65 protein-coding genes and 3 tRNA genes (2 of these 68 only partly in view) are annotated in these 55,316 nt (G+C 67.6%); 9 read left to right on the forward strand and 59 right to left on the reverse strand.

Annotated elements, in window-relative coordinates; translation table 11 throughout:
* From rpmJ to SALPAC6_RS29640, 49 genes are all read right to left on the reverse strand, one after another.
* Window positions 1–104, reverse strand: partial view of a 50S ribosomal protein L36 gene (gene rpmJ / locus SALPAC6_RS0105570; protein WP_012015104.1) — the 5' portion only. 10 nt of this gene lie to the left of the window's left edge; 104 of the gene's 114 nt are visible here — the first part of the coding sequence; its start codon is at window positions 102–104; its stop codon lies beyond the left edge, outside the window.
* Window positions 105–196: 92 nt separating this feature from the next.
* Window positions 197–418 carry a translation initiation factor IF-1 gene (gene infA, locus SALPAC6_RS0105575; protein ID WP_007073013.1) on the reverse strand — a complete coding sequence of 74 codons (222 nt, stop codon included), beginning with the start codon at window positions 416–418 and terminating at the stop codon, window positions 197–199.
* 590 nt (window positions 419–1,008) lie between these two features.
* The gene (gene map, locus SALPAC6_RS0105585) at window positions 1,009–1,854 is read right to left on the reverse strand and encodes a type I methionyl aminopeptidase (protein ID WP_018252458.1); all 846 of its coding nucleotides are present in this window, start codon (window positions 1,852–1,854) and stop codon (window positions 1,009–1,011) included.
* A 79-nt stretch (window positions 1,855–1,933) separates the two neighbouring features.
* Window positions 1,934–2,587 carry an adenylate kinase gene (locus SALPAC6_RS0105590; protein WP_018252459.1) on the reverse strand — a complete coding sequence of 218 codons (654 nt, stop codon included), beginning with the start codon at window positions 2,585–2,587 and terminating at the stop codon, window positions 1,934–1,936.
* Window positions 2,588–3,913: a preprotein translocase subunit SecY gene (gene secY / locus SALPAC6_RS0105595; protein ID WP_018252460.1), complete on the reverse strand. Its 1,326-nt coding sequence runs from the start codon at window positions 3,911–3,913 to the stop codon at window positions 2,588–2,590.
* Between the two features lie 883 nt (window positions 3,914–4,796).
* Entirely contained in the window at window positions 4,797–5,240 is a 444-nt protein-coding gene (gene rplO, locus SALPAC6_RS0105600) for a 50S ribosomal protein L15 (RefSeq protein ID WP_018252461.1), read from the reverse strand.
* Window positions 5,240–5,422, reverse strand: a complete 183-nt coding sequence (gene rpmD / locus SALPAC6_RS0105605) for a 50S ribosomal protein L30 (RefSeq protein ID WP_012015110.1) — start codon at window positions 5,420–5,422, stop codon at window positions 5,240–5,242. The genes rplO and rpmD overlap by 1 nt, the downstream gene beginning before the upstream one ends.
* A complete protein-coding gene (gene rpsE / locus SALPAC6_RS0105610; RefSeq protein ID WP_018217050.1) occupies window positions 5,422–6,036 on the reverse strand; it encodes a 30S ribosomal protein S5 in 615 nt (204 codons plus the stop codon). Before rpsE ends, rpmD begins: the two co-directional genes overlap by 1 nt.
* Before the next feature lie 34 nt (window positions 6,037–6,070).
* A complete protein-coding gene (gene rplR / locus SALPAC6_RS0105615; protein WP_018252462.1) occupies window positions 6,071–6,460 on the reverse strand; it encodes a 50S ribosomal protein L18 in 390 nt (129 codons plus the stop codon).
* Window positions 6,457–6,999: a 50S ribosomal protein L6 gene (gene rplF / locus SALPAC6_RS0105620; protein ID WP_018252463.1), complete on the reverse strand. Its 543-nt coding sequence runs from the start codon at window positions 6,997–6,999 to the stop codon at window positions 6,457–6,459. Before rplF ends, rplR begins: the two co-directional genes overlap by 4 nt.
* Window positions 7,000–7,015: 16 nt before the next feature.
* Window positions 7,016–7,423: a 30S ribosomal protein S8 gene (gene rpsH / locus SALPAC6_RS0105625; protein ID WP_018217053.1), complete on the reverse strand. Its 408-nt coding sequence runs from the start codon at window positions 7,421–7,423 to the stop codon at window positions 7,016–7,018.
* Window positions 7,424–7,516: 93 nt separating this feature from the next.
* Window positions 7,517–7,702, reverse strand: a complete 186-nt coding sequence (locus SALPAC6_RS0105630) for a type Z 30S ribosomal protein S14 (protein ID WP_007073023.1) — start codon at window positions 7,700–7,702, stop codon at window positions 7,517–7,519.
* Window position 7,703: 1 nt separating this feature from the next.
* A complete protein-coding gene (rplE, locus tag SALPAC6_RS0105635; RefSeq protein ID WP_018222587.1) occupies window positions 7,704–8,273 on the reverse strand; it encodes a 50S ribosomal protein L5 in 570 nt (189 codons plus the stop codon).
* Window positions 8,273–8,593, reverse strand: a complete 321-nt coding sequence (gene rplX / locus SALPAC6_RS0105640) for a 50S ribosomal protein L24 (RefSeq protein WP_013288626.1) — start codon at window positions 8,591–8,593, stop codon at window positions 8,273–8,275. Before rplX ends, rplE begins: the two co-directional genes overlap by 1 nt.
* Window positions 8,590–8,958: a 50S ribosomal protein L14 gene (gene rplN, locus SALPAC6_RS0105645; protein WP_007073026.1), complete on the reverse strand. Its 369-nt coding sequence runs from the start codon at window positions 8,956–8,958 to the stop codon at window positions 8,590–8,592. The genes rplX and rplN overlap by 4 nt, the downstream gene beginning before the upstream one ends.
* Before the next feature lie 98 nt (window positions 8,959–9,056).
* On the reverse strand, window positions 9,057–9,332 hold the full coding sequence (rpsQ, locus tag SALPAC6_RS0105650; protein WP_012015117.1) for a 30S ribosomal protein S17: 276 nt from the start codon (window positions 9,330–9,332) through the stop codon (window positions 9,057–9,059).
* Window positions 9,329–9,565, reverse strand: a complete 237-nt coding sequence (rpmC, locus tag SALPAC6_RS0105655; RefSeq protein ID WP_012015118.1) for a 50S ribosomal protein L29 — start codon at window positions 9,563–9,565, stop codon at window positions 9,329–9,331. The genes rpsQ and rpmC overlap by 4 nt, the downstream gene beginning before the upstream one ends.
* On the reverse strand, window positions 9,565–9,990 hold the full coding sequence (rplP, locus tag SALPAC6_RS0105660) for a 50S ribosomal protein L16 (RefSeq protein ID WP_007465292.1): 426 nt from the start codon (window positions 9,988–9,990) through the stop codon (window positions 9,565–9,567). The genes rpmC and rplP overlap by 1 nt, the downstream gene beginning before the upstream one ends.
* 3 nt (window positions 9,991–9,993) lie before the next feature.
* On the reverse strand, window positions 9,994–10,860 hold the full coding sequence (gene rpsC / locus SALPAC6_RS0105665; RefSeq protein WP_018252464.1) for a 30S ribosomal protein S3: 867 nt from the start codon (window positions 10,858–10,860) through the stop codon (window positions 9,994–9,996).
* Entirely contained in the window at window positions 10,860–11,318 is a 459-nt protein-coding gene (gene rplV, locus SALPAC6_RS0105670) for a 50S ribosomal protein L22 (RefSeq protein WP_018222585.1), read from the reverse strand. The genes rpsC and rplV overlap by 1 nt, the downstream gene beginning before the upstream one ends.
* A 40-nt stretch (window positions 11,319–11,358) precedes the next feature.
* Window positions 11,359–11,640 carry a 30S ribosomal protein S19 gene (gene rpsS / locus SALPAC6_RS0105675; RefSeq protein WP_012015121.1) on the reverse strand — a complete coding sequence of 94 codons (282 nt, stop codon included), beginning with the start codon at window positions 11,638–11,640 and terminating at the stop codon, window positions 11,359–11,361.
* Window positions 11,641–11,652: 12 nt separating this feature from the next.
* Window positions 11,653–12,492 (reverse strand): 50S ribosomal protein L2, encoded by an 840-nt coding sequence (rplB, locus tag SALPAC6_RS0105680; protein ID WP_018222583.1) that lies wholly within the window; start codon window positions 12,490–12,492, stop codon window positions 11,653–11,655.
* A gap of 12 nt (window positions 12,493–12,504) precedes the next feature.
* On the reverse strand, window positions 12,505–12,807 hold the full coding sequence (gene rplW / locus SALPAC6_RS0105685; protein ID WP_018252465.1) for a 50S ribosomal protein L23: 303 nt from the start codon (window positions 12,805–12,807) through the stop codon (window positions 12,505–12,507).
* Window positions 12,804–13,454: a 50S ribosomal protein L4 gene (rplD, locus tag SALPAC6_RS0105690; RefSeq protein WP_018252466.1), complete on the reverse strand. Its 651-nt coding sequence runs from the start codon at window positions 13,452–13,454 to the stop codon at window positions 12,804–12,806. The genes rplW and rplD overlap by 4 nt, the downstream gene beginning before the upstream one ends.
* Window positions 13,451–14,110 (reverse strand): 50S ribosomal protein L3, encoded by a 660-nt coding sequence (rplC, locus tag SALPAC6_RS0105695; RefSeq protein ID WP_018252467.1) that lies wholly within the window; start codon window positions 14,108–14,110, stop codon window positions 13,451–13,453. Before rplC ends, rplD begins: the two co-directional genes overlap by 4 nt.
* 11 nt (window positions 14,111–14,121) lie before the next feature.
* Entirely contained in the window at window positions 14,122–14,430 is a 309-nt protein-coding gene (rpsJ, locus tag SALPAC6_RS0105700; protein ID WP_007073037.1) for a 30S ribosomal protein S10, read from the reverse strand.
* A 350-nt stretch (window positions 14,431–14,780) separates the two neighbouring features.
* Window positions 14,781–15,974: an elongation factor Tu gene (gene tuf, locus SALPAC6_RS0105705; RefSeq protein WP_018252468.1), complete on the reverse strand. Its 1,194-nt coding sequence runs from the start codon at window positions 15,972–15,974 to the stop codon at window positions 14,781–14,783.
* Window positions 15,975–16,195: 221 nt separating this feature from the next.
* Window positions 16,196–18,292: an elongation factor G gene (gene fusA, locus SALPAC6_RS0105710; RefSeq protein WP_018252469.1), complete on the reverse strand. Its 2,097-nt coding sequence runs from the start codon at window positions 18,290–18,292 to the stop codon at window positions 16,196–16,198.
* Window positions 18,293–18,366: 74 nt separating this feature from the next.
* A complete protein-coding gene (rpsG, locus tag SALPAC6_RS0105715; protein ID WP_012015128.1) occupies window positions 18,367–18,837 on the reverse strand; it encodes a 30S ribosomal protein S7 in 471 nt (156 codons plus the stop codon).
* Between the two features lies 1 nt (window position 18,838).
* The gene (gene rpsL, locus SALPAC6_RS0105720; RefSeq protein WP_007465318.1) at window positions 18,839–19,213 is read right to left on the reverse strand and encodes a 30S ribosomal protein S12; all 375 of its coding nucleotides are present in this window, start codon (window positions 19,211–19,213) and stop codon (window positions 18,839–18,841) included.
* A gap of 482 nt (window positions 19,214–19,695) precedes the next feature.
* Window positions 19,696–20,067 (reverse strand): hypothetical protein, encoded by a 372-nt coding sequence (locus tag SALPAC6_RS0105725; protein ID WP_018252470.1) that lies wholly within the window; start codon window positions 20,065–20,067, stop codon window positions 19,696–19,698.
* A 348-nt stretch (window positions 20,068–20,415) separates the two neighbouring features.
* Window positions 20,416–20,793 carry a hypothetical protein gene (locus SALPAC6_RS0105730; protein ID WP_018252471.1) on the reverse strand — a complete coding sequence of 126 codons (378 nt, stop codon included), beginning with the start codon at window positions 20,791–20,793 and terminating at the stop codon, window positions 20,416–20,418.
* Window positions 20,794–20,812: 19 nt separating this feature from the next.
* Entirely contained in the window at window positions 20,813–21,217 is a 405-nt protein-coding gene (locus tag SALPAC6_RS0105735) for a VOC family protein (protein WP_026189346.1), read from the reverse strand.
* Between the two features lie 27 nt (window positions 21,218–21,244).
* A complete protein-coding gene (locus SALPAC6_RS0105740) occupies window positions 21,245–25,138 on the reverse strand; it encodes a DNA-directed RNA polymerase subunit beta' (RefSeq protein WP_018252473.1) in 3,894 nt (1,297 codons plus the stop codon).
* 120 nt (window positions 25,139–25,258) lie between these two features.
* Entirely contained in the window at window positions 25,259–28,690 is a 3,432-nt protein-coding gene (gene rpoB / locus SALPAC6_RS0105745; protein WP_018252474.1) for a DNA-directed RNA polymerase subunit beta, read from the reverse strand.
* A 557-nt stretch (window positions 28,691–29,247) separates the two neighbouring features.
* Window positions 29,248–29,634, reverse strand: coding sequence for a 50S ribosomal protein L7/L12 (gene rplL / locus SALPAC6_RS0105750; protein ID WP_018252475.1), 387 nt, complete (start codon window positions 29,632–29,634; stop codon window positions 29,248–29,250).
* Between the two features lie 54 nt (window positions 29,635–29,688).
* A complete protein-coding gene (gene rplJ / locus SALPAC6_RS0105755) occupies window positions 29,689–30,234 on the reverse strand; it encodes a 50S ribosomal protein L10 (protein ID WP_018252476.1) in 546 nt (181 codons plus the stop codon).
* 401 nt (window positions 30,235–30,635) lie between these two features.
* Complete coding sequence (gene rplA / locus SALPAC6_RS0105760) at window positions 30,636–31,352, reverse strand: 50S ribosomal protein L1 (protein ID WP_018252477.1); 717 nt, start codon at window positions 31,350–31,352, stop codon at window positions 30,636–30,638.
* Between the two features lie 80 nt (window positions 31,353–31,432).
* On the reverse strand, window positions 31,433–31,864 hold the full coding sequence (gene rplK, locus SALPAC6_RS0105765; protein WP_018252478.1) for a 50S ribosomal protein L11: 432 nt from the start codon (window positions 31,862–31,864) through the stop codon (window positions 31,433–31,435).
* A 192-nt stretch (window positions 31,865–32,056) separates the two neighbouring features.
* Complete coding sequence (nusG, locus tag SALPAC6_RS0105770; RefSeq protein WP_018252479.1) at window positions 32,057–32,785, reverse strand: transcription termination/antitermination protein NusG; 729 nt, start codon at window positions 32,783–32,785, stop codon at window positions 32,057–32,059.
* A 38-nt stretch (window positions 32,786–32,823) separates the two neighbouring features.
* Complete coding sequence (gene secE, locus SALPAC6_RS0105775; RefSeq protein ID WP_026189347.1) at window positions 32,824–33,204, reverse strand: preprotein translocase subunit SecE; 381 nt, start codon at window positions 33,202–33,204, stop codon at window positions 32,824–32,826.
* 210 nt (window positions 33,205–33,414) lie between these two features.
* Window positions 33,415–33,487: transfer RNA gene (locus SALPAC6_RS0105780), tRNA-Trp, on the reverse strand.
* 125 nt (window positions 33,488–33,612) lie between these two features.
* On the reverse strand, window positions 33,613–34,005 hold the full coding sequence (locus SALPAC6_RS0105785) for a MaoC family dehydratase (protein ID WP_018252481.1): 393 nt from the start codon (window positions 34,003–34,005) through the stop codon (window positions 33,613–33,615).
* 1 nt (window position 34,006) lies between these two features.
* Window positions 34,007–34,453: a MaoC family dehydratase N-terminal domain-containing protein gene (locus SALPAC6_RS0105790; protein WP_018252482.1), complete on the reverse strand. Its 447-nt coding sequence runs from the start codon at window positions 34,451–34,453 to the stop codon at window positions 34,007–34,009.
* Between the two features lie 112 nt (window positions 34,454–34,565).
* Window positions 34,566–34,733: a 50S ribosomal protein L33 gene (rpmG, locus tag SALPAC6_RS0105795; RefSeq protein ID WP_012184342.1), complete on the reverse strand. Its 168-nt coding sequence runs from the start codon at window positions 34,731–34,733 to the stop codon at window positions 34,566–34,568.
* A 133-nt stretch (window positions 34,734–34,866) separates the two neighbouring features.
* Window positions 34,867–34,939, reverse strand: a tRNA-Met gene (locus SALPAC6_RS0105800).
* 24 nt (window positions 34,940–34,963) lie between these two features.
* Window positions 34,964–35,036 (reverse strand) — tRNA-Thr (locus SALPAC6_RS0105805).
* A 92-nt stretch (window positions 35,037–35,128) separates the two neighbouring features.
* A complete protein-coding gene (locus SALPAC6_RS0105810) occupies window positions 35,129–37,657 on the reverse strand; it encodes a putative bifunctional diguanylate cyclase/phosphodiesterase (RefSeq protein ID WP_018252484.1) in 2,529 nt (842 codons plus the stop codon).
* A 27-nt stretch (window positions 37,658–37,684) separates the two neighbouring features.
* Window positions 37,685–37,837: a hypothetical protein gene (locus tag SALPAC6_RS29640; protein ID WP_188115274.1), complete on the reverse strand. Its 153-nt coding sequence runs from the start codon at window positions 37,835–37,837 to the stop codon at window positions 37,685–37,687.
* Between the two features lie 225 nt (window positions 37,838–38,062).
* On the opposite strand from SALPAC6_RS29640, the gene SALPAC6_RS0105820 reads away from it, so the two are divergent.
* On the forward strand, window positions 38,063–38,515 hold the full coding sequence (locus SALPAC6_RS0105820; RefSeq protein ID WP_080635999.1) for a hypothetical protein: 453 nt from the start codon (window positions 38,063–38,065) through the stop codon (window positions 38,513–38,515).
* A 108-nt stretch (window positions 38,516–38,623) separates the two neighbouring features.
* Window positions 38,624–39,517, forward strand: coding sequence for a 1,4-dihydroxy-6-naphthoate synthase (locus SALPAC6_RS0105825; RefSeq protein WP_018252487.1), 894 nt, complete (start codon window positions 38,624–38,626; stop codon window positions 39,515–39,517).
* Here the strand turns inward: SALPAC6_RS0105825 and SALPAC6_RS0105830 are convergent.
* Complete coding sequence (locus SALPAC6_RS0105830; RefSeq protein WP_026189348.1) at window positions 39,478–39,864, reverse strand: cold-shock protein; 387 nt, start codon at window positions 39,862–39,864, stop codon at window positions 39,478–39,480. The two genes, SALPAC6_RS0105825 and SALPAC6_RS0105830, sit on opposite strands and share 40 nt — an antisense overlap.
* A 207-nt stretch (window positions 39,865–40,071) precedes the next feature.
* Between SALPAC6_RS0105830 and SALPAC6_RS0105835 the strand changes: the two genes are divergently transcribed.
* Complete coding sequence (locus SALPAC6_RS0105835) at window positions 40,072–42,534, forward strand: helicase-associated domain-containing protein (RefSeq protein ID WP_018252489.1); 2,463 nt, start codon at window positions 40,072–40,074, stop codon at window positions 42,532–42,534.
* A gap of 66 nt (window positions 42,535–42,600) precedes the next feature.
* Here the strand turns inward: SALPAC6_RS0105835 and SALPAC6_RS0105840 are convergent, their stop codons facing one another.
* The gene (locus tag SALPAC6_RS0105840) at window positions 42,601–42,837 is read right to left on the reverse strand and encodes a hypothetical protein (protein ID WP_018252490.1); all 237 of its coding nucleotides are present in this window, start codon (window positions 42,835–42,837) and stop codon (window positions 42,601–42,603) included.
* Window positions 42,838–43,261: 424 nt separating this feature from the next.
* On the opposite strand from SALPAC6_RS0105840, the gene SALPAC6_RS0105845 reads away from it, so the two are divergent.
* Window positions 43,262–44,941 carry a DNA repair helicase XPB gene (locus SALPAC6_RS0105845; RefSeq protein ID WP_018252491.1) on the forward strand — a complete coding sequence of 560 codons (1,680 nt, stop codon included), beginning with the start codon at window positions 43,262–43,264 and terminating at the stop codon, window positions 44,939–44,941.
* Window positions 44,942–45,286: 345 nt separating this feature from the next.
* Window positions 45,287–46,846: a hypothetical protein gene (locus tag SALPAC6_RS0105850; protein WP_018252492.1), complete on the forward strand. Its 1,560-nt coding sequence runs from the start codon at window positions 45,287–45,289 to the stop codon at window positions 46,844–46,846.
* A gap of 127 nt (window positions 46,847–46,973) precedes the next feature.
* Here the strand turns inward: SALPAC6_RS0105850 and SALPAC6_RS0105855 are convergent, their stop codons facing one another.
* Both SALPAC6_RS0105855 and SALPAC6_RS0105860 read right to left on the reverse strand, forming a co-directional pair.
* On the reverse strand, window positions 46,974–47,384 hold the full coding sequence (locus tag SALPAC6_RS0105855; protein WP_026189349.1) for a VOC family protein: 411 nt from the start codon (window positions 47,382–47,384) through the stop codon (window positions 46,974–46,976).
* A 95-nt stretch (window positions 47,385–47,479) separates the two neighbouring features.
* Window positions 47,480–48,346, reverse strand: a complete 867-nt coding sequence (locus SALPAC6_RS0105860) for a LolA-like protein (RefSeq protein ID WP_026189350.1) — start codon at window positions 48,344–48,346, stop codon at window positions 47,480–47,482.
* A 320-nt stretch (window positions 48,347–48,666) separates the two neighbouring features.
* On the opposite strand from SALPAC6_RS0105860, the gene SALPAC6_RS0105865 reads away from it, so the two are divergent.
* A complete protein-coding gene (locus SALPAC6_RS0105865; protein ID WP_018252495.1) occupies window positions 48,667–49,041 on the forward strand; it encodes a VOC family protein in 375 nt (124 codons plus the stop codon).
* A gap of 102 nt (window positions 49,042–49,143) precedes the next feature.
* Here the strand turns inward: SALPAC6_RS0105865 and SALPAC6_RS0105870 are convergent, their stop codons facing one another.
* Both SALPAC6_RS0105870 and SALPAC6_RS0105875 read right to left on the reverse strand, forming a co-directional pair.
* Window positions 49,144–50,592, reverse strand: a complete 1,449-nt coding sequence (locus SALPAC6_RS0105870; RefSeq protein ID WP_026189351.1) for an RCC1 domain-containing protein — start codon at window positions 50,590–50,592, stop codon at window positions 49,144–49,146.
* Between the two features lie 298 nt (window positions 50,593–50,890).
* A complete protein-coding gene (locus SALPAC6_RS0105875; RefSeq protein ID WP_018252497.1) occupies window positions 50,891–51,100 on the reverse strand; it encodes a GntR family transcriptional regulator in 210 nt (69 codons plus the stop codon).
* 356 nt (window positions 51,101–51,456) lie between these two features.
* Between SALPAC6_RS0105875 and SALPAC6_RS0105880 the strand changes: the two genes are divergently transcribed.
* Complete coding sequence (locus SALPAC6_RS0105880; protein ID WP_018252498.1) at window positions 51,457–51,783, forward strand: DivIVA domain-containing protein; 327 nt, start codon at window positions 51,457–51,459, stop codon at window positions 51,781–51,783.
* Window positions 51,780–52,037 (forward strand): hypothetical protein, encoded by a 258-nt coding sequence (locus tag SALPAC6_RS0105885; RefSeq protein WP_018252499.1) that lies wholly within the window; start codon window positions 51,780–51,782, stop codon window positions 52,035–52,037. Before SALPAC6_RS0105880 ends, SALPAC6_RS0105885 begins: the two co-directional genes overlap by 4 nt.
* Before the next feature lie 68 nt (window positions 52,038–52,105).
* On the opposite strand, the gene SALPAC6_RS0105890 is transcribed toward SALPAC6_RS0105885, so the two are convergent.
* Window positions 52,106–52,942: a LolA-like protein gene (locus SALPAC6_RS0105890; RefSeq protein ID WP_018252500.1), complete on the reverse strand. Its 837-nt coding sequence runs from the start codon at window positions 52,940–52,942 to the stop codon at window positions 52,106–52,108.
* Window positions 52,943–53,077: 135 nt separating this feature from the next.
* A complete protein-coding gene (locus SALPAC6_RS0105895; protein ID WP_018252501.1) occupies window positions 53,078–53,602 on the reverse strand; it encodes a TetR/AcrR family transcriptional regulator in 525 nt (174 codons plus the stop codon).
* 158 nt (window positions 53,603–53,760) lie between these two features.
* Between SALPAC6_RS0105895 and SALPAC6_RS0105900 the strand changes: the two genes are divergently transcribed.
* Window positions 53,761–54,168, forward strand: coding sequence for a VOC family protein (locus tag SALPAC6_RS0105900; RefSeq protein WP_026189352.1), 408 nt, complete (start codon window positions 53,761–53,763; stop codon window positions 54,166–54,168).
* Window positions 54,169–54,201: 33 nt separating this feature from the next.
* On the opposite strand, the gene ligD (SALPAC6_RS0105905) is transcribed toward SALPAC6_RS0105900, so the two are convergent.
* Complete coding sequence (gene ligD / locus SALPAC6_RS0105905; protein WP_018252503.1) at window positions 54,202–55,110, reverse strand: non-homologous end-joining DNA ligase; 909 nt, start codon at window positions 55,108–55,110, stop codon at window positions 54,202–54,204.
* Window positions 55,103–55,316: the 3' end of a non-homologous end-joining DNA ligase gene (gene ligD / locus SALPAC6_RS0105910; protein WP_018252504.1), read on the reverse strand. 725 nt of this gene lie beyond the right edge of the window; the window shows 214 of its 939 coding nt (coding positions 726–939); its start codon lies off the right edge, out of view; the stop codon is at window positions 55,103–55,105. The genes ligD (SALPAC6_RS0105905) and ligD (SALPAC6_RS0105910) overlap by 8 nt, the downstream gene beginning before the upstream one ends.

Consider the following 55,316-nt stretch of genomic DNA (forward strand, 5'->3'; position numbering starts at 1 on the left):
CGCTGCTTGTGGCGCGGGTCGGCGCAGATGACCATGACCCGGCCGTGCCGGCGGATCACCCGGCACTTGTTGCAGATCCGCTTGACGCTCGGCTTGACCTTCACGGTTGCCTTACTTCCGATCTGGCCCGGCGGCGCGACGAGCGCGGCTCCGGGCGGCGAAGACGGACACGGGATTCACCCGGCCGCCGTCAGGCTTACTTGTAGCGGTAGACGATGCGCCCTCGGGTCAGGTCGTACGGCGAAAGTTCGACGACGACCCGGTCCTCCGGCAGGATACGGATGTAGTGCTGCCGCATCTTGCCGCTGATGTGAGCCAGCACCTTGTGCCCGTTCGCGAGCTCCACCCGGAACATGGCGTTCGGCAGGGGCTCGATGACCCGGCCCTCGATCTCGATGGCTCCGTCTTTTTTCGGCATGTCCTCCGCTGTCCTGACGTCGGTTGCTCCGGACGGCCCACAACGCCTTTCACGGGATGACTGATCGAAACCAGGTAGCCCGCGCCAGCCGCGGCTCCAGCACCCGCCGAAGCGCGGGCGGGCATGCCGGAGTGGACGCTGTGCGCCGATCAGAAAGTGTACGCCGGCCCATACGCCGTCGCCAAACCGACCACCCAACCCCCGCGGATGACCTCACCGAACCGGACGATCGAGCAGTCATCGCCAGCCCCGTCCGGGTACCGGGAGCCGATCCAGCGCACCACGTCAACAATCACCGGAGACCCGGCTGTCGCCGGCTGGGGGCTACCCGTGGAACAGGAGCGGCGGTCTCCCCGGCGCAGGCCGGCTGGAGACGTAATCCGCGCACCCACCGGGGCCACCAACCGGAGTCGGACGGGTCCAACCGCGATCACCAGCCGGACCGGAGGAAGGCCACCCGGCCGGGCCACCGGAGGTACCCGCCGCGACGGCGAGCGCCGAATCGGCCGGCAGGCCGACGGCTGGACAGAGCCTCGGCTGAGCGGACCGTTCGTTCCCGGGCTGCTCCCGGACCGGTCTCGGGCCTCTGCTCAGTCGGCTACCGTCGGCTGCCGGGCAGATACCAGGTCACCGAGGCGCTCCCGCCCTCCGTCAACCGCGGTGAGCACCCACACCCCGTCCGGCAACAGTGCCATGCTGTGTTCCACGTGCACCGCCCGGGAGCCGTCCCGCGTCACCACCGTCCAGCCATCGGCCAACTCCGCTGTCCGGGGCGAGCCCAGGGTGATCATCGGTTCGATGGCCAGCGCCATACCCGGCACCAGCCGGGGACCCTTACCCGGGCGGCCGTGGTTGAGCACGTGCGGATCCTGGTGCATCTCGGTGCCGATTCCGTGACCGCCATACCCGTCAACGATGCCGTACCGCCCGCCCTTGCGGACCGCCGTCTCGACGGCATGGGAGATGTCGGTCAGCCGTCCCCTGCCATTGGCAGCACCGCGGGCGGCCGCGGCGATGCCGGCCCACATCGCGTCCTCGGCGACCGCTGCCATCCGCAGCAACGCCGGATCCACGTCGCCCACCGCGACGGTGATGGCTGCGTCCCCGTGCCAACCGTCCAGCACCGCACCGCAGTCGAGGGAGATGATGTCTCCGTCCCGGAGCACCTGGGTGGGGGCCGGGATACCGTGCACGACCTGCTCGTTGACAGACGCGCAGATCGAGGCGGGAAAGCCGTGGTAGCCCTGGAAGGACGGGGTTGCCCCCGCCGCCCGGATCGTCGACTCGGCGATGGCATCCAACTCCGCGGTGCTGACGCCGGGAGCCACCGCCTCCCGCATCCGGCGCAATGCCTCCGCAACCACCAGCCCGGCGGCGCGCATCTTCTCGATCTGGTCAGGGGTCTTCAGCTGGATATCCAGCTGGGGACGACGCATCGGGGCAAACCTTTCTCACCGAAGAGCGGGGCACGCCGGCACGTACCCCGCTACCGGGTCTCTTCCGCGGTGCTGCGGCTCAGCCGCTGTAGGACCGCAGAGCGTCGATGGCACGGACGGTGACATCCTCCACCGGGCCGGTGGCATCGATGCCCACCAGTTTGCTCTGGGCCCCGTAGTAGTCCACCAGTGGCGCGGTCTTGTCCGCGTACTCCCGCAACCGGGTGGCGATGGTCTCCGGCTTGTCGTCGTCGCGCTGGAACAGCTCGGCGCCACACCGGTCGCACCGCCCCTCCTGACTGGGGGCGTCGAACTCGACGTGCCAGACCTTGCCACAGCCCCGGCAGGTGCGCCGGCCGGAGAGTCGCCGGATGACTTCGTCGTCATCAACCACTAACTCCAGCACCAGGTCCAGCGCGGTGCCCAGGTCGACGAGGAGCTTGTCCAGCGCGGCCGCCTGTGGGGTCGTCCGCGGGAAGCCGTCGAGGAGGAAACCCGCACCGGCATCCGGCTCGGCGAGCCGGTCCCGGACCATGTTGATGGTCACCTCGTCCGGCACCAACTCGCCAGCGTCCATGTACCGCTTGGCCTGGACCCCGAGGGGCGTGCCCTGCGAGACGTTGGACCGGAAGATGTCCCCGGTCGAGATCTTCGGCACCGCGAGATGCGCGGCGACGAACTCTGCCTGCGTGCCCTTACCCGCACCCGGCGGGCCAACCAGAACGAGTCTCATCTACCGCAGGAACCCTTCGTAGTTCCGCTGCATCAGTTGGCTCTCGATCTGCTTAGTGGTCTCAAGACCGACACCAACCATGATCAGCACTGCGGTACCGCCGAACGGGAAGTTCAGGTACTGCTGGCGGTCGAGCCAGATGAAGAAGAAGTTCGGCAGGATCGAGACGACGGCCAGGTAGAGGGCGCCCGCCAGGGTGATCCGGCTGAGGATGAAGTCGAGGTAGTCGGCGGTCGGCTTGCCCGGACGGATACCCGGGACGAAGCCGCCGTACTTCTTCATGTTGTCCGCCACCTCGGATGGGTTGAAGGTGATCGAGACGTAGAAGTACGTGAAGAAGATGATCAGCAGGAAGTAGACCACGATGTAGATCGGGCTGGTCGGGTCGACCAGGTTGTCCCGGATCCACACCTGGGTCCGGCCCGGGTCGGTCTGGTCGAAGAACTGCAGGGCCAGCTGCGGCAGGTAGAGCAGTGACGAGCCGAAGATGACCGGGATGACACCCGCCTGGTTCACCTTCAGCGGGATGTAGGTGGACGTGCCGCCGTACATCCGCCGGCCGATCATCCGCTTGGCGTACTGCACCGGGATCCGACGCTGCGACTGCTCGATGAAGGTGACCGCGGTGATGATGAGCAGCACCAGGGCGACGACGAGCAGGAACTTGGCCCAGCCCTGGCTCTCCTTGATCGTCCAGCCCTCGGCGGGGAGCCGAGCCGCGATCGAGGTGAAGATCAGCACGGACATGCCGTTACCGACGCCCCGGCCGGTGATCAGCTCGCCGAGCCACATCACCACGCCGGTGCCCGCGGTCATCGTCATGACCAGGATGCTCAGGGTCAGCCAGTCCGGGATACCGGTGTCTTCCGGGATGATCGGGAACTGGTCGCACTGGTTGTTGAAGAGCTGCCCGGAGCGGGCCAGCGCAACGAAGGCCGATGCCTGCAGGACACCGAGCCCAAGGGTCAGGTAGCGGGTGTACTGCGTGATCTTCGCTTGGCCGGCCTGGCCCTCCTTACGGAGCTGCTCCAACCGGGGAATCACCACAGTCAACAGCTGCAGGATGATCGACGCGGTGATGTAGGGCATGATGCCCAGCGCGAAGACCGAGAGCTGCAGCAACGCCCCACCGGAGAAGAGGTTGAGCAGATTCAGTACACCGGTGCTGCCCTGGGTCGCATCGATACACTTCTGCACGTTGGTGTACGACACACCGGGGCTGGGCAGCGCGGCGCCGAGGCGGTAGATCGCAATGATGCCGATCGTGAACAGCAGCTTCTTGCGCAGGTCAGGCGTACGGAACGCACTGAGAAAGGCAGACAGCAAGTTCTTCCTCCTGCGCGAAGGCCGCGTGGCCATTCGCCAACACGGGCACCATCAGACTGGCGACCTAGACGACGCCGAGATCACACCCTAACAGGCTTGCCCAACACCACACCACTGGGTGCCGACATGTCTCGTTCCGCCAGGCCCCGGCATACGAGGCTGGCAGACGATGGACTGAACCTCCACGGCCTCCCACATCGGGGGCGGAGCAGCCCACGCGCGCATCAGGCTACAAGAGAGCGACGCATCAAATTATCAAGTCGATATTCTTCTATTGACCCAGCACCACCCGTGCGCTAGCGTGCAGAACTGTTGGCAACTATAGCGAACAGCTGGGGCGACTCCCGCGCGCCCCGATCCCGGCCCCGGCCTCGATCTCGGCCCGGTCCTGAGGTAACCACCACACTGGTGAGCGACTCAGTCCATCCGGGCCTCGGGCGCGCCTCCACCGTGATCGGTGACATCCACATCAGGTACGCGAATGCGAAGTGGCATCGTGACCACTACTGCTGCGGGGCTTTGCGTGCGCCCGCTCCGTAGGGCGGCAGAATCTGGAAGCAAGGCTCGCTCTGCCCGCCGGCCATTGAGAAATAGATCTACCCGGGATCCACACGGCCGTATTTCCCGAAGCTACCGCAGCCGCGCCAAAGGCCGCCCGCAAGACTGCGGTCTCACTCTTTCGGGAAACATGACAACCGGTTGCGGTCGGCATTAACAAAAACGCTGTACGACGCTCCGAGTTGCTCAATCAGCCAGTGACCACACCGCAGCAGATGCGGGACGCCTCACCCTCCCCGAGAACCAGGCCCGCCCGCATAACAGTGGCCAACGAGTTGCGGCGTGGGCAGGATCGGCTTCCCGACCTGCCCACGCCGCGGAACTCCTACAGCTCGGTGATCGAACCACCGGCAGCAGTGATCTTCTCCTTGGCCGACGCGCTGAACGCCTGCGCCGAGACCTGGAGGGTCACGCCACCGAGGTCACCGGTACCGAGAATCTTGACCGGCTGGCCCTTCCGGACCGCACCGGCATCAACCAGCTCGGCCGGGCCGACCTGGCCGCCGTTCGGGAACAGCTCGGCGAGCCGCTCCAGGTTGACGACCTGGAAGGTCACCTTGAACTTGTTCTTGAAGCCCTTCATCTTCGGCAACCGCATGTGGATGGGCATCTGCCCACCCTCGAACGCCGCCGAGATGTTCTTCCGGGCCTTCGACCCCTTGGTACCGCGACCGGCGGTCTTGCCCTTGGAGCCCTCACCACGACCCACCCGGGTCTTGGCCATCTTGGCACCCGGCGCCGGACGCAGGTGGTGGACCTTGATCGTCATTACTCGACCTCCTCGACCTTCACGAGGTGGTTGACCGTGAAGATCATGCCGCGAATCTCCGGACGGTCCTCCTTGACCACCACGTCATTGATCCGCTTGAGCCCGAGCGAACGCAGCGAGTCCCGCTGGTTCTGCTTGGTCCCAATCTCGGACCGGACCTGGGTGACCTTCAGGCGAGCCATCAGGACGCCACCTCCGCCCGCGATGCCAGCATCGCCGCCGGCGCAACATCCTCAACCGGCAGGCCCCGCCGGGACGCGACGGCCTCGGGGGACTCAAGCCCCTTCAGCGCCGCCAGCGTGGCGTGCACGATGTTGATCGGGTTGGACGACCCGAGGCTCTTCGAGAGCACATCGTGAATGCCGGCGCACTCCAGCACGGCACGGACCGGACCGCCGGCGATGACGCCGGTACCGGCCGAAGCCGGCTTCAGCAGCACGACGCCAGCGGCATCCTCGCCCTGCACCGGGTGCGGAATCGACTGACCGATCCGCGGCACCTTGAAGAAGTGCTTCTTGGCCTCCTCGACACCCTTGGCGATCGCCGCGGGCACCTCCTTGGCCTTTCCGTAGCCCACACCGACGGTGCCGTCGCCGTCGCCCACGATCACCAGGGCGGTGAAGCTGAAGCGACGACCACCCTTCACGACCTTTGCGACGCGGTTGATTGCGACGACCCGCTCAAGGTGCGGGGTCTTCTCGACGGGCGCGTTTCCGCGGCCGCCCTCACGGCGGTTGTCGCGGCGACCACCCTCGTTGCCACCGGACCCGCCGCCACGGCGCTGTTGACCTGGCATCAGCAGCCTTCCTTCTCTCTCGTGACGGGGTTTGTCAGAACTCGAGCCCGGCTTCGCGGGCGGCGTCGGCTAGCGCGGCGACCCGCCCCGCGTACCGGTTGCCACCGCGGTCGAAGACGACCTTGGCGATACCAGCGGCCTTTGCCCGCTCGGCGAGCAGGACGCCGACCTTGCCGGCCAGAACACTCTTGTCGCCCTCGGTGCCCCGCAGCGAGGCATCCAGGGTCGAGGCCGACACCAGGGTGTGTCCCCTGGTGTCGTCCACGATCTGGGCGACGATGTGCCGCAGCGAACGGGTGACCACCAGGCGGGGACGCGCGGGCGTCCCACTGACCTGCCGGCGGACCCGGAAGTGCCGGCGCGCCCGCCCGACGGCGCGCTTGGCGGCGACACCGCGGCGGCGCTTGAGCAGCGTGGCGCTCACTTCTTACCTGCCTTTCCGGCCTTACGGCGGATCACTTCACCCTGGTACTTCACGCCCTTGCCCTTGTAGGGCTCCGGCGGACGGATCTTCCGGATGTTCGCGGCGACCTCACCGACCAGCTGCTTGTTGATGCCGGCCACGTGGAACAGCGTCGGCTTCTCCACCGAGAAGGTGATACCCTCCGGCGCCACCACGATGACCGGGTGCGAGAACCCGAGCGCAAACTCGAGGTCCTTGCCCTTCGCGGTTACCCGGTAACCGGTGCCCGCGATCTCCAGACTCTTCCGGTAACCCTCGGTCACGCCAATGATCATGTTGGCGACCAGGGTACGGCTCAGTCCGTGCAGTTCCTTGGCCTTGCGCTCGTCGTTCGGGCGAGCCACGTTAAGCTGCCCGTCCTCCGCCCGCTCGATCGTGATCGGCTCGGCGACGGTGTGCGAGAGTTCGCCCTTGGGGCCCTTGACCGTAACGGTCTGGCCGGCGATCGTGACGTCAACGCCGGCTGGCACCGGGATCGACTTACGTCCAATACGCGACATTTCTACCTGTCTCCCGTTACCAGACGAAGGCGAGGACTTCCCCGCCAACGCTCCGCTTGCGGGCCTGCCGATCGGTGAGCAGCCCCTGGGACGTCGAAATGATCGCCACACCAAGCCCACCGAGCACCCGCGGGAGCTCACCCGACTTGGCGTACACCCGAAGGCCGGGCTTGGACACGCGCTTGATGCCGGCCAGGCTCCGCTCGCGGTTCTGGCCGTACTTCAGCTCGACGACCAGTCGCTTGCCGACGGCGCTCTCCTCGGGCTCCTCGACCAGCCAGGTGCTGATGTAGCCCTCGGACTTGAGGACCTCGGCGATATTCGCCTTGATCTTCGAGTAGGGCATCGTCACCCGGTCGTGGTACGCCTGGTTGGCGTTACGCAGACGCGTGAGCATGTCTGCGATCGGGTCGGTCATCGTCATTAAACTCGTCAACCTTTCTCGCCGGGGTTCCCGGGTGTTCCCGGGCCTACGGCGAAGAGACAGTGCAGCTGACGCGCGGAGCGCGCCGGGCTATTACCAGGAAGCCTTGGACACGCCGGGCAGCTCACCGCGGTGGGCCATCTCCCGGATGCAGACCCGGCAGAGACCGAACTTGCGGTAGACCGCCTTCGGACGCCCGCACCGCTGGCAGCGGGTGTACGCGCGAACCGAGAACTTCGGCTTCGCGGCCGCCTTGAGGATCAGCGCCTTCTTGGCCATCTCAGTTCTCCTTGAACGGGAAGCCCAGGAACTTGAGCAGCGCCCGGCCCTCATCGTCGGTCGTGGCGGTGGTGACCACCGTGATGTCCATGCCCCGCTGGCGATCGATCTTGTCCTGGTCGATCTCGTGGAACACCGACTGCTCGGTCAGACCGAACGTGTAGTTGCCGTTCCCGTCGAGCTTGCGCCCATCGAGACCGCGGAAGTCACGGATACGCGGCAGCGCGATGGAGAGCAGCCGGTCCAGGAACTCCCACATCCGGTCGCCGCGCAGAGTGACCTTCGCGCCGATCGGCATGCCCTCCCGCAGCTTGAACTGCGCGATGGACTTGGTGGCCCGCCTCACCTGCGGCTTCTGGCCGGTGATGGTGGCCAGGTCGCGGACCGCCCCGTCGATCAACTTGGCGTCCCGAGCGGCCTCGCCGACACCCATGTTGACGACAATCTTGACCAGGCGCGGCACCTGCATCGGGTTGCCGTACTTGTACTGCTCCCGCAGCTGGCCCACGATCTCGTTGCGGTACCGCTCCTTGAGGCGCGGCATGGTCTTGGTTTCGGTAGCCGTGGTCATCACAGGTCCTTACCGGTGCTACGCGCGATGCGGACCTTCTGGCCATTGTCGTCGATCCGGTAACCGACCCGGGTCGGCTTGCCGTCGGAGTCCAAGACCATCACGTTCGAGACGTGGATCGGAGCCTCCTGGGTGACGATGCCACCGGTCTTCGCGCCACGCTGGGTGGTGCTGATGCGGGTGTGCTTCTTGACCCGGTTCACGCCCTCGACCAGGACCTTGTCCTGCCGCGGGTAGGCCGCGATGACCTTACCCTTGGCACCCTTGTCCTTGCCGGCGATGACGACGACCGTGTCGCCCTTCTTGACCTTCACGGTCACAACACCTCCGGCGCGAGAGAGATAATCTTCATGAACCGCTTGTCCCGCAGCTCCCGGCCAACCGGGCCGAAGATACGGGTGCCACGCGGATCCCCACCGTCCTTGATGATGACGGCGGCGTTCTCGTCGAAGCGGATGTACGAGCCGTCCGGCCGCCGCTTCTCCTTGGCGGTACGGACGACGACCGCCTTCACGACATCGCCCTTCTTGACACCGGCACCCGGGATCGCGTCCTTGACGGTGGCCACGATGACGTCGCCGATGCTCGCGTAGCGCCGACCGGAGCCGCCGAGCACCCGGATGCACAGGATCTCCCGGGCACCCGTGTTGTCGGCGACGCGCAGTCGCGACTCCTGCTGAATCACGTCTATCTCCTATGTCTGCCGGTTCTCCGGCCGCACCACGGCGGCCGGAGCCTGGCGGAACCTGCGCCCGACCGGAACCGGCCGAGCTCGAGCCTTCGCTACTTGGCCTTCTCGAGGATCTCCACGAGCCGCCACCGCTTGGTGGCAGACAACGGCCGGGTCTCCATGATCAGGACCCGGTCGCCGATGCCGGCCGAGTTCTGCTCGTCGTGGACCTTCAGCTTGCTGGTACGGCGCATGATCTTGCCGTACAGCCCGTGCTTGACGCGGTCCTCGACCTCGACGACAACGGTCTTGTCCATCTTGTCGCTGACCACGAGGCCCTCACGAACCTTCCGGCGGGCCCGCGTGGTCGCGGTGGTGTTCTCGCTCATCCTGCAGTCACCTCAGTCGGCGCGGCCGAGAGCCCCAGCTCACGTTCACGCATGATCGTGTAGATCCGGGCGATCTCCCGACGAATGACCTGCAGCCGCCGGTTGTTGTCCAGCTGCCCGGTTGCGGCCTGCACGCGGAGGTTGAACAGCTCCGCCTTAGCCTCGCGCAGCTTCGTGACCAGCTCCTCCTCGGAGAGTTCACGCAGCTCGGCGGCCTTAACGCCCGCTGCCATCAGGATTCACCCACTTCGCGTGTAACAATCCGGCACTTCATCGGGAGCTTGTGAATCGCGCGGCGCATCGCCTCACGCGCGATCTGCTCGTTGGGGAAGGACATCTCGAAAAGAACCCGCCCCGGCTTCACATTCGCGACCCACCACTCGGGGGAGCCCTTACCGGAACCCATCCGGGTCTCCGCCGGCTTCTTGGTGAGCGCCTGGTCCGGGAAGATCGTGATCCAGACCTTGCCACCACGCTTGATGTGCCGGGTCATCGCGATACGCGCCGACTCGATCTGGCGGTTGGTCACGTAGGCCGGCTCGAGAGCCTGGATCCCGAACTCGCCGAACACCACCCGGTTACCGCCCTTGGACGCGCCACTGCGGTCCGGGTGGTGCGGCTTGCGGAAGCCCTTCGGGGGCTTGCGCGGCATCAGCATCTGTCAGCCCTCCTGCTGCGTTTCTGCCGGCTGGGTGGCGACCGACGCGACCGCGCCAGCGTCCACCGACTCGCCGCTCGGCGTCTCGGCCGCCTGCGCGATGGTGGTCGCGGCGGCTCGGCCGGCCTCGGTGCCACCAGCGGTGGTCCCGGACGAACCAGACCTACCCCGACGCGGACGCTCCGAGCGGTCGCCACGCTCCCGGCGCGGACGCGACGGAGCCTCCGCCGGGGTCTCCCGGCCCGGCACCGCGTCGCCCTTGTAGATCCACACCTTCACACCGATCCGGCCGAAGGTGGTCCGGGCCTCAAAGAAGCCGTACTCGATGTTGGCCCGCAGCGTGTGCAGCGGGACCCGGCCCTCGCGGTAGAACTCGGTCCGGCTCATCTCGGCACCACCGAGCCGCCCCGAGACCTGCACCCGAATGCCCTTGCAGACCGGGTTCTTCATCGCCGACTGCATGGCCTTGCGCATCGCCCGACGGAAGCTGACCCGGCTGGAGAGCTGCTCGGCCACGCCCTGCGCGACGAGCTGCGCGTCCGACTCGGGGTTCTTCACCTCGATGATGTTGAGCTGGACCTGCTTGCCGGTCAGCTTCTCCAGCTTCCCGCGGATCCGGTCGGCCTCAGCACCCTTACGACCGATCACGATGCCCGGCCGGGCGGTGTGGATGTCGACGCGGACCCGGTCCCGGGTACGCTCGATGTCGACCTTGGAGATTCCCGCCCGCTCCAGGCCCTTGGACATCATCCGCCGGATCTTGACATCCTCGCCGACGTAGTCCTTGTAGAGCTTGTCCGCGAACCAGCGCGACTTCCAGTCGGTCGAGATGCCGAGCCGGAACCCGTGCGGGTGAACCTTCTGACCCATTACTCGGCACCCTCCGTCTTGCTCTCGGTCGCAGCTGGCGTGGTCTCCTTCGCCGGGGCCGCCTTCTTCGCCGCCGCCTTCTTCGGCGCAGCCGGCGCGACCGCCTCAACCACCACCGTGATGTGACAGGTGCGCTTCCGGATCCGGTACGCCCGGCCCTGGGCGCGCGGCTGGAACCGCTTCATCGTCGGGCCCTCGTCCACGTACGCCTCACGGACGAGCAGCGCGTCGGGGTCCAGCCGCTCGTTGTTCTCCGCGTTGGCGATCGCGCTCGCGAGTACCTTGTACACCTGCTCGCTCGCGGCCTGTGGCGCGAACTGCAGCACCGTGAGCGCCTCCTTCGCGGGCAGGCCGCGGACGAGGTTGACCACCCGGCGCGCCTTCATCGGCGAGATGCGCACGTACCGCGCAACCGCCCGCGCGCCCGGAAGCACCGGAGCGTCGCCCTTTCCTGGCATCGCTGTAACCCCTTGTTCCTCTATCCGTATGCCCGCGGCGTCAGCGCCGACGGCTCTTCCGGTCGTCCTTCTCGTGACCCTTGAACGTGCGGGTCAGCGCGAATTCGCCGAGCTTGTGCCCGACCATCGCCTCGGTCACGAACACCGGGACGTGCTTGCGTCCGTCGTGCACAGCGATCGTGTGACCCAGCATCTCCGGGATGATCGTCGAGCGCCGCGACCAGGTCTTGATGACGTTCTTGGTGCCCTTGTCGTTCTGCGTCTCCACCTTCTTGAGCAGGTGGTCGTCGATGAACGGGCCCTTCTTCAGGCTGCGAGGCATCTCTTATCTCCCTCAGCCGCGCTTACGCGTGGCGTAGCGACGGCGGACGATCAGCCGGTCACTCGGCTGGCCCTTACGGCGGGTACGGCCCTCGGGCTTACCCTGCGGGTTGACCGGGTGACGGCCACCAGAGGTCTTACCCTCACCACCACCGTGCGGGTGGTCGACCGGGTTCATGGCCACACCACGGACGGTCGGGCGCTTGCCCTTCCACCGCATCCGGCCGGCCTTACCCCAGTTGATGTTTGACTGGTCGGCGTTGCCGATCTCACCAATGCTGGCCCGGCAGCGCACGTCAACCCGGCGGATTTCACCGGAAGGCATACGCAGGGTCGCGTAGGCACCCTCCCGGCCGAGTAGCTGGATTCCCGTCCCCGCGGAACGAGCCAGCTTGGCACCGCCGCCCGGACGCAGCTCCACGTTGTGGATGGTCAGACCGACCGGGATGTTCCGCAGCGGCAGGTTGTTGCCCGGCTTGATGTCGGCGCCCGGACCCGACTCGACGATGTCGCCCTGCTTCAGGTCCTTCGGCGCGAGGATGTACCGCTTCTCGCCGTCCAGGAAGTGCAGCAGCGCGATCCGCGCGGTGCGGTTCGGGTCGTACTCGATGTGCGCGACCTTCGCCGGCACGCCGTCCTTGTCGACCCGCTTGAAGTCGATGATTCGGTACTGGCGCTTGTGGCCGCCACCCTGGTGCCGGGCGGTGATCCGGCCGTGGGCGTTACGCCCGCCCTTCTTCGGCAGCGGCGCCAGCAGCGACTTCTCCGGCGTTGACCGGGTGATCTCGGCGAAGTCGGCAACGCTCGAGCCACGCCGGCCCGGCGTCGTCGGCTTGTACTTACGGATAGCCATTGTCTACACCCCTCAGCTGACCGGGCCGCCGAAGGCCTCGATGCGGTCACCGTCAGCCAGCTTCACCATCGCCCGCTTGGTGTCCTTGCGCTTGCCGAAACCGGTCCGGGTCCGCTTGCGCTTGCCCGCACGGTTGAGCGTGTTGACCGTCAGGACGCGGACGTTGAAGATCTGCTCAATGGCGATCTTGATCGCGGTCTTGTTCGCGTCCGGGTGCACCAGGAACGTGTACCAGTTGCGGTTCAGCTCGCTGTAGCTCTTCTCCGAGACGACCGGCGCAATGATGATGTCGCGCGGGTCGGCGATCGTGCTCACTTGCCACCCTCCTCGGTGGTCTCAGCGGGGACGCCCAGGAACTCCTCCAGGGCCTCCTTGGTGAAGACCACGTCGTCAGCCAGCAGCACGTCGTACGTGTTGAGCTGGCCGGACTCGATCAGGTGCACCCGCGGCTCGTTGCGCAGCGACACCCAGTTCAGCTCGTCGGTGCTGCTCAGCACCACCAGCACCCGGCGTGCGTCGGTCAGCTTCGCCAAGGTGGCCAGGGCCGCCTTCGTTGACGGCTTCTCGCCGGCGACGAACGCCTCGACGACGTGCACCTTGTCGGCGCGGGCCCGGTCCGAGAGGGCACCCCGCAGCGCGGCGGCCTTCATCTTCTTCGGGGTCCGCTGGCTGTAGTCGCGCGGCACCGGGCCGTGCACCACGCCACCCCCGGCGAACTGCGGGGCGCGGATCGAGCCCTGGCGGGCCCGGCCGGTCCCCTTCTGCTTGTAGGGCTTCTTGCCGCCGCCGGCGACCTCGCCCCGCGTCTTGGTCTTGTGCGTACCCTGTCGGGCCGCCGCGAGCTGAGCCACCACAACCTGGTGCATCAGCGCGATGTTGGCCTGCGCGTCGAAGATGTCAGCGGGCAACTCGACGGAGCCGGCCTTGCCACCTTCGACGGTGAGGACATCAACGGTGGTCACTTGGCCGCCCCACCCTTCTTCGCCTTGGCCGCAGTGCGAACCAGGACCAGCGCGCCCTTGGGGCCAGGGATGGCACCCCGGACGAGCAGGAGATTGTTCTCGGTGTCAACCGCCTGGACGGTGAGGTTCTGGACGGTGTAGCGCGCACCACCCATCCGGCCGGCCATCCGGGTGCCCTTGAAGACGCGCCCCGGAGTGGCGCAGCCGCCGATCGAGCCCGGCGAACGGTGCTTGCGCTCCACACCGTGGCTGGCGCGCAGGCCGTGGAAGCCGTGCCGCTTCATCGGGCCGGCGTAGCCCTTGCCCTTGGTCTTTCCGGTCACGTCGACCGAGATGCCGGCCGGGAACTCCTCGACCGTGACCTCCTGGCCGAGCGAGTACTCGGCGGCGTCGGTCGTGCGCAGCTCAACGACGTGTCGGCGCGGCGCGACCTCGGCCTTGGCGAAGTGTCCGTTGAGCGGCTTCTTGACCTTGCGCGGGTCGATGGCGCCGTACGCCAACTGGACCGCCGCGTAGCCGTCCTTCTCCTGGCTACGGACCTGGCTGACGACACACGGGCCGGCCTGCACCACAGTCACCGGGACAACGCGGTTGTTGTCCCAGACCTGGGTCATGCCGAGCTTTGCGCCCAGGATCCCCTTGACTTGCCTGTCCATTTGTCCGATCCCTACAGCTTGATCTCGATGTCGACGCCAGCCGGCAGGTCGAGGCGCATGAGCGAGTCGACCGTCTTCGGGGTCGGGTCGATGATGTCGATCAGCCGCTTGTGCGTGCGCATCTCGAAGTGCTCGCGCGAGTCCTTGTACTTGTGCGGCGAACGGATAACGCAGAAACGGTTGATCTCCGTGGGCAGCGGCACCGGGCCTGCGACCTGCGCCCCGGTGCGCGTCACCGTCTCGACGATCTTCCGAGCCGAGGAGTCGACGACCTCGTGGTCATAGGCCTTGAGCCGGATGCGGATCTTCTGTCCCGCCATAGTGGCTTCTGTTCCTTCTCTCGATGCCGCTGTGTTGCGGACGCCTGCGCCGTGTGGCACCGGGCCCGCTTCGCCGACCCCCGCGGTCGGGCGTGTCGCGCCCTCGGTTCAGAATCCCGCCCCGGGATTCCGGAGCGATCCTGCCGCGGTGGGTCATCACGTCGATCGCACTACGGCGACCTAGACGCCGCGCGAGGGTGGTCGGCGCAATCGTCGCCGACCACCCTGCGCCCGACTGGTTCCCCCGCCCGGAGGTTCGGCACTGCCGAACGCAAACGGGCGAACCATCGTTACGCAACCTGACTAGTATGCCGCACGAGCGGCGGCACACCTAATCGGGGTTACCTAGCTCACTTGATGATCTTGGTGACGCGACCCGCGCCAACCGTGCGGCCACCCTCGCGGATCGCGAACTTGAGGTTCTCCTCCATCGCGACGGGCTGGATGAGCTTCACGGTCATCGTGGTGTTGTCGCCCGGCATGACCATCTCGGTACCCTCGGGGAGGGTAACAACGCCGGTAACGTCCGTGGTCCGGAAGTAGAACTGCGGACGGTAGTTCTGGAAGAACGGCGTGTGGCGGCCGCCCTCCTCCTTGGAGAGGATGTAGACCGTCGCCTCAAATTCGGTGTGCGGGGTGGCGGTGCCCGGCTTGATGACGACCATGCCGCGCTCGACATCCTCGCGCTTCACGCCACGCAGCAGCAGACCGACGTTCTCACCCGCGCGGGCCTCGTCCAGCAGCTTGCGGAACATCTCGATGCCGGTGCAGGTGGTCTTCGTCGACTTCTCACGGATACCGACGAGCTCCACCTCCTCGTTCGGCTTCAGCACACCACGCTCGGCGCGACCGGTGACGACCGTGCCCCGGCCGGTGATCGTGAAGACGTCCTCGATCGGCATCAGGAACGGCTTCTCGGTCTCGCGCTCCGGCTGCGGGATCGAGGTGTCGACCGCGGTCATCAGATCCATGAGCTTGCCGGCCCACTCCGGGTCACCCTCAAGGGCCTTCAGCGCGGACACCCGCACGACCGGCAGGTCGTCACCCGGGTACTCCTGCGAGGAGAGCAGCTCACGGACCTCGAGCTCGACGAGCTCCAGGAGCTCCTCGTCGTCAACCATGTCGCTCTTGTTGAGCGCCACGACGATGTACGGCACGCCGACCTGGCGGGCCAGCAGCACGTGCTCGCGGGTCTGCGGCATCGGGCCGTCGGTCGCCGCGACCACGAGGATCGCACCGTCCATCTGGGCCGCACCGGTGATCATGTTCTTGATGTAGTCGGCGTGCCCGGGGCAGTCGACGTGCGCGTAGTGCCGCGCCTCGGTCTGGTACTCGACGTGCGCGATCGAGATCGTGATGCCGCGGGCCTTCTCCTCCGGCGCCTTGTCGATCTCGTCGAACGGCATGTACGGGTTCAGGTCCGGGTACTGGTCGTGCAGGACCTTGGTGATGGCCGCCGTCAGCGTCGTCTTACCGTGGTCGATGTGACCAATGGTGCCGATGTTGACGTGCGGCTTAGTCCGCTCGAACTTCGCCTTCGCCACTGGTGTCCTCCTGTGGACTTTCTTGGTTCGTTCGCCCCGGCGCGCCGGTCGGCGCTTAGGACTCTGTCGACAGCCTTTCCGGCCTGACGGCCGGGAAGCCATTTGTGGGCACTGCGGCGATGAAGCCTACAGACCCGGAATCATGCCGTCCGACCGAGGTGGTCGCGGGCGGGATACCCTCCCGCGACCCGCCCCGGCTCATCGACCGGCTCAGACGAGCGTCACTCGCCGGTCGCCTTGGCGATGATCTCCTTCGCCACGGAGGCCGGGACCTCGGCGTAGGAGTCGAACTGCATGCTGAAGCTAGCCCGGCCCTGGGTCTTCGACCGCAGGTCGCCGACGTAGCCGAACATCTCCGACAACGGCACCAGGGAACGGACGACGCGGGCACCGCCGCGATCCTCCATCGCCTGGACTATGCCGCGCCGGGAGTTGATATCGCCGACGACATCACCCATGTTCTCCTCTGGAGTGGTGACGTCGACGGCCATCATCGGCTCGAGCAGTGCCGGATCGGCCTTGCGGGCCGCGTCCTTCAGCACCATCGAACCAGCGATCTTGAACGCCATCTCAGACGAGTCGACCTCGTGGTACTGACCGTCCAGCAGCGTCAGCTTCACCCCGACCAGCGGGAAACCGGCCAGAATGCCGTACTGCATGGCATCCTGCGCACCCGCGTCCACCGAGGGGATGAACTCCCGGGGGATGCGACCGCCGGTGACGGCGTTGGCGAACTCGTAGGTCGGAGCATCGTTGGCCAGGGGCAACGGCTCCAGGCTGATAATCACCCGGGCGTACTGGCCGGAACCACCGGTCTGCTTCTTGTGGGTGTACTCGACCTTCTCCACCTTCCGGCGGATGGTCTCGCGGTACGCCACCTGCGGCATGCCGATGTTCGCCTCGACATTGAACTCGCGGCGCATCCGGTCCACCAGGATGTCCAGGTGCAGCTCACCCATGCCGGAGATGACCGTCTGCCCGGTCTCGTCATCCAGCTTGACGCGGAAGGTCGGGTCCTCCTCGGCCAGCCGCTGGATGGCGGTGCTGAGCTTCTCCTGGTCAGCCTTGGTCTTCGGCTCGATGGCCACCTCGATGACCGGCTCCGGGAAGGTCATCGACTCGAGGATGACCGGGTTCGCCGGGTCGCAGAGGGTGTCACCGGTCGTGGTCTGCTTCAGGCCCTGAACCGCGATGATGTCGCCAGCCTTGGCGGAGCCACGCTCCTCCCGCTTGTTGGCGTGCATCTGGTAGATCTTGCCGATCCGCTCCTTGCGGTCCTTGGTGGAGTTGACCACCTGCGAACCGGTCTCGACCACACCGGAGTAGACCCGGACGTAGGTGAGCTTCCCAAGGTGCTTGTCGGTCTGGATCTTGAATGCGAGCCCGGAGAAGGGCTCCGAGGTGGACGGCTTCCGCAGCATCGGGGTCTCACCGTCGGTCGCGGTGCCCTCGATCGCCGGGACGTCCAGCGGCGACGGCAGGTAGTCGACCACGGCGTCGAGCATCGGCTGGACGCCCTTGTTCTTGAAGGCGGAGCCGCAGAGGACCGGGTTGGCCCTACCGTCGATGGTCGCCCGGCGGATGGCGGCCTTGATCTCCTCGACGGAGAACTCGCCGCCCTCCAGGTACTTCTCCATCACCGCGTCGTCGATGTCGGCCAGCGTCTCCATCAGCTTCTCGCGCCACTCGGTGGCAACGTCGGCCAACTCAGCCGGGATCTCCTCGACCGCGTAGTCCTCACCCTTCTGGGTTTCCCCACGCCAGGTAAGGGCACGCATGCCGACCAGGTCGACGACGCCGATGTGCTCAGACTCAAGCCCAATCGGGACCTGGAGCACCAACGGGGTGGCGTTGAGCCGGTCAACCATCATCTGGACGCAGCGGAAGAAGTCCGCACCGGTCCGGTCGAGCTTGTTGACAAAGCACATCCGCGGGACGTTGTACTTGTCGGCCTGACGCCAGACGTTCTCCGTCTGCGGCTCCACGCCGGCGACACCGTCGTAGACCGCGACCGCACCATCCAGAACCCGCAGCGACCGCTCGACCTCGACCGTGAAGTCGACGTGGCCGGGCGTATCGATGATCTGAATCGTGTGGCCCTTCCACTCGCACTTCGTGGCGGCGGAAGTGATCGTGATACCGCGCTCCTGCTCCTGCGCCATCCAGTCCATGACGGCGGCGCCCTCATGAACCTCACCGATCTTGTAGGTAATACCGGTGTAGAACAGGATTCGCTCGGTGGTAGTGGTCTTACCGGCATCGATGTGCGCCATGATGCCGATGTTGCGTACGTTGGCGAGCGCGTCTGCGGCGGCCACTTCAATCCCTACTTATCGTCGTCTCGACACAACTGGTGTGGTTCCGGCGCCGAGACGGCGCCGGAACCTGGGTGTTACCAGCGGTAGTGCGCGAAGGCCTTGTTCGACTCGGCCATCTTGTGGGTGTCCTCGCGCCGCTTGACGGCGGCACCGAGGCCGTTGCTCGCGTCCAGCAGCTCGTTCATCAGCCGCTCAACCATGGTCTTCTCGCGCCGGGCGCGGGCGTAGGTGACCAGCCAGCGCAGGCCCAGGGTGGTGGCCCGGGCCGGACGAACCTCGACCGGCACCTGGTAGGTGGCGCCACCAACCCGGCGGCTGCGCACCTCGAGCGTCGGCTTGACGTTGTCCATCGCCCGCTTGAGGGTGACCACCGGGTCGGTGCCGGACTTCTCCCGGCAGCCCTCCAGCGCCGCGTAGACGAGGGTCTCGGCGAGCTGGCGCTTGCCGCGCAGCAGGATCTTGTTTACCAGCTGGGTGACCAGCGGCGAGTTGTACACCGGGTCAGCGACCAGCGGCCGCCGCGGAGCGGGTCCCTTACGCGGCATGTCAGCTCTTCTCCTTCTTCGCGCCGTAGCGGCTACGCGCCTGCTTGCGGTTGCGAACACCCTGGGTGTCCAGCGAGCCACGTACGATCTTGTACCGCACACCGGGGAGGTCCTTCACCCGGCCACCGCGGACGAGCACGATCGAGTGCTCCTGGAGGTTGTGGCCGACGCCCGGAATGTAGGCGGTCACCTCGATCTGGCTGCTGAGCTTGACCCGAGCGACCTTACGCAGCGCCGAGTTCGGCTTCTTCGGGGTGGTGGTGTACACACGGGTACACACGCCCCGCCGCTGCGGGGACCCCTTCAGGGCAGGGGTTTTCGTCTTGGTCGTCTTGGCCTGACGGCCCTTTCGGACCAGCTGCTGAATGGTGGGCACCGGGTTTCTCCGCTCCCTTCGGCCGCCTGGAGGCGACCGCGCCGTCTGCTTCTAGCCGGCCGGATGGACGGCTCTCCTACATTCCAACCAGGGCCACCTGCCGGGGTCCCAGCACCCGCGGTCGGGCGTGTCGCCGACTCGCGGTTCCCGGTCGTCACTCACTGGCGATAACCGGGTTTGGTCACCGGCACAGGGTTGGCCGGATCTCTGGCTGTCGTCGCACACCACGAGAACACCCGCAAAGCGAGATCACAGCGCACGCACGATCTGCCCAGGCATGCCTGGGCACAAGGGGAAAGAGTACCTACCACAACCGCGCAGGTCAAAACTGGGCGGCCAGCGGGTTCACCCACCGGCCGAGGACTGTTCGGCCTGCGCGCCCGTGCCGGGCACCTACCGAGTCGAGTGTACCGGCTGCACCCGGCGACGATCCCACGGCCCTCGGTTCCCAACACCCCCACAATCAGCGGCAAACCAGGCGGTCAGGACATCCCCAGGAGCAATGCCAACCCAAGCCCGCCCAGGTTGAGTAGCAGCCCGACACCACCGCAGCTCACCCCGGCCCAGGCGAGTCCCCGCCCGGTGAACCGGACCGCCGGCGGCGGCAACGGCCGACGGATCTGCTGGAGCCCGAACAAACCGACACCCACAGCCCCCGCCCCGGTGAGAGCGCCCAGCGCGGTGAAGGCTCCCGCGGCCCACGCACCGTCCCCGTCCGCCCCCACCACGCCGACACAGGCCACCAGTAGCGAGACCAGAATCGACACAATCCCCGCGACCAGCGACCCCACCGCGAGACCGGAGGTGACCGCCGGTACGTCGAGGTGCACCACCCCGAACGGCGTGCCCGGCACCGGATGAATCCGACTCGGCTGGCCCAACGCCTCTCGCGGCGGGGGCGGAGACACCACCGGCAGGGGGCCCCAACCGGGGGTTGAGGTCGGCGGCGTGCCCGCCGGGCCGGACGGCGCTGGTGGCCGGGCCCACGGGTCTGGCGTCGACGCCCTCAGCCCCAGCGGACGGGGCTCGCCCTCCGCTGGCCCCTGCGGCCCGCCGGGCGCCGTCGGGTCGGTGCCCTGCGGGCGTGCCGGATCGGTCACAGGTCCTCCAAGTCGGCAGTCGACGCCCAAGCGCCGCACATCGGTCAGGCTACCGCCGCGCGGCCGGCGGGCGATGCCCGACTTGGTCAACGCTCGCAGCGGTCAGTCCACGTTCGGAGCGAAATCCTGACCGTAGGGGGCCTCCGCCAGCCGGACGACACCGATCACCACCATGACGGTCACCACGACCATTGTCAGGAACAGGCCGGCCCAGGCCAGTCGCTCCCCTCGCCGCAGCCACGCCGCTCCGGTGAGGAATCCCCCGGAGAGGTACGCCTCACGACGCGCCTGCCGCGCCAACACGAGTGCCACGGTGGCCGGTACCACTCCCCCGAGGAACGGGCCGGTCAGGGCTCCGAACAGCCCGAGCGCGAAGACTGCCCGCGCCTTGGTCGACCGAACCGGATCCGGGTCCTGCGGGTGCCGGGACAGCCCCGGCACCCGCAGGACGAGCGGGGTAGGCCCGGAAGCGGTGCTCATGTCCCCATCATGCCCGGCCCTAGTAGGAACAGACCTCGAGCCGGTTACCCAGCGGATCACGAAACCAGAACCAGGTCACTGGCTGGCCAGGGGCCTGGTTCAGCTCACCCACCTCAGCCCCACGCTCGATCAGCCACTGACGGGCGGCGACGGCGTCGGGGGCGTGGAAGTTGAAACCGGACCACTCGCCCCCCTCCGGGTTGAGCAGGGTCACCGGCGGGCCCTCGGGGGCCTGGAGCACCACGATGTGCGAGGTGCGGAAGAGCTCGGGCCAGCCCAGGGTCTCCTGGTACCACCCAGCCACGGCATGCGGATCATCGACCTTGACGAAAACGGTGTCAACCTTGCGCAGCGGACTGTCGGACATGCCGAGGACAGTAGCGTCCGGCACCGACACCGCCGGACACGACGCGGCCCCCGGCATCGCCGGGGGCCGCGTCGGTAGCCGTGTCTAGCGGTACGACCCAAAGTCGAAGTCGTCCAGCGGGACCGCCTGGCCACTGGCCGGCCCGAAGCCGTAATCGGTCTCCGGGTAGCCGGTCATCGAGTAGACCTTGGCCTTCGCCTCCTCGGTCGGCTCGACCCGAACATTGCGGTACTTGCTGATGCCGGTACCAGCCGGGATGAGCTTACCGATGATCACGTTCTCCTTAAGACCGATCAACGAGTCGCTGCGAGCGTGGATCGCCGCGTCCGTCAGCACCCGGGTGGTCTCCTGGAAGGAGGCCGCCGAGAGCCAGGAGTCGGTGGCCAAGGAGGCCTTGGTGATACCCATCAGCACCGGACGCCCAGCGGCGGGCTCGCCGCCCTCGGAGACGAGCCGGCGGTTCTCCGACTCGAACAGCGCCCGGTCCACAAGCACGCCCGGCAGGAACTCGGTCGAGCCGGAGTCGATGACCGTCACCCGCTTCAGCATCTGCCGGATGATGATCTCGATGTGCTTGTCGTGGATGAGCACACCCTGCGAGCGGTAGACCTCCTGGACCTCCTGGGTCAGGTGGACCTGGACCGCACGCGGACCCAGGATGCGAAGCAGCTCGTGCGGGTCGATCGTACCCACCGTGAGCTTCTCGCCGACCTCGACGTGGTCGCCGTCGTTGGCCAGCAGTCGGACCCGCTTCGAGATCTTGTCGTAGGCGATCTCGTCGCTGCCGTCGTCCGGCACCACGATGATCTTCCGGGACCGCTCGCCATCCTCGATTCGGACTCGACCCGGGGTGTCCGCGATCGGGGCCTTGCCCTTCGGGATTCGGGCCTCGAAGATCTCCTGGACCCGGGGCAGACCCTGGGTGATGTCCTCCCCAGCGACACCACCGGTGTGGAAGGTACGCATCGTCAGCTGCGTACCCGGCTCACCGATCGACTGGGCGGCGATGATGCCGACCGCCTCACCGACATCAACGGTCTTGCCGGTCGGCAGCGAGCGGCCGTAGCAGGCACCACAGACGCCCAGCTTCGACTCACAGGTGAGCACACTGCGGACCCGGACGGTCTCCACCCCGGCGGCGACGATCTTGTCCACCAGGATCGAGTTGATGTCCGCACCCCGCTCGGCGACGACGGTGCCGTCCGGCCCCTTGATGTCGTCCGCCAACGTACGGGCGTGCACGCTGGTCTCCGCGTGCTCGTGCACGACCAGCGAACCGGCCTCTCCGGCCTGCTGCCCCACCTGCATCGGGATGGCCCGATCGGTGCCGCAGTCCTCCTCGCGGATGATCACATCCTGCGAGACATCCACCAGACGACGGGTCAGGTAACCCGAGTCGGCGGTACGCAGAGCGGTGTCCGCCAGGCCCTTACGGGCACCGTGCGTGGAGATGAAGTACTCCAGTACGGACAGCCCCTCGCGGTAGGAGGCCTTGATCGGACGCGGGATGATCTCACCCTTCGGGTTCGCCACCAAGCCACGAATCGCGGCGATCTGCCGGAGCTGGAGCAGGTTACCGCGGGCCCCCGAGTTAATCATCTTCCAGAGCGGGTTCTCCTGCGGTAGCGCGGTGTCCATCTCCTTGGCGACCTCGTTGGTCGCCTTGGTCCAGATCTCGATGAGCTCGCCGCGACGTTCCTCGGCGGTCATCAGACCACGCTGGTACTGCTTGTCGATCCGGTCGGCTTCCTTCTCGTACCGACCAAGGATCTCCCGCTTCCGCGGCGGCGCAAGGACGTCTTCCATGCCGATGGTCACGCCGGACCAGGTGGCCCAGTGGAAGCCGGCCTCCTTGAGACCATCCAGGGTGGCCGCGAGAGCGACCTTCGGGAAACGCTCGGCGAGGTCGTTCACGATCGCGGAGAGCTGGCCCTTGCGGATCTCATAGTTCACGAACCGGTAGCCCGGCGGCAGGGTCTCGTTGAACAGAACCCGACCGAGCGTCGTCTCCACCGTGATCGGGTCGCCCTCGACCCAGCCCTCCGGCGCGGTCCACGGCTCGGCACCGGGGCCACTCTCGACCCCGACGAGGCCCCGCAGGCGGATCTTCACCGGCGCCTGCAGGTGCAGTTCGCCATTGTCGAACGCCATCCGGGCCTCGGCGTCCGAGCTGAACGCCCGGCCCTCACCCCGCTCACCCGAGGTCCGGTGGGTGAGATGGTAGAGACCAATGATCATGTCCTGGGTGGGCATGGTCACCGGCTTGCCGTCCGCCGGCTTGAGGATGTTGTTGGACGAGAGCATCAGGATCCGCGCCTCGGCCTGAGCCTCGGCGGACAGCGGCACGTGGACCGCCATCTGGTCACCGTCGAAGTCAGCGTTGAACGCGGTGCAGACCAGCGGGTGGATCTGGATCGCCTTGCCCTCGACCAGCTGCGGCTCGAACGCCTGGATACCCAGTCGGTGCAGGGTCGGCGCCCGGTTGAGCAGCACCGGGTGCTCGCCGATGACCTCCTCAAGCACATCCCAGACGACCGGCCGCTGCCGCTCGACCATCCGCTTGGCGGACTTGATGTTCTGTGCGTGGTTGAGGTCCACCAGCCGCTTCATCACAAACGGCTTGAACAGCTCCAATGCCATCTGCTTGGGCAGGCCGCACTGGTGCAGCTTGAGCTTCGGACCGACCACGATGACCGATCGGCCCGAGTAGTCGACCCGCTTGCCGAGCAGGTTCTGCCGGAACCGGCCCTGCTTGCCCTTGAGCATGTCGGACAATGACTTGAGCGGACGGTTACCCGGACCGGTGACCGGTCGACCACGACGTCCGTTGTCGAACAACGCGTCAACGGCCTCCTGGAGCATCCGCTTCTCGTTGTTGACGATGATCTCGGGCGCGCCGAGATCGATCAGCCGCTTGAGCCGGTTGTTCCGGTTGATCACCCGACGGTAGAGGTCGTTCAGGTCGGAGGTCGCGAAGCGGCCACCGTCGAGCTGCACCATCGGGCGCAGGTCCGGCGGGATGACCGGGACGCAGTCCAGCACCATGCCGAGCGGCGAGTTGCTGGTGTTCAGGAACGCGGCGACCACCTTGAGTCGCTTGAGCGCCCGGATCTTCCGCTGCCCCTTACCGGTGCGGATGGTCTCCCGCAGGCTCTCCGCCTCGGTGTCGAGGTCCATGTTCTGGACCAGGGCCTTGATCGCCTCGGCCCCCATCCCACCGGTGAAGTACTCGCCGAACCGGTCGCGCAGCTCCCGGTAGAGCAGCTCGTCGGTGACCAGCTGCTTCGGCTCCAGTTTGCGGAAGGTGTCCAGCACCTCGTCCAGGCGGTCGATCTCACGCTGGGCCCGGTCGCGGATCTGGCGCATCTCGCGCTCTCCGCCCTCCTTGACCTTGCGCCGGACGTCCGCCTTGGCGCCCTCGGCCTCCAGCTCGGCGAGGTCGGCCTCGAGCTTGCCCGCCCGCTTCTCGATCTCCGAGTCCCGGCTGTTCTCGGACTGCCGCTTCTCGGCGAGAATCTCGTTCTCGATCGTGGCGAGATCCCGGTGACGCGAATCGGCGTCCACGCTCGTCACCACGTACGAGGCGAAGTAGATGATCTTCTCAAGGTCCTTGGGGGCAAGGTCCAGCAGGTAGCCCAGCCGGCTCGGCACGCCCTTGAAGTACCAGATGTGGGTCACCGAGGCAGCGAGCTCGATGTGCCCCATCCGTTCCCGGCGGACCTTGGACCGAGTCACCTCAACGCCGCAGCGCTCACAGATGATGCCCTTGAAGCGGACCCGCTTGTACTTCCCGCAGTAGCACTCCCAGTCCCGCTGAGGACCGAAGATCTTCTCGCAGAAGAGCCCGTCCTTCTCCGGCTTGAGAGTACGGTAGTTGATCGTCTCCGGCTTCTTGACCTCGCCGTGGGACCACTGCCGGATGTCGTCGGCGGTGGCGAGGCCGATGCGCAGCTCGTCGAAGAAGTTGACGTCGAGCACGTTATATCCCTCGTGTCGTGTCTGATCTCTAGCTAGCTCTCGGCGGGGTTGCGGGCCGGCCGGTGCACTTCCGGATCAGGCCGGAAGTGCCAGGCCCGGCCAGCCCGCAACCCTCGCCACTCACACCTCTTCGACCGAGCTCGGCTCGCGCCGGGACAGGTCGATGCCCAGCTCCTCCGCGGCCCGGAACACCTCGTCGTCGGTCTCCCGCATCTCCAGGGCCACACCGTCGCTGGAGAGCACCTCAACATTGAGGCAGAGCGACTGGAGCTCCTTGAGTAGCACCTTGAACGACTCCGGAATGCCCGGCTCCGGGATGTTCTCGCCCTTGACGATCGCCTCGTAGACCTTCACCCGGCCGAGGACATCATCGGACTTGATCGTCAGCAGCTCCTGCAACGCGTAGGCGGCGCCGTACGCCTGCATCGCCCAGCACTCCATCTCACCGAAGCGCTGGCCACCGAACTGCGCCTTACCACCCAGCGGCTGCTGCGTGATCATCGAGTACGGACCGGTCGACCGCGCGTGGATCTTGTCGTCGACCAAGTGGTTGAGCTTCAGGATGTAGATGTAGCCGACCGCGATCGGGTCTGGCAGCGGCTCACCGGAGCGACCGTCGAAGAGCTGGGCCTTGCCCGACGAACCGATGAGCTGCTTACCGTCCCGGTTGGCCCGGGTGGACGCGAGTAGACCGGAGATCTCCTCTTCGCGGGCACCGTCGAAGACCGGGGTGGCCACGTTGCTGTCCGGCTCGGACTCGTCGGCACTGATCGCCTGGAGCTGCCGCTTCCACTCGGCGTCGTCGCCCTCGACCTTCCACCCGGTCTTGGCCACCCAGCCGAGGTGCGTCTCCAGCACCTGGCCGATGTTCATCCGGGATGGCACACCGAGCGGGTTCAGCACGATGTCGACCGGGGTCCCGTCCTCAAGGAACGGCATGTCCTCCACCGGCAGGATCTTGGAGATGACACCCTTGTTGCCGTGCCGGCCGGCGAGCTTGTCGCCGTCCTGGATCTTCCGCTTCTGCGCGACGTAGACCCGGACCAGCTCGTTGACGCCCGGCGGCAGCTCGTCGCCCTCCTCGCGGGAGAAGGTGCGCACCCCGATGACCGTACCGGTCTCGCCATGCGGCACCTTCAGCGAGGTGTCCCGGACCTCGCGCGCCTTCTCACCGAAGATCGCGCGGAGCAGCCGCTCCTCGGGGGTCAGCTCGGTCTCACCCTTGGGCGTGACCTTACCGACCAGGACATCACCGGGAACGACCTCGGCGCCGATCCGGATGATGCCCCGCTCATCGAGGTCGGCGAGCATCTCCTCGCTGACGTTCGGGATATCGCGGGTGATCTCCTCCGGCCCAAGCTTGGTGTCTCGGGCGTCAACCTCGTGCTCCTCGATGTGAATCGAGGTCAACACGTCCTGCTGCACGAGGCGCTGCGACAGGATGATCGCGTCCTCGTAGTTGTGCCCCTCCCAGGTCATGAACGCCACGAGCAGGTTGCGCCCGAGCGCCATCTCGCCGTCGTCGGTGCAGGGACCGTCGGCGATCACCTGGCCGGCCTCGACCCGGTCACCCTCGAATACGACCGGCTTCTGGTTGACGCAGGAGCCGGCGTTGGAGCGGCGGAACTTGTGCAACAGGTAGGTGCGACGGTGGCCGTCGTCCTGGTGCACGGTGATGTAGTCGGCGCAGAGGTCCTCGACGACCCCCCCGAACTCGGCGACCACCACGTCACCGGCGTCCACCGCGGCTCGGTACTCCATGCCGGTACCGACCAGCGGCGCCTCGGCCTTGACCAGCGGCACTGCCTGACGCTGCATGTTCGCGCCCATCAGCGCGCGGTTGGCGTCGTCGTGCTCGAGGAACGGGATCATCGCGGTCGCGACCGAGGTCATCTGCCGCGGCGACACGTCCATGTAGTCCACGGCCGCCGGGGGCACATCCTCGGTCTCGCCGCCCTTACGGCGGACCAGGACACGGTCCTCGGCGAACGAGCCGTCCGCCCGCAGCGGCGCGTTGGCCTGCGCCTTGACGAAGCGGTCCTCCTCGTCCGCGGTCAGGTAGTCGATCTGGTCGGTGACCTGACCGTCAACGACCTTCCGGTACGGCGTCTCGATGAAGCCGAACGGGTTGACCCGGGCAAAGGTGGAAAGCGCGCCGATCAGACCGATGTTCGGGCCTTCCGGCGTCTCGATCGGGCACATCCGCCCGTAGTGCGACGGGTGCACGTCGCGGACCTCGAATCCGGCCCGCTCCCGGGACAGACCACCGGGGCCGAGAGCACTCAACCGACGCCGGTGGGTGAGGCCCGCCAGCGGGTTGGTCTGATCCATGAACTGGGACAGCTGCGACGTGCCGAAGAACTCCTTGATCGCCGCCACCACCGGCCGGATGTTGATCAGAGTCTGCGGCGTGATCGCCTCGACGTCCTGCGTGGTCATCCGCTCCCGAACGACCCGCTCCATCCGGGACAGGCCGACCCGGACCTGGTTCTGGATCAATTCGCCCACGGTACGCAGCCGACGGTTACCGAAGTGGTCGATGTCGTCGGCCTCGTAGCCCTCCTCCCCGGCGTGCAGCCGGCAGAGGTACTCGACGGTGGCGACGATGTCGTCCTGGGTGAGCACCCCGGTGTCGATCGACAGGTCCAGCTCGAGCTTCTTGTTGAACTTGTACCGGCCGACCTTGGCGACGTCATACCGCTTCGGGTTGAAGAAGAGGTTGTCGAGCAGGGTCTGCGCGTTCTCCCGGGTCGGCGGCTCACCCGGACGCAGCTTGCGATAGATGTCCAGCAGCGCCTCGTCCTGGCTGGCGATGTGGTCCTTCTCGAGCGTGGTCATCATCAGCTCGGACCAGCCGAACCGCTCGCGAATCTGCTCCGCCGTCCAACCGATAGCCTTGAGCAGCACGGTGACGGCCTGCCGGCGCTTACGGTCGATCCGAACCCCGACAGTTTCACGCTTGTCGATGTCGAACTCGAGCCAGGCACCCCGGCTCGGGATGACCTTCACACTGGAGAGGTCGCGGTCGGAGGTCTTGTCCGGCTGCTTGTCGAAGTAGACACCCGGTGACCGAACGAGTTGGCTGACGACGACGCGCTCGGTACCGTTGATGATGAAGGTGCCCTTCGGCGTCATCATCGGGAAGTCACCCATGAACACCGTCTGGCTCTTAATCTCGCCGGTGGTGTTGTTGGTGAACTCCGCGGTCACGAAGAGCGGGGCGCAGTAGGTGAGATCCTTCTCCTTGCACTCCTCGATCGAGGCCTTGACCTCGTCGAAGCGTGGAGCCGAGAAGGAGAGTGACATGGTGCCGGAGAAGTCCTCAATGGGACTGATCTCGTCGAGAATCTCCGCGAGACCCGAGCGCGCGTGCGGATCGTCCGCCGACCGGCCCTGCCACGCCTCGTTGCCGACCAGCCAGTCAAAAGACTCGGTCTGAATGGCAAGGAGGTTGGGGACCTCGAGGTGTTCGGTAATCCGACCGAAAGAAACTCGGCGGGGAGCGAAAGCGCTCGACGTACGACTGGTCTTCGCAGGGCGGGAAGCTGCCAAGATGCGTCCTTCCGAGGACCGGTGCTGCAGAACGGCTGGTACGCGCGCACTCCAATAACCCCACCAGAAATATCCACAAACGGACATTTCCGAGCAGGGGTAAATTCGGAAGGCAGCGCAAACTAGCAGTGTAGCCGAGAGGCTAGCCGCTGTCCAGTCAACCCCGCGGGTCATCGCGGAACGGGCCTCGGGACCTCATGCCGGGCCGCTCAAAACGCGACACTCCCACCGGGCCACCTGCGACCATCGGCGATCACCTCGCCGATGTCCTCACCCAACTGGCGGCCGTTGCAAGCGCGGAAGGTCTTGCTGGTTTCAGCGTGCCTGCCGGGCCGGGCCGCGTCAAGGGCCGGTTACCGCCCGCTGCGACCGATCGCCCCCAGCCGGTGTTGGAGCCGCCGGCACAAGAGCGTGGGCAGCACAGACTCCCGGGCCGGCAGGGCACCGGGCGCCACCAACACGGGCGGGCGGCGATCCGCTGACCGGATCGCCGCCCGTCGTGCCGGAGTGTGCTCCGGCACAGGCGCGCCGGGACACTCCGTAGAGTCAACACAAGGTCACTTGAGGGTGACCTTGGCGCCCTCGCCCTCGAGCTTGGCCTTGGCCTTGTCGGCCGTCTCCTTGTTGGCCTTCTCCAGGATCGCCTTCGGCGCAGACTCCACCAGGTCCTTGGCCTCCTTGAGACCCAGGCCGGTCAGCTCACGCACGACCTTGATGACCTGAATCTTCTTGCCACCGTCGGCCTCGAGGACGACGTCGAACTCGTCCTTCTCCTCCTCGACCGGGGCAGCAGCACCGCCGGCCGGGGCACCAGCGGCCACGGCGACCGGAGCCGCGGCGGTGACCTCGAAGGTCTCCTCGAACTGCTTCACGAACTCAGAGAGCTCGATCAGCGTCATCTCCTTGAACGCGTCGAGCAGCTCGTCGGTGCTGAGCTTCGCCATATCTGGCGTCCTTTCTCAAGTGGTGTTGCTAAGAATCGTGTGCACCGGGTGGCCTCAGGCCTCCTCGGCGCTCTCCTTCTCGCGCTTGTCCTGCAGGGCAGCCGCCAGGCGGGCCGTCTTGGCCATCGGCGCCTGGAACAGCGACGCGGCCTTGCTCAGGTTGCCCTTCATCGCACCGGCCAGCTTGGCCAGCAGCACCTCGCGGGACTCCAGGTCGGCGAGCTTCGTGACCTCGGCCGCAGAGATGGCCTTGCCCTCGAAAACACCGCCCTTGATGACCAGCTTCGGGTTGGTCTTCGCGAAGTCACGAAGGCCCTTGGCCGCCTCGACGACGTCGCCCGAAACGAAAGTCAGCGCGGTAGGACCGGTGAACAGCTCGTCGAGCCCGGAGATACCCGCGTCCGCCGCGGCACGCTTGGCCAGCGTGTTCTTGGCGATGGTGTAGGTGGTCTCCGTGCCGAGCGAGCGCCGCAGCTGGGTGAGCTGGGAGACCGTCAGACCACGGTACTCGGTCAGTACGGTCGCGCCCGCGTTGCGGAAGCTCTCGGTCAGCTCGACGACGGCCGTGGCCTTGTCGGCCCGGATCGGCTTGTCCGCCATGTCCCTCCTCTCTCGTTGCTCCAGGCTGGTCACCGTCATCGGCGGTAGCCAACGGCGGACACGGAGGAAACACGGCAACGAGAAAAGCCCCGGCGCAGGGCGCACGGGGCGAATGGCTGGTGCTGGCACCACAGTCGGCGGACCGCGGGAGACAACCGATTTTCGCTTACCGCCCTGCGCGGGTCGCCCGTCTTCGCGGAACCTTCGACCGTGCCGAGGCACGGTGACCAGCGGTCTCTGGGTGGAACTTCGCGGAAAGAATACACGATGCCCCGGGGCGGCCGCCACACCGCCCCCGTGAGGCCCTGCTGCCCACCGCTCCGCTGACCATCAGGCAGGTCAGCCTGCACGCCGAACGGGGCCCCACCAGCCGGCAGGGCCCCGTTCGAACGCAGTCGTGCTCAGCCCTCGGCGGAGCTCTCCTGCAGGTTCTTCACCATGTTCGGGTCGATCGGAACACCCGGGCCCATCGTGGTGGTGAGGGTGACCTTCCGCAGGTACTTACCCTTGGCCGCGGACGGCTTCACCCGCAGGATCTCGTCGAGGACCGCCGCGTAGTTCTCCACCAGCTGGCTCTCGGAGAAGGAGGCCTTGCCGATGATCAGGTGCAGGTTGGAGTGCTTGTCCACCCGGAAAGCGATCTTCCCGCCCTTGATGTCCGCAACCGCCTTGGCAACGTTCATCGTCACCGTGCCGGTCTTCGGGTTCGGCATCAGACCGCGCGGGCCCAGGATCCGCGCGATCCGACCGATCTTGGCCATCTGGTCCGGCGTGGCGATCGCCGCGTCGAAGTCGAGCCATCCGCCCTGGATCCGGGCGACCAGCTCGTCCGTGCCCACCTCGTCGGCGCCGGCGGCGACGGCCTCCTCGGCCTTCGCGCCGGCGGCGAACACGATCACACGCGCGGTCTTACCAGTGCCGTGCGGCAGGTTGACCGTGCCGCGAACCATCTGGTCCGCCTTACGCGGGTCGACACCGAGGCGCATCGCGACCTCGACCGTGGCGTCGAACTTGACGGAGGTGGTCTCCTTGGCCAGCTTGACGGCCTCGGCGGGGCTGTACAGCTTCGACCGGTCGATGGCCGCAGCCGCCTTACGGTAGTTCTTGCTGTGCTGCATCTGTGGTTACTCCTGTGGTCTCTGGCGGGCCGCGGTGCTCGCAGGCCCTCCCACAAACGGGATCGGCGGGTCGGCTTGGGTCAGTCGACGACGTTCAGGCCCATCGACCGGGCGGTACCGGCGATGATCTTCTCGGCCTGGTCGAGGTCCTTAGCGTTGAGGTCAGCCATCTTCTTCTCGGCGATCTCCCGCAGCTGGGCGCGGCTGACCTGGCCAACCTTCTCCATGTGCGGGACACCCGAGCCCTTCGCCACGCCAGCGGCCTTGATCAGCAGCCGGGCAGCGGGTGGGGTCTTCAGCACGAAGGTGAACGTGCGGTCCTCGTAGACGCTGATCTCGGCGGGGATGATGTCGCCCCGCTGGGACTCGGTCTGCGCGTTGTAGGACTTGCAGAACTCCATGATGTTCACACCGTGCTGACCCAGCGCGGGGCCGACCGGCGGCGCCGGGGTGGCCTGGCCCGCCGGCAGCTGAAGCGTGAACGTCTTGACGAGCTTCTTCTTCGGAGGCATGTCACTTCCTGGGACGTGGAACGGAAATTCGCACCGCCCGTCAGGCATGCACGGTCAGCATGCCGCGTAGACGGCGACGTTCTAGGGTAGCGCACGCCGACTGCCGGCCTTCCGGGGTCCGGCTACCAGCCGCCCTGGCCAGAAACGAGTACGTCGGCGGCGGGTAGGCACCCACCGCCGACGTACGGCAGGTCAGATCTTGGTGACCTGGTTGAAGTTCAGCTCCACCGGCGTCTCTCGACCGAAGATCGACACCAGCACCTTGAGCTTCTGCTGGTCGGCATTGATCTCGCTGATCGTCGCCGGCAGGGAGGCGAAGGCACCGTCGGTGACGGTGACCGAGTCGCCGACCTCGAAGTCGAGGACCTTGACCTCGGGCTTCGCCTTCTTCTCCACGGCCTCGACCGCTGGCGCCAGCCACTTCAACACCTCATCGAGGCTCAGCGGCGCAGGACGGTCGGCCCGGTCGGTGGCGCCCACGAAGCCGGTCACACCGGGCGTGTTCCGCACGCAGGAGTACGACTCCGCGGTGAGCTCCATCCGCACCAGGATGTAGCCGGGGAAGACCTTGGCCTGGATCTGGGAACGCTTACCGTTCTTGACCTCGACCTCATCCCGGGTCGGCACCTCGACCTGGTAGATGTAGTCCTCCATGTCGAGGGAGGTGATCCGGGTCTCGAGGTTTGTCTTGACCTTGTTCTCATAGCCGGCGTACGAGTGCACCACATACCAGTCGCCCGGCGCGTAGCGCAGCTTCTGACGCAGCTCGGCGACCGGGTCGAACTCGTTCGCCTCGGCCGGCTCGCTGCCGCTGGCGGAGAGCTCCGGCTCGCTGGCGGCCTCAACCGACATGTCACCAGCCGCCGTCGCGACCGTGGACTGCTCATCCACAGGCTCGGCGGTCTCGTCGTACTCAGGCACGCTTGCTCACTTCCGTCACTATCAGCACAGTCAGCCGGTTAGCTGGGGTTACCGAAGACCCACAGCACACCCTCGGCGAAGGCGAGGTCCAGGCCAGCCACGATCATCAGCATCACGGCGACGAACACGATCACCACAGAGGCGTAGGTCAACAGCTCCTTGCGAGTCGGCCAGATGACCTTACGCAGCTCAGCCACGACCTCGCGGACGAATCGCGCGACTCGACCGAACGGCCCAACCTTGTCACCCTGGGCACGACCCTTCGACCGGCCGACCGACTCGGCACGAGACCGCGAGCTGGTCGCGCTCTCGCCCCGGGAGGCCGACTCCTCGTCGGCGTCGGCATCGCCGGCAGTGTCGAGCTCGCCGTTCAGACGCTCGTCGTCGGCATCCTCGCCGCGCCGCTTGTTGTCGGCCACATCGCCCTCCATCGCGGGATGTCGGTTCGCACGCCGTCACAGCATACGCGGCGTCTGGTCACGCCGGCCGGCCCGACCGTTCGCGACGGGCCGTAGCCAGCGGTCCGAACTGGGGCCCGATTGCCTCGGAGCAACCCCGCCGATACCACCACCACGGGCCGGACATCGCCAGCCGGCGACGCGACCCACGAAACGATCAGGCCTGAGGCGCAGGGGTGACAGGACTTGAACCTGCAGCCTGCGGTTTTGGAGACCGCTGCTCTGCCAATTGAGCTACACCCCTATGCGGCGGACGCCACCTCACCCCGCCAAAACGGCTGGGCAGGGTCACGTGCCCCACGGCGGACCAGTGTACGGGTAGCGGCACGACTTTCCCAACCGGTCCACCCCTCGCGCGTCGAAGACCGGTCAGCCGGCCATCCGGATGGTCGCCCTCGCCTGTGACAACACCTTCTCCCCATGGCAGGTTGCGGTGATGTCGATCCTGGTCAAGCCCGCATCGGTGACCTCCCGAACCGCCGCCGTCACCTCGATCTCGGTGCCCTGCTCATCGTCTGGGACAACGACCGGCCGGGTGAATCGAACGGCGTAGTCGACCACCGCGTCGGCAGCGCCGGCCCACTCGGCGACTGCCCGGCCCACCAACGCCATCGTGAACATGCCGTGGGCGATCACACCGGGCAGCCCGACCGAGGTCGCGATCCGGTCGCTCCAGTGGATCGGGTTGAAGTCTCCCGAGGCACCCGCGTAGCGGATCAGATCCGCCCGGGTCACCCGGAATGTCTTGGTCGGCAGCTCCATCTCAGCCCTCCCCCCGTACGACAATCTTCGACCAGACGGTGACCACCGGCTCACCATCAGGCGTGGTGACCTCGGTACGGGTGGTCACAAACCCGTGTCCGCCGCGGGTGCGGACCTCCTCGATGGTGTTGACGCAGACCAACTCATCCCCCGCCACGACCGGGCGGGTGTAGGCGAAGCGCTGATCGCCGTGGACCACCCGGCTGTAGTCGACACCGAGGTCCGGATCTTCCACGACCTGACGGGTGGCGGCCATGGTGACCACGACCGGAAAGGTCGGCGGGGCGACCACGTCCGGATGGCCGAGCGCGCGAGCGGCGGTCGGGTCGTGGTGGGCCGGTTCGGTAGCGCCGATCGCAGTCGCGAACTCACGAATCTTTTCTCGGCCCACCTGGTAGGGGGCGGTCGGCGGGTACGTCCGGCCGACGAAGGAGGGGTCCAGGGACATGCCGCGAACCTACACGCAGAACACGGCCGCCGACCCACCCGACCGGCGGCGGCGAAGCCACGCGGGTCGGCGGATCGGCGACCGTGGTTGAATCAGCGGCGGATCGCCCAGTTCAGCGGGTCTCCCGGTGGATCGTGTGCCGGCCGTCGCGCGGGCAGAACTTCTTCAGCTCGATACGGTCCGGGTCATTACGCCGGTTCTTGCGCGTGATGTAGTTGCGCTCCTTGCACTCCACACACGCCAAAGTGATCTTCGGCCGGACATCGGTCGCCTTCGCCACGGCGGAGTGCCTTCCTCGTAAATGGGTGACAACTACGGGCGCATCAGCCTACGCGCTGAGCACGTGGACATGCAAAGCGGGCACCGAAGGTGCCCGTCCCATCATCCGCCGGGTGAGGCCCGATGGACGAAAGTAGCGGTGGCCGGACTTGAACCGGCGACACAGCGATTATGAGCCGCTTGCTCTGCCACCTGAGCTACACCGCCGGGTGGGTCCAGCCGGACCCTCTGAGCCCCCTTACGGAATCGAACCGTAGACCTTCTCCTTACCATGGAGACGCTCTGCCGACTGAGCTAAGGGGGCCTGCGCAACCACTCGGTGGCCGTGCAGAGGTAAGCCTACACGGCGGGATCGCGGAGCTGAAATCGGATCCCCCGGTGGCCCGTGGGCCCAGCTCACGGGACGACTCGAAGGCGTGCCGGCTCCCCCGTCGCCGCCGCCCCCGACTCCGCCTGAGCGCCGAACCACGCCTCCAGCCGCTCATAGGGTAACGGTCGGCTGAACAGGAACCCCTGCCCGAACTCACACCCGATGTCCTGAAGGAGCTCCAGGGTCAACTCGCTCTCCACCCCCTCGGCCACCACGGCGAGGCCGAACTGCTGGGAGAGCGTGACCACCGCATTGACGATGGCCAGGTCCCCGGGGTCAGTCGCCATCCCCTGCACGAACCGGTGGTCGACCTTCACCTCGTGCACGGGGAGCCGGCGCAGGTGGGCAAGGGACGAGTTACCCGTACCGAAGTCATCCACCGACAGACGGACTCCCAGATCCCGCAGGCGTCGCAGGGTCGGAATGGGGCGGTCGGTGCCGTCCAGCACCCCGGACTCCCGAATCTCCAACGTGAGCCGCTGCGGCGGCACCCCGTACTCCTCGAGCAGTTCCCGCACCCGCTCCGGGAAGTGCTGGTCGGTCAGCGTACGCGGGGAGAGGTTGACCGCAACGGAGAGCGGGTGGCCGCCGTGCGCCCAGTCATGGCTGCGCCGTAGCCCCTCCCGGAGCACGAACTCGGTGAGCCGCCCCAGCTGCCCGGTGTACTCCGCAACCGGCACGAAGTCCTCCGGCGAGACCGATCCGTGGGCCCGATCGTTCCAACGGGCAAGGCACTCGACGCCCACCAACCGTCGGTCCCGCAGAGTGACCTTGGGCTGGAAATACACCTCCAGCTCCCCATCAGCCAGGGCCCGCCGCAGGTCGCCGGCGAGACCGAGCCGCCGCAGTGACCGGGACTCCAGCGCCGGGTGAAAGAGCTGGACGTTCCCGGGCGCGGACCTGGCCGCCCGTACGGCCAGGTCAACCCGTTGCAGCAGCGCCTCAGACCCACTTCCATGGTCCGGGTGAACAGCGACACCCACCGCCGTATCCACGTCGAGGGTGAGCCCGTCAAAGATCACCACAGCCCGGATCTGCTCCCGCATCCGCGCCGCCAGGTCCAGGGCCGCAGTCGCCCCCTCCAGCCGGAGGGTCACCAAAAACGCGTCACCGCCGACCCGTCCGACCAATGCCGAAGCCGGCGCGCAGGACCGCAGCCGCGCGGCGACCTGGACCAACACCCTGTCTCCGGCGGCACGCCCGAGAGACTCGTTGACCTCCCGGAGTCGATCAACCGCGAAGAGCAGCAGCGCCACCACCTCACCCGGCGCCCGAATCTTCACCGCCTCGTCCAGCGCCTCGGTGACCCGCCGCCGGTTGGGCAGCTTGGTGAGCGTGTCGTGGTAGGCATCATGCCGCAGCCGGTCGACCAGCCGGGAGTTCTCGAGTGCGACCGCAGTGTGCGCGGCGACGGTCTCGAAGACAGGGACATCATCCGGCGTGAAGCGACCCCCTTCGCTGAGCCGGTTGACGACCTCCAGTGTGCCGATCACCGCCGGACCCGACCGTAACGGGACGACGATCGCGTCTTTCACCCCATGGCCGGCTAGGTCCACCCAAGCGTCAGCGGAGTCCGGGAGGGCCCGTCCGATGGCGAGGGTCGCACCGGATTCCCGGGCCTTGACCCGTAGGCCGGCGGGGGTGGGCGCGACATCGAGTAGCCCCCGGTCGCCCATCCGAGCGCTGAGCAGCACCTCGGGGTAGCGCCCCTGCGCGGGCAGCCACAGAGTCGCGTACTCGGCCTGCATCAGGGCCCGGATCCGGCCCAATAGCTGGTCGGCGACGGCGCCCTCCCGACCACCCTCGGTCATCGCCCGGGTCAACTCATACATGCTGCTCAACGTGCGATGCTGCCGGAGGAACTGCGCGTACGAGCGGTAGACCACCACCATCGCAACGGCCAGCACGGCAATCAACAGCACTGACCACCAGGTCGACTCCAGCGCCAGCAACAGGATCAGGCTAATCGCCACGTTGATGGAGTTGACCACCAGCGGCACCGGGGACCTGCGGAATAGCTCCCAGCCAGCCTGCCAGCCGTGGAGCAGACTCACGACACCACTGATCGCGATCAGGGAGACAACCGAGTTCACGGTGACCACGGCGAACAGGACCGCCCACGTCCGGGGGCCGACTCCGTCCACACCCGAGAGCCCGACCAGGACCACGCCGCCCAGCGAGGCCGCCGCACCCTTGCAGGCCACATTGAAACAGACCTTCACCGCGCCGAGCCGACGCCAGAGCAGCCCGACCAGGGTGGACAGCACGATGAGCGCCACGACCGTGAAGGGCGGCAAGTAGTAGAACGCCAGCACGAGTGGGATCTCGGTGACGACCACCTCGAGCGCCTCCCGGCGCACGACGATCTGCAGGACCCCGGCACCAGCCGCGATCATCACGACGAGCAGGGCAGCGGCGATAGCTGGGTTGCCGAGGGGCGGCTCGGCCGCGAGCGCCAGGAAGATGCTCCCCAAGACCGCGACTATCGCCAGCGGGGCGGTGATCAGCCAGACCTGCTCAGTGGTCCTACGCAGCGGCGGTGGACTGCCTGACATTCCGCCCCCTGGTTAACGGTGCGGACGCTACCTGGTTCCCGGGACGCCCGCCTCCACGGCTGAGGCGGTCCAGATGAAGTCGGCGAGCTGCGCACCCGAGTCCCAGGCAAAGAGGCTACCGAGCGCGGCCATTACCGCGAAGGCGATGACACTTCGCCGGCGACGTGACAGTCCAGACATCGATGAGCTCCTGCCGGGAGGGGATCCGAGAATGTTGCCGGTGTCACGATGGTGCCATATGCGAATCCGCTGGCAAAGCCGACGATGGACAGATTCGGAAACGACAGATCTATACAAAAGTAACCTTTTGCACCACATAGGAGATGATCAAACTTACCTTTGATCTGCCGCGAACCCCGACGCAGCATCTGGGTGCGATCCCGCCGTTCATGGGTATTCGATAACATGCCAAGTCAGAACAGGTCGGTGGATACCGCACATTCCCGGCCGGCCGGGGTCGATGACGTCACCATCGAAGCACTGGGCGAGTTGAGCGAGGCGTTGGAGACGGTCCACCGGGCACGCGGTCATCTGTATTCGGCACACCAGCTCATCGGTGGAGCAGATCTCACCCTCGACCGGGCGGTGCGGCTGCTCCGCGAGGCCGGGCACGACGACATGGCCGACCGGGTCGAACACGAGTTACTGGGCCGCAACGTGCTACCCGGGCGATGGACGTTCCAGGTCGTGGAGGAGTTCGACGACGGCTACTACGCCACGTTCCAGGAGATCGAGCGGGACGCACGGGACCGCCTGGCCGGCGGGCGGCGGCACATCTACGAGGCGGAGATGAAGCAGCGGCGCCGCACCCACGGATTGCCCGGGCACGAGGCCACGCCGGAGGCGGGAGTTCCGTAACGTGGCTTGGGCGGCAGGGTCGCCGGGCCTGGATACGAGACAGGTCCAGGACGCAGAAGTGGATCACGAAAGCCAGGAACAGCCGTACCGCGGGGCTACCGTAGGTGCGTGACGCTCTCGCTGGCGATCTCGCCCTGCCCCAATGACACGTTCGTCTTCCACGCGCTGGTGCACGGGCAGGTCCCCGGCGCCCCTGCGGTCACGGTGACCTACGCCGACGTGGACGTGACCAACACGGCGGCCGAGCGGGGTGCGTTCGATCTGGTGAAGGTGAGCTACGCGGCGCTGCCATGGCTGCTGGCGGACTACCACCTCCTGCCCTGCGGTGGAGCACTCGGCCGGGGATGCGGGCCCCTGGTCCTGACCCGACCCGACCCGATGCTCACCCCTGCCGCGTCACCCGGGGGCTCGGGCAGCCGGGTGAACAGGGCCCCAGACCGGGCCGACCTCTCCGGGGCCACGGTTGCGGTACCCGGTGACCGGACCACGGCCTACCTACTCTTCCGGCTCTGGTCGGCCGGGCGGCCACCCGCCCGCATCGAGGTGGTGCCGTTTCACGAGATCATGCCGGGGGTCGCCGCCGGCCGGTACGACGCCGGCCTGGTGATCCACGAGGCGCGGTTCACCTACCCCCGGCACGGGCTGACCGCCCTGGTCGACCTGGGCGAGTGGTGGGAGGCCGACACCGGCCTCCCGATCCCACTCGGCGCGATTCTCGCCCGCCGCGGCAGCGTGGATCCCGAGGCCGCCACCGGGTGGATCCGGGAGTCGGTCCACCGCGCCTGGGCGGACCCGGCGGCCAGCCGCGACTACGTGCTGTCGTACGCGCAGGAGATGGAGCCCGACGTGGTCGAACGGCACATCGACCTCTATGTGAACGAGTTCACCGCCGACCTGGGTGAGGCCGGGTACGCCGCCGTCAACGCGCTGCTGGGCCGGGCCACCGACGCCGGCCTGGTGCCTCAGACCTCCAACTCGCGGGCGACCGCGTGGACCAGCTGAGCGATCTTCTGCGCGGTCTTCCGGTCGGGGAACCGGCCTCGGCGTAGGTTCGGCTGCACCTTCGCCTCCAGAACCTTGATCATGTCTTCGACGAGGCCGTGTAGCTCCTCCGCCGGGCGACGACGCAGCTCCGCCACCGATGGTGGCGCCTCCAACAGCTTGACCCCCATCGCCTGGGCGCCACGACGGCTGTCGACCACGCTGAAGTCGACCCGCTGCCCACCCTTGAGGTCGGCGACACCCGCCGGAAGCGCAGCCTTGGGCAAGAACACGTCGCCGCCCTCGTCACTGGTGACGAACCCGTATCCCTTGGTCGCGTCGTACCACTTCACTCGACCCGTCGGCACTTGTAAAACCTCTGCTTCGTTCACGACGTCTACTGCTCTAAGGCTAGCCGGACCGCGGCGTCACGCGCCGCTGGGAATCCAGTGAGATCATCGCGCACCGACGCCACCCCGCCGCGGCTGCTACGGGTGCGGCGGTCACCGGTGCGTCGGGGCGACTGGCCGACCGAGGGGCGGAGCGGGCACCCGTCGGGCTAGCGTGGAACGACGATGACCAACTCACTCGCCGACCACCTGCGCGCGCTGCCCGACCCAGCGCTCGCGGCCCTGCTCCAACAGCGGCCGGACCTCGTCGTACCGGTACCCACCGACCTCGCCGCGCTCGCCCTCCGGGCCCAGTCCCGGGTATCGGTGGCCCGCGTTCTGGACAGCCTGGACCAGTTCACGCTTCAGGTCCTCGACGCCGCCCGGCTCACCCGCGACGCGGCAGCCGACACCACCAGCCTCGACGTGATCCTCGCCATGGTCGCCGCCAACGCGCGCCCCCCCGACCCGGCCGCCGTCCGCGAAGCGGTGCTACTGCTCCGATCCCGGCTGCTGTTGTACGGCCCCGACGAACGCCTACACGTGATCGGCGGCATCGACGAAGTCTCCCCGTACCCCGCCGGGCTGGGCCGGCCGGCAGCGGAGCTGGACTCGCGGGCGGCGGCGCTCTGCGCGGACCCGGCGAAGCTGCGGCGAACCCTGCTCTCGGCACCGCCCTCGGCCCGGGCCATCCTGGATCGGCTCGCCGCCGGCCCGCCGGTCGGCAGCGTGCCACCGGGGGCGCTACAGGCCCCGCCCCTGGGCGCCGAGGATGCCCTGCCACCGGACCCCACGAACGGCGGCGCACCCACCGGATCACCGGTGCGCTGGCTGGTTGACCACCGGCTCCTGGTTTCGGTCACCACCGGTGGGGGCGGCCGGCCCGGGACTGTCGAGCTGCCCCGGGAGGTGGGGCTCCTGCTCCGCCGGGACACCGGCTCGCTCGGCCCCATGCCCACCGACCCGCCACTGGTCGCGGCCCCACCCCGGGAACCAAAGGCGGTCGACTCGGCCGGGGCTGGCCAGAGCATGGAGGTGGTCCGCCAGACCGAGGCGCTGCTGGAACAGCTCGCCGCGGAGCCGGCCTCGGTGCTTCGCTCCGGTGGCCTGGGCGTCCGCGACCTGCGCCGGCTGGCCCGCGCCCTCGGCCTGGACGAACCGACAGCCGCACTGCTGCTGGAGGCGGCACACGCCGCCGGACTGACCGGGGAGTTGGAGGTGCCCGGGGCCACCACCCCCCGTTCCGGCGCCGAGCAGCAGGTGCTGCCGAGCGCCGGGTACGAGACATGGCGCGCCGGTTCGCTGGCGCAACGGTGGGAGCAGCTAGCCCACGCCTGGCTGACGATGCCCCGACAACCCGGGTTGGTCGGCCAACGCGACGACCGGGACCGCCCGATCACGGTGCTCTCCCCCGAGGCGGAACGCGCTGGGGCGCCGATCGCCCGGCATGCGGCGCTCAGTGTCCTCGCCGACCTGGAGCCGGCGACGGCGCCCACCCCGGACGAGGTGTTGGCGCTGCTGGACTGGCGAGCGCCCCGACGCAGTCGGGGACGGGAGGCGGCACACCGGGAGGTGCTGACCGAGGCGGCCACGCTGGGCGTGACCGGGCTGGGGGCGCTCACCTCGTACGGGCGGCTGCTGCTCGCCGACACCACCGCCGGCGAGCAGCGGGGCGCTGACGACCCGCTGGGCCTGCACGCCGACGGCGAGCCGTCAACGGCGGTACGGGCGCTGGACGGGCTGCTACCCGCCCCGGTTGACCACTTCCTGGTGCAGGCCGATCTGACTGTCGTCGTACCCGGGCCGGCTGACCCGACGCTCGCCGCCGAGTTGGACGTGGTGGCCGAACACGAGTCGGCCGGCGGGGCCAGCGTGCACCGGGTGACCCCGGCGAGTGTCCGGCGGGCGCTGGACGCCGGCTACTCGGCAGACGACCTACACGGGTTGTTCGCCCGGCGCTCGCGGACCCCGGTGCCGCAGGGGCTCACCTACCTGGTTGACGACGTCGCCCGCCGGCACGGCGGTCTGCGGGTCGGCGCCACCGGGGCGTACCTGCGCAGCGACGATGAGGTGCTGCTCGGCGAGGTACTCGCCGACCGCCGGTTGGAGGTGCTGGCGCTCCGCCGGCTCGCGCCGACCGTGCTCGTCACACCGGGCCCGGTCAACCGCATGCTCGCCACACTGCGCGAGGCCGGCTACGCGCCGGTGCCCGAGGACGCCACCGGCGCGGCGGTGCTCACCCGACCCAGGACCCACCGGGCGCCGGCGCGCACGCCGGGCACCACCCGGGTCGTTGACCCGCTCGCCGCCCCGAGGCTCCCGATGCCCCGGCTCCTCGGCATGGTCGAGCAGATCCGGCGGGGTGACGCCGCCACCCGGGCCGCCCGGCAGGCACCGGCGCTGCTCCGCGGCCAGGAAGGCGCCAGAGCGGCGCACCGCCACACCGACGCGCTGGCCGTACTTCAGCAGGCGGTCCGGGACAAGGCGCTGGTCTGGGTGGGGTACGTCGACGCACACGGGGCGACCGCCTCCCGGCTGGTCCGGCCGGTATCGATCGGGGCGGGCTACCTACGGGCGGAAGACGAGCGGACCGACATGCTGCACACCTTTGCCCTACACCGGGTGGCGGCAGCGGTGCTGGCGGACTGAACGCCGGGACTGCTCAGCCCGGGTCGTGGCGGGTAGGCGCCGGTTACGGCGGGAGGTCCCGACGGGTCAGCGCCGGTCGCGGCGGAACGTGCCGACCACCGCAACGACCAGCAGCAGACCAAACGCCGTACCGGCGGTCTCGCCAACCGAGTCCACGAGGCCCTGCCGCTGCACCAGCAGACCAAACAGGAACCAGCCGAACAGGAGCACCCCGCCGGCCACGTAGGCGACCGTCATACCGGCGGAGACGGGCGGAGCGGGTCTCCGCGGCGTCTCGGCCATCACGTCCTGGTCGAGGGTCATTCCGTCCTCCCCGCCGTCTTCGAAACTCGAAGGTCCAGGGTGACACCCACAGTGGCCGTGGGCCAGCACCTCGACCGGCCGGTCCGGCCCGGGCGTTGCGCCCGCCCCCGTTGGCGACTCCGCCGCCCCGACCGACGCGGGCCCTCCGCCCCCGCCGCCCTCGGCCGCGGATCGAACGCGTACGCACCGGCGCCGACCAGCGTGACGACCGTGCGGGCAAGGTCCGGAAGGCACCCCGGAGCCAGAAACGTGAGACTCACCCGCGTTGGCCGTCACCCTGCAAGACGTACCAGCGCCCCGCCAGGTTGCATGGCGCGCGCAAATTCCAGCATCCGGTGCGGAGCGTGCAACACTGGATGGTCGTCTCGCGGCACGACCGCCCGGGCACGACAGCCGACATCCGAAGATCAAGAGAGGCGCTCACGTGAGTGGTGGACCGCTGATCGTGCAGTCGGACAAGACCCTGCTGTTGGAGATCGAGCACCCCGATGCGCAGGCATGCCGGTTGGCGATCGCACCGTTCGCCGAGTTGGAGCGCTCACCGGAGCACGTGCACACATACCGGCTGACCCCGCTGGGACTGTGGAACGCCCGGGCCGCCGGTCACGACGCCGAGGGCGTGGTCAACGCACTGATCACGTACAGCCGCTACCCGGTGCCGCACGCCCTGCTGGTTGACGTGGCCGAGACGATGGACCGGTACGGCCGGCTACAACTGATCAACGACCCGGCCCACGGCCTGGTGCTGCGGGCCGTGGACCGGGTGGTGCTGGTCGAGGTCGCCAAGAGCAAGAAGCTCAGCGGGATGCTCGGCCCGAAGCTCGACGACGACACCATCACGGTGCACCCGTCCGAACGCGGGCGGCTCAAGCAGGCGCTGCTCAAGCTCGGCTGGCCGGCCGAAGACCTGGCCGGGTACGTCAACGGTGAAGCCCACCCGATCGAGCTGGCCGAGGCCGGCGCGGACGGCGGGAAGCCGTGGACGCTGCGCTCCTACCAGCGGGAGGCGGTGGAGGCGTTCTGGGCCGGTGGGTCCGGCGTGGTGGTGCTGCCCTGCGGCGCGGGAAAGACCCTGGTCGGGGCGGCGGCGATGGCCGAGGCGAAGGCGACCACGCTGATCCTGGTGACGAACACGGTGGCGGGGCGACAGTGGAAGCGCGAGTTGGTGGCCCGCACGTCGCTGACCGAGGCGGAGATCGGCGAGTACTCGGGCGAGCGCAAGGAGATCCGTCCGGTCACCATCGCGACGTACCAGGTGTTGACGTCACGACGCGGCGGCGCCTTCACCCACCTGGACCTGTTCGGGGCACGGGACTGGGGTCTGGTCGTCTACGACGAGGTCCACCTGCTGCCCGCACCGATCTTTCGGTTCACCGCCGACCTTCAGGCCCGTCGCCGGCTGGGGCTGACCGCCACCCTGGTTCGCGAGGACGGCCGGGAGGGGGACGTGTTCAGCCTGATCGGTCCGAAGCGGTACGACGCGCCGTGGAAGGACATCGAACAGCAGGGCTGGATCGCCCCAGCCAGGTGCACCGAGGTACGGGTGACGCTCACCGAGGCCGAGCGCATGGCGTACGCGACGGCGGAGGCCGAGGAGCGCTACCGGATGGCGGCGACCACCCGTACCAAGCTGCCGGTGGTGAAGGCGCTACTCGACCGGCACCCGGGTGAGCAGACCCTGGTGATTGGCGGGTACATCGACCAACTGCACCAGCTAGGGGAATATCTGGACGCGCCGATCGTGCAGGGGTCCACCACGAACCGGGAGCGGGAGCGGCTCTTCGACGCGTTCCGCTCCGGTGAGCTGCGCACTCTGGTGATCTCGAAGGTGGGTAACTTCTCGATCGATCTGCCGGAGGCCGCGGTGGCGGTCCAGGTGTCGGGCACGTTCGGCTCCCGGCAGGAGGAGGCGCAGCGGCTCGGCCGGGTGCTCCGGCCAAAGGCCGACGGCCGGCAGGCGCACTTCTACACGGTGGTGTCCCGGGACACGATCGACACCGAGTACGCCGCCCACCGGCAACGCTTCCTCGCCGAGCAGGGGTACGCCTACACGATCGTGGACGCCGACGATGTCCTCGGCCCCTCGCTCCCCTCGGTCGACTGACCCACCCGATCAGGGTTCGACCACCACACCGTACGCCGACAAGGCCCTGAACTCCGCCCGGCCGGGCGGAGTTCAGGGCCTTGTCCATGTCGGAGCGAAACCGGCGGAGAAGGTACTCCTCGTCAGCCCAGAGGTCGAGCGTCAAGGCATAGATCGACCGGAAAATCCGCAATCTACCCTTTGACGCGGCGCGGCTCTAGCTATCGACCATCCGCGATCACGCTACTGGCTGACGAACCAGGCCATCACCCCCGCCATGGGATCCTACCGCCCATTGCCGACGCAATCGACAGAGCTCTACACTTCACCCGCTATCGATATTCGTCGACAGTCAGGACCATGCATATGCGCAAGCGAAGTCTCGCCCTGGCCTCCGCCATGACGGTGATCGGCCTGACTCTACCCAGCACGACCGCAGTCGACAGTGCGGCTGGGCGCAGCCTGCCCATCCCCGTCGATCCCCGCGGTGTCGGACTACAGCCGTTCACGGGTCAGCCGGCCACAGCCCACCCCATCGACACCACGGAGGTGCCGCAACATCCCTTCATGGCCGCCAACGGCACCAGCAACATGCATGGCGATGCCTACCAGACCGACACCTACCACAATCCCGGCCCTTCCGGGCGCGATCTGATGGTGAGCAGCCGATTGCAGGGCGGGGTGTGCCTTACGGTCACCTTCGACTCCAAGGGCCGGATCGTTACGGTCTGCATCACCCCGGGCCAGGCACCTCGGCTACTTCTCCTGGATCCGAACACCCTCGACACGATCACCGCCCTGAGCCTGCCTGGTGCCGCCAGCGCCAGCCCCACCGATGCCGTCGGTGGCGCGTACTTCTACCTCGACAACCACGACCAGGCGATCATCCCCACCAACACCGGCGAGATCCTGGTCGTCGCCGTCCAGGACGACCGCCTCGTACCCCAACGCAGCTACGACCTCACCCCCGCCATCGGCACCAGCGGCATCGTGTCGGCCCTGCCGGACTGGTCGGGACTGCTCTGGTTCGCCGCTGAGGACGGCACCGTCGGCACCCTTGACATGACCAATGGCCGGATCGAAACGCACGAACTCGACGGTGAGCAGATCACCAACAGCTTCGCCGTGGACGAGTCCGGCGGAGTCTTTGTCGTCAGCGACCACGCGCTCTACCGGTTCGACGCCGCCCCAAGCGGCCGGCCCGAGGTCACCTGGCGCGCCCCCTACGACCGAGGGAGCCGACAGAAACCAGGCCAGTTCAGCCACAGTAGCGGTACCACCCCCACCCTGATCGGCCCGGCGTCTGGACCGGATGGGGGCTACGTGGCCATCACCGACAACGCCGATCCCGCCATGCGAGTACTCGTGTTCGCCCGCGGCAAGAACGGGCCGACCGAAGTCTGCGCCCAGCCGGTCTTTCCCGCCGGCACCAGCGCCACCGAGAACAGCCTCGTCGCCGTCGGCGGTGACATCATCGTCGAGAACAACTACGGATACCAGTTCGACGGACGGGCGCTACTCAAAGGGCTGGCCGGGGCCAGGCAGCCCGACACGGTGCCGGGTCTGACCCGGATACACGTCGACTACCCCGGCCGAAACTGCTCCGTCGACTGGTCCAACACGGTCGAGCGGATCCCGAGTGTGGTCAGCAAGGTCTCGCTGGCCAACGGGCTCCTGTACACCTACACCCACCCCTCCGCCGACGAACTGGCGTTCCGCCCCGGCGGCCAGTTGCTTGGACATCCGGACGCGTGGTACCTCACCGCGATCGACGTACGGTCCGGTGAACGGGTATGGAGCAGGCTGGCCGGAGCCGGACCACTTGTCAACAACCACTACGCCCCGATCTCCATCGGACCCGACGGCGCCGCGTACATCGGTGCCGTCGGTGGCCTCATCCGCATCGCTGACAACCAGCCCGGATGATTCGCGGTAGTCGCCGAGGCGTGCTGTTCGTCGGCGCATAGTTGAGCGGAAGTGCCTGCCCTGTAAGGAAACCTGTGATTGCGACCCCTACAGGCTTCTCTTCAAGGGGAGGCACTTCCGAGCTACGTTACGGCCTGGTCACGGGAGCTGCGGCGCCGAGGAGGTCCCACCGGTTGCCGGCAATGTCGAGAAAGACCGCGACTCGGCCATAGGGCTCGGTCCGCGGTTCTCGGACGAAGGTGACACCAGCCTCGGTCATCCGCCGGTACGCGGCGTCGAAGTCGTCAACGCGAAGGAAGAACCCGACCCGGCCGGCTACCTGGTTACCGACAGCGGCACGCTGATGTTCTCCGTCGGCGCGAGCGAGCAGAATCCCGGTCTGGGCACCCGGGGCCCGGACGACGACCCACCGCTTGGGTCGCCCGTCATTGGTCAGTGATGGCGAGTCCTCGATGAGGTCGAAGCCGAGTGCGGCGGTGAAGAACTCGACCGCCGGATCGTACTCCTCGACAAGCAGGGTAACCACGTCAATCTGCACCATGGCAGCGTATGCGGGTCGGGCGGACGGCACGACTCCGCCCGGCCGGGGAGTCCGGCCGGGCGGAGTACGACGATCAGCTAGGACTATTCCGTTCAGTTGCCACCTGTGACGTCATCGAGCTCCTTCAGGGCATCCTCGATGTCCGCGAAGGAGTCCTGAAGGTCCGTAAAGACATCCTCCAAGTCGGCAACGTCCGCTGCCGGGGGCGCCTCGATCTGCGCGGGCTCGTTGTAGTCGTAGTAGTCAGCCGTCGTCACGCCCGCCGTGCCCAGGTCCGAGCGGAACCGGCGGAGAAGGTACTCTTCGTCGATCCAGACATCGAGCGTTACTTCGGTAACACCGAGAGCGTCCCCCGTAGTCGACAGGTCCGAGAGATCAGCCGACCCCTCCGATTGCGCCTCGGCGAGCTCCTCGGGGGTGGTGGTGACGGTGTACTGGACCGTGCGGATCCCATTCACCGTCTCCTCACCCACGACGGTGACGCCCTCCAACTCCAGCAGCGCCTTGATCTGCCGGGATGGGTCGGATTCCTGCAACATCTGATCCACGTCCACCCCGTCTTCGGGCGATGAGGTGAGGTCGAACTTGATCCAGCGCTTACCGCCGTAGAGCTCCCGTTCCTCCGCGGAATTCTCCATATAAATAGCGGAGTCAACCACGCGCATGGTGACGGGGTCATCAATAAGATCGCCGACCATCTCGAAGCTGACCGTATCACGGAGGTCCATCGTCATCTGCATCTCAGAATCTGCGGCACCTCCCGAAGTAACCACGTCAGCTCGCACCGTTTCGGTTTCCTTGGCCTTGTCGGCTGCCGCTTGCAGCGAGCCAGGGACGTCATCGGTCAGCCGCCCCAGCGCACCCGAATCTCCCGCGGAGTCGTTCGGTCCGCAGGCAGTCATCGAAACCGCCGTGACGGCCGCGACTGCCAGGACGCTCAATTTTTTCCTACGTGACACGTGAAGCCACTCCCCCGGGAAGCAAATCTAGGTCGACTGGCCACAGTAGCCCGGCCCGTCAAGCCGGACAAGCTCCTTTCGGACCCACCTGCCCGGCAGCGACAGGGACGGCGAACCAGTACATTCCCGACCCACGTCACATCGGCAACGCGGAGACGAACCCACATCGTCCATGCTGGACTAATGGTGATATCAGTCGTAGTAGAACGTCACCTGACCACTGATCAAGCTGGCCCATCGGCTGGACATTGTGCGGCGGGACAGCGTGGATGGGGTTCGCCTCCACGAGTTGGTCGTACCCGGCGGGCACGATCTGACGTATGAACGAATCTGAGACACACCGACAGCACGCCATCGACTATGTTGAGTTCGCCGTAACCGACCTCACGGAGGCGAAACGGTTTTACGGCGAGGCCTTCGGCTGGCAGTTCACCGACTACGGGCCGGAATACGCCGGCATCCGCAGCCCGCACGGCGAGTCCGCACCCGAGGTGGGTGGACTTCGGCAGGACACGCAGGTGCGGGCGGGCGGCCCACTGGTCGTACTGTTCTCGACCGACCTGGAGGGGTCAGTCCAGGCGGTGACCGAGGCCGGCGGCACCGTCGTCAACGGTCCATACGACTTCCCGGGCGGGCGTCGGTTCCACTTCACCGACCCGAGCGGCAACGAGCTGGCCGTCTGGGCCGAGGCATAGCAACCGCAGAAGGGCGGGGTGCTGCCCGGCCAAGGGCAGCACCCCGTCAGCGATGTGGTGGCTCGGGCGACGAAGGCACCGCGTCCGGCGCTTCGGATTGCTTCAGCGTAGACGGCGGGTCGGTTGATGCTGGTGGGCGAGGCGGATGAGGGTGGCACCGGTGAGGAGCAACAGGGTGGCGGCGGCAAGGGTGATGGGCAGGCTGGCGCCGGTGGTGGGCAGGTCCGGGGGCGGCGCGGTGGAGTCCGGTGGTGGCGCGGTGGAGTCCGGCGGCGGCGCGGTGGCGCCCGGTGGCGGTGCGACCAGGGCCATGCTGTGGGCGGCGCCGGCGGCGACGGCGGTGACGGTGGTGCCCGCCGACAGACTGACCTCGACGGGCGTACTGCTGTCCGCGGTGGTCCCGTCGCCCAACCGGCCATCAGAGTTGCTGCCCCAGCCAAGTGCGGTGCCGCCGGGGGTGACGGCCAGGCTGTGGAGACTGCCGGCGGCGATGGCGGTGACGGTGGTGCCCGCCGGCAGACTGACCTCGACGGGCGTACTGCTGTCCGCGGTGGTCCCATCCCCCAACTGGCCCCGGCCGTTGTCGCCCCAGGCAAGGACGGCGCCGGCAGACGTCACCGCGAGACTATGGTCTCGTCCGCCGCCGATGGCGGTGACGGTGGCGCCCGCCGGCAGACTGACCTCGACGGGCGTACTGCTGTCCGCGGTGGTCCCGTCCCCCAACTGGCCATCGGAGTTCAGGCCCCAGGCGAGGACGGCGCCGGCGGAGGTGACGGCCAGGCTGTGGAGACTGCCGGCGGCGATGGCGGTGACGGTGGCACCCGCCGGCAGACTGACCTCGACGGGCGTACTGCTGTCCGCGGTGGTCCCGTCCCCCAACTGGCCATCGGAGTTCAGGCCCCAGGCGAGGACGGTGCCGGCGGACGTCAACGCGAGGCCATGAGCGATGCCACCGGCGATGGCGGTGACCGTGGTACCCGCCGGCAGGCTGACGGGGACCGGTGTGCTGCGGCGGGTGGTAGTCCCGTCGCCCAACTCACCCCGGTCGTTGTCGCCCCAGGCAAGGGCGGTGCCGGCGGACGTCACCGCGAAGCTGTGGTCGTCACCGGCGGCGATGGCGGTGACGGTGGCGCCCGCCGGCAGGCTGACCTCGACGGGCGTGATGCTGTCCGTGGTGGTCTCATCGCCAAGCTGGCCGAAGCGGTTGTCGCCCCAGGCAAGGGCGGTGCCGGCAGAGGTGACCGCCAGGCTGTGGTCGTGGCCGGCGGCGACGGCGGTGACGGTGGTGCCCGCCGGCAGACTGACCTCGACGGGCGTACTGCTGTCCGTGGTGGTCCCGTCCCCCAACTCGCCGTCGTTGTTATCGCCCCAGGCGAGGATGGTGTCCGACGCGTCAGGTGCTGCTGCTAGTCCGTGCTGTGCGATCGCAGGCGACACACCGACCGCCGGTGGGAGTGTCACAGCCAGGACGAGGCAGAACCATCCGGTGCCGGCCCGAGCCACCTCGCGCGCTCGAACGCTACGACTTGCCCGCTGACAGATCCCCTGCATCGCCCCTAACCTCCGAGCAGACAACTAGGGCAGATGTCATTTTTACCCCGCTCTCACCACATTTCTTAGAATGAAACGCCCAAAGGCCAGTAATCCAAGGTTGCCGGTTGGCGCCCCCACCAGGAGTTGGTCGCGGCGCTCGACACCTCGGCGCCTCCCAGCGCCAGCTATGGGAGCCCGTCGTCCGCAGGCAGCAGGGGCGGCCGGCGGAGCACACGGGCGACAACCTCAGCCCGTCGCAGCCAGCAAGGGGCCCCAGATCAGAAGGGGTGCTGCCCGGTCAAGGGCAGTACCCCCGTCAGCGATTCGGTGGCTCGGCGACGAAGACGCCGCGCCCCGGACGACCCACCAACACCCCCTGCTCCCGCAGCCGCGCCACCGCTCGGCTGATCGTGGACTGCGAGGTGTCGTACTCGTCCGCCAATACCCGACCGGAGGGCAACTGCGAGCCGGGCGGATAGGTCCCGTTCTTAATCTTGCTCAACAGGTCTTCGAGCAACTCGTCCATCGTGGGTGGAATAGGCACGTCGGGCCCCTTGCAGTCGGTTGGCCCACCCAGTATCGATCAACCCTTCGCCACAGGCAACATATGTTGCATGGATGACCTAGCCGGGTAGCTGGGTAAGTGACTCCTTGACATAGGTGACTCGGTGTCAGTAGCGTCGCTGTCGGTGATGCGGTGCTGCTGCGGTCGGTTGGCGCCTCTCGTATCTGTCTCGCATCGCCGCCGAGACCGCACCTCCGCGCCGCCCCCGGGCGCGGCCCGGCTGTCGTACCGCCAATTGAGGCTGCGATGGCCGGGCGGGCGCTCCGCCGGTTGCGGCCGGCGGAGCGCCCCTCCACCTACCCGCGACTCGACGAAGGGTGGCCACCATGCGCAGCCTGATCCGCCGACTCACGCACCGACCGAGCTCCAGCCCGCACAGACCGGTCAGCCACCACCACAAACCCGCGCCGCCGCCGATACGCCCCCGGCTGCCGCTGCGGCCGGGGCAGATCCGGGACCGGTGCTTCCCGGTCCGCCGACGAGGGCTCGACCCGGTGGAGATCCGCGACTTCCTGCACCGGGTCGCCGACGAGTTGACCACCGCGCAGACCGCCCTGGTCGCCGTGCAGGAGGAGAATGTACGGATCAAGAAGGCCCTGCGGGAGTGGCAGAGCGCCCAGTCGGCCCGCCACCACTACCGATGACCAGCCGCTGGGTGATCCACCTCCCGGTCGCCGCTGCCGACCTGATGCGAGCCCGGATCCTGGCCCGGACCGCCGCCCGGGTGTTGATTCGGATCAGCGCCCGGGTCGAGCCGGGCGGGGTGACCGTCTCCGCTGAGGACCAGCAGGATGTGCGCCACCGGGTCTTCTGCGACCGACTGTTGCCGGAGGGACGTGGCCGGTGCGTACTCGCGGTGGACCACACCTCGCGCTGCCGGCCACGCCCGCCCCGGTAACGACGCTGCCCGGCCGGGGTGAGCCCGGCCGGGCAGAGCGTGGCGACCGGTGGGACCGTGCGTCCCGGTCAGGTGGTGGTGCTGAGCTTCTCCCCGAGGTCGCCGAGGAGGTCGGCGACCTCGGCAGCCGGTGGCGTCTCGATGGTCACTGGCTCGTTGTAGTCGGTGTAGTCGACCGTCATGACGCCCATCGCGCCCATGGTCAGGCGGGCCCGGCGCGGCCAGTACTGCTCGTCGATCCACAGCTCGGTCTTGATCTCCGTGACGCCGAACTTGGCTGCCCGGCCAGCGGAGTTCGCCAGGTCGCCGGAGTCGAGCTTGCCCTGCTCCTCCAGCAGAGCGAGGTGTTCCTCCATGGTGGCGGTGACGCTGTAGTGGACCGTGGGCACCCCGCCCACAGTCTCCTCGCCGACAACGGTGACTCCCTCAAGTTCCAGCAGTGTCCTGACCTGCTGGACCGGGTCGGCTTCCTGCAACTGTTCGTCGAGGCCCATCCCCGAGGCGGCAGAGAGGTCCATCTTCAGCCAGCGTCTACCGTCGTAACGCTCGCGTTCTGCCTCGGGAATCTCCGTGTACATCACGGAGTCGATCAAACGGATGGTGGTGACTTCTCCCTCCGTCTCCATGACCATCTCGTAACTCACGGAGTCACGCAGATCCATCGCAATCTGCATCCCGAAGTCCTCGGGACCCGTGGCCACCATCGTCGCCTGCACGGTCTCGATCTTGCTCGTCCGGTCCGCCGCCTCCTGAAGTGAACCCTGGAGGTCGTTGGCGAGCAGTTCCAGCACGCTCGACTGCGGTGCTGCTTCCTGCGAGGCCGTGCTGGGCCCGCAGCCGGTCACCGCGACCGCAGAGGCGGTCGCCGCCGCCGCCAGGACGGCGATGTTCTTCCAACGTGACACGTGAAGTCACTCCCCCGAAAGCATGCGAATTAACGACGGGTCACGCTATCCCACTCGACGGAGCTCGGCGTCGCCCTATCGGGCATGCCACGCAGGAAAACCGACCAGCGCCGAGGAAGCGCCCATGGTTGGAAATCAGGTGCGCAGGCCGACAAGGGCGAACGAAAGGAGCCGTTCCGCCCGGGCAGGGCTATCCGCAGCCAGGGCGATACCGATTGTCAGTTGCAGGATGTCCTCGACCTCAACGTCAGCACGCACGGTGCCAGCCTCCTGGGCTCGCGCGACCAGGCCAGCCCCCGCCGTACGCAACTTCGTGGCGCAGTCCGGGTCGGAGCCCGGCGGCGCCTTCATGACTGTTTCGGCCAGGCCCCGATCCGTCAGGCAGTGTTGGAGGAACGCCTCCAACCATGCCGCCAACGCGTCGCCCGGCGGCCGGATCTGGGCCAGCTCGTGGGCGCGCACGCACAAGGTCTCGATCCGGGACGTAAAGACTTCGAGCAGAAGTGACTCCCGGGTAGGGAAGTGTCGGTACAGGGTGCCGGCACCGACACCGGCCTGCTGCGCGATCTCGTTGAGGGAGGCGGCGGGGCCCTGCGCGGCGATGACGGCGGTGGCCGCCGCCACCAGCCGGTCCCGGTTGCGCCGTGCGTCGACACGCATCCCTCGTTCCTCCTGGGCCACAAACAAGCGGAGAGTCTCTCCGCATGCTACGTTACCCCTATACGGAGAACCTCTCCAGATCATGCGGGCAGCGCTTCGCCACACCGCTCATGGACTATCCACACCAGCACCGAGAGGACTGGAAGGATCAGAACCACATGTACGACACACCGACGACGACGGGTGCGGACAGGAAAGTCCTCGCCTTCCCCCTCCGAATTGGAGTCACCATCGACTGTCCCGATCCGGACCTGGGGGCGACATTCTGGGAACGGTTTCTCGGCTACCAGCGGCGACCGCACTCCGAAGGGAGCACCTATGTCACGGTCGACTGCCCGGAGAACGTGGCGGGCCCACCACACCTGACGTTCCAGCGGGTCCCCGAGACCAAGACCGGCAAGGCGCGAGTCCACCTCGACCTTTTCGTCGACAACGCACAACCACTGACGCGACAGATGCTCGCCGCCGGCGCCCATCAGATCAGCGTGACCGATGCCGGCGAGTGGACGACCCGCGTCCTGACTGATCCGGCCGGCAACGAGTTCTGCGTCATCGGCCCGGACTAACCGACACCAGGGCCTCCCACCGCAGGCCCCTTCCTATCCCGGCAGCTCGGGACCACCGTCAAGCAGCGGGGCGAGCAGGTCGCCCTGCTCGGCGATCCTGGCCAGTACCTCGGCCGCCGGGTAGGGCTTGACCGCCGGGCGTTTGCCGGCCGCCCCGGCCGAGACCTCGGCCCAGGTCAGCGGGGTGGACACCGCCGGCACCGACTGGGCACGCAGCGAGTACGGCGCCACCGTCGTCTTCGCCGCGTTGTTCTGGCTCCAGTCGATGAAAATCTTTCCCGCCCGCAACTTTCGTGCCATCTTGGACACGATCAGCGTTGGATGGGCCCGCTCCAACTCCTGGGCGATCCGCCGGGCGTAGCCGGAGACCGTGTCGGCTGGCTGGGCGCCGGCGATGGGGCAGCAGAGCTGCATGCCCTTCTTTCCCGATGTCTTCGGATACGACTCGATCCCGTCGTCAGCGAGCCGTTCCCGCAGCAACAGGGCGACCTGACAGCACTGACGAAGCTCGGCCGGCGCACCGGGATCAAGGTCGACCACCATCAGGTCCGGATGCGCCCCGATCTGCCACTGTGGCGTGTGCAGTTCGAGGGCAGCGAGGTTGGCCAACCAGACCAGGGTCGGCAGCTCGTCGGCGACCACGTAGTCGATCGTCTCCCGGCCCTTCGCCGAGCCGGGGACCGGCAACGTCTCGGTGTGAACCCAGCTCGGGGTCGCCGCCGGGGCGTTCTTCTCGAAAAAGGAGCTGCCGTCCACGCCGTTCGGGAACCGGATCCGGGTCAGCGCCCGGCCAGCCAGGTGCGGCAGGAGCACCGGGGCGACCCGGGTGTAGTAATCGATCACCTCACCCTTGGTGAATCCGGTCGCGGGGTACAGCACCTTGTCCAGATTCGACAACTCCAGAGTGCGGCCGGCCACGTCGACCCGGAGCCGATCAGACATCGTCCACCTCCTCGGCGAGTTTGTCCGGGCGCAACCGCAGTACCCGGGGAAAACGCAGTCGCCCATCCGGGGTGAGCTGGCCATACCTCACCTCCACCACGAGCCGGGGCGCGACCCAGACCACAGCCCGGGTGTCCGCGCGGGGAAGGTCCCCGGCAAAGGGGGAAGCATCGGTACGCAGCGGCTCAAGCTCGCGCAACAGCTCT

The organism is Salinispora mooreana (genome assembly GCF_000379065.1).
Classification (GTDB): Bacteria; Actinomycetota; Actinomycetes; order Mycobacteriales; family Micromonosporaceae; genus Micromonospora; species Micromonospora mooreana.

Bases quoted from the DNA above. Each gene is read 5' to 3' on its own strand.
- rplV (WP_018222585.1), bottom strand. From the start codon at position 11,318: ATGCCAGGAAAGGGCGACGCTCCGGTGCTTCCGGGCGCGCGGGCGGTT.
- rpsJ (WP_007073037.1), bottom strand. From the start codon at position 14,430: ATGGCGGGACAGAAGATCCGCATCCGGCTCAAGGCCTATGACCACGAG.
- rpsS (WP_012015121.1), bottom strand. From the start codon at position 11,640: ATGCCTCGCAGCCTGAAGAAGGGCCCGTTCATCGACGACCACCTGCTC.
- SALPAC6_RS0105730 (WP_018252471.1), bottom strand. From the start codon at position 20,793: ATGAGCACCGCTTCCGGGCCTACCCCGCTCGTCCTGCGGGTGCCGGGG.
- SALPAC6_RS0105850 (WP_018252492.1), top strand. From the start codon at position 45,287: ATGCGCAAGCGAAGTCTCGCCCTGGCCTCCGCCATGACGGTGATCGGC.
- rplO (WP_018252461.1), bottom strand. From the start codon at position 5,240: ATGACGATCAAGGTCCACCACCTGCGTCCGGCGCCGGGTGCCAAGATG.
- rplA (WP_018252477.1), bottom strand. From the start codon at position 31,352: ATGCAGCACAGCAAGAACTACCGTAAGGCGGCTGCGGCCATCGACCGG.
- SALPAC6_RS0105900 (WP_026189352.1), top strand. From the start codon at position 53,761: ATGTACGACACACCGACGACGACGGGTGCGGACAGGAAAGTCCTCGCC.
- SALPAC6_RS0105790 (WP_018252482.1), bottom strand. From the start codon at position 34,453: ATGTCCCTGGACCCCTCCTTCGTCGGCCGGACGTACCCGCCGACCGCC.
- SALPAC6_RS0105865 (WP_018252495.1), top strand. From the start codon at position 48,667: ATGAACGAATCTGAGACACACCGACAGCACGCCATCGACTATGTTGAG.
- SALPAC6_RS0105875 (WP_018252497.1), bottom strand. From the start codon at position 51,100: ATGGACGAGTTGCTCGAAGACCTGTTGAGCAAGATTAAGAACGGGACC.
- SALPAC6_RS0105630 (WP_007073023.1), bottom strand. From the start codon at position 7,702: ATGGCCAAGAAGGCGCTGATCCTCAAGGCGGCCGCGAAGCCGAAGTTC.
- rpsG (WP_012015128.1), bottom strand. From the start codon at position 18,837: ATGCCGCGTAAGGGACCCGCTCCGCGGCGGCCGCTGGTCGCTGACCCG.
- rpsC (WP_018252464.1), bottom strand. From the start codon at position 10,860: ATGGGTCAGAAGGTTCACCCGCACGGGTTCCGGCTCGGCATCTCGACC.
- rplE (WP_018222587.1), bottom strand. From the start codon at position 8,273: ATGACCACGGCTACCGAAACCAAGACCATGCCGCGCCTCAAGGAGCGG.
- SALPAC6_RS29640 (WP_188115274.1), bottom strand. From the start codon at position 37,837: ATGTCTGGACTGTCACGTCGCCGGCGAAGTGTCATCGCCTTCGCGGTA.
- rpsH (WP_018217053.1), bottom strand. From the start codon at position 7,423: ATGACGATGACCGACCCGATCGCAGACATGCTCACGCGTCTGCGTAAC.
- SALPAC6_RS0105820 (WP_080635999.1), top strand. From the start codon at position 38,063: ATGCCAAGTCAGAACAGGTCGGTGGATACCGCACATTCCCGGCCGGCC.
- SALPAC6_RS0105885 (WP_018252499.1), top strand. From the start codon at position 51,780: ATGACCAGCCGCTGGGTGATCCACCTCCCGGTCGCCGCTGCCGACCTG.
- SALPAC6_RS0105835 (WP_018252489.1), top strand. From the start codon at position 40,072: ATGACCAACTCACTCGCCGACCACCTGCGCGCGCTGCCCGACCCAGCG.
- ligD (WP_018252503.1), bottom strand. From the start codon at position 55,110: ATGTCTGATCGGCTCCGGGTCGACGTGGCCGGCCGCACTCTGGAGTTG.
- SALPAC6_RS0105810 (WP_018252484.1), bottom strand. From the start codon at position 37,657: ATGTCAGGCAGTCCACCGCCGCTGCGTAGGACCACTGAGCAGGTCTGG.
- rpsE (WP_018217050.1), bottom strand. From the start codon at position 6,036: ATGCCAGGTCAACAGCGCCGTGGCGGCGGGTCCGGTGGCAACGAGGGT.
- SALPAC6_RS0105870 (WP_026189351.1), bottom strand. From the start codon at position 50,592: ATGCAGGGGATCTGTCAGCGGGCAAGTCGTAGCGTTCGAGCGCGCGAG.
- map (WP_018252458.1), bottom strand. From the start codon at position 1,854: ATGCGTCGTCCCCAGCTGGATATCCAGCTGAAGACCCCTGACCAGATC.
- SALPAC6_RS0105840 (WP_018252490.1), bottom strand. From the start codon at position 42,837: ATGACCCTCGACCAGGACGTGATGGCCGAGACGCCGCGGAGACCCGCT.
- rplF (WP_018252463.1), bottom strand. From the start codon at position 6,999: ATGTCGCGTATTGGACGTAAGTCGATCCCGGTGCCAGCCGGCGTTGAC.
- SALPAC6_RS0105590 (WP_018252459.1), bottom strand. From the start codon at position 2,587: ATGAGACTCGTTCTGGTTGGCCCGCCGGGTGCGGGTAAGGGCACGCAG.
- infA (WP_007073013.1), bottom strand. From the start codon at position 418: ATGCCGAAAAAAGACGGAGCCATCGAGATCGAGGGCCGGGTCATCGAG.
- rplK (WP_018252478.1), bottom strand. From the start codon at position 31,864: ATGCCTCCGAAGAAGAAGCTCGTCAAGACGTTCACGCTTCAGCTGCCG.
- SALPAC6_RS0105735 (WP_026189346.1), bottom strand. From the start codon at position 21,217: ATGCCGGGGGCCGCGTCGTGTCCGGCGGTGTCGGTGCCGGACGCTACT.
- SALPAC6_RS0105785 (WP_018252481.1), bottom strand. From the start codon at position 34,005: ATGGAGCTGCCGACCAAGACATTCCGGGTGACCCGGGCGGATCTGATC.
- rpmC (WP_012015118.1), bottom strand. From the start codon at position 9,565: ATGGCAGCGGGCGTTAAGGCCGCCGAGCTGCGTGAACTCTCCGAGGAG.
- rplL (WP_018252475.1), bottom strand. From the start codon at position 29,634: ATGGCGAAGCTCAGCACCGACGAGCTGCTCGACGCGTTCAAGGAGATG.
- SALPAC6_RS0105895 (WP_018252501.1), bottom strand. From the start codon at position 53,602: ATGCGTGTCGACGCACGGCGCAACCGGGACCGGCTGGTGGCGGCGGCC.
- rplB (WP_018222583.1), bottom strand. From the start codon at position 12,492: ATGGCTATCCGTAAGTACAAGCCGACGACGCCGGGCCGGCGTGGCTCG.
- rplJ (WP_018252476.1), bottom strand. From the start codon at position 30,234: ATGGCGGACAAGCCGATCCGGGCCGACAAGGCCACGGCCGTCGTCGAG.
- rpmD (WP_012015110.1), bottom strand. From the start codon at position 5,422: ATGGCTCGCCTGAAGGTCACCCAGGTCCGGTCCGAGATTGGGACCAAG.
- rplC (WP_018252467.1), bottom strand. From the start codon at position 14,110: ATGGACAGGCAAGTCAAGGGGATCCTGGGCGCAAAGCTCGGCATGACC.
- rpsQ (WP_012015117.1), bottom strand. From the start codon at position 9,332: ATGAGCGAGAACACCACCGCGACCACGCGGGCCCGCCGGAAGGTTCGT.
- rplP (WP_007465292.1), bottom strand. From the start codon at position 9,990: ATGCTGATGCCGCGCAAGCCCCCGAAGGGCTTCCGCAAGCCGCACCAC.